This is a genomic window from Streptomyces sp. NPDC102360 (assembly GCF_044766085.1).
GTDB lineage: Bacteria > Actinomycetota > Actinomycetes > Streptomycetales > Streptomycetaceae > Streptomyces.
In genome coordinates, this window is the sequence record NZ_JBIWLG010000002.1 from 862,639 (window position 1) to 920,309 (window position 57,671).

General features: G+C 70.1%; 43 protein-coding genes and 1 pseudogene (2 of these 44 only partly in view). 14 read left to right on the forward strand and 30 right to left on the reverse strand.

Going from position 1 to position 57,671, the window contains the following annotated elements; translation table 11 throughout:
* Nucleotides 1-189, reverse strand: partial view of a hypothetical protein gene (locus tag ACIRHA_RS13300; RefSeq protein ID WP_403843962.1) — the start only. The gene continues 942 nt to the left of window position 1, outside the view; 189 of the gene's 1,131 nt are visible here — the first part of the coding sequence; it begins with the start codon at nt 187-189; its stop codon lies off the left edge, out of view.
* Nucleotides 190-487: 298 nt separating this feature from the next.
* Here ACIRHA_RS13300 and ACIRHA_RS13305 point away from each other — a divergent pair, with 298 nt between their 5' ends.
* Entirely contained in the window at nt 488-1,582 is a 1,095-nt protein-coding gene (locus tag ACIRHA_RS13305) for an LCP family protein (protein WP_403843965.1), read from the forward strand.
* Nucleotides 1,583-1,593: 11 nt separating this feature from the next.
* Here the strand turns inward: ACIRHA_RS13305 and ACIRHA_RS13310 are convergent, their stop codons facing one another.
* From ACIRHA_RS13310 to ACIRHA_RS13360, 11 genes are all read right to left on the reverse strand, one after another.
* Entirely contained in the window at nt 1,594-3,111 is a 1,518-nt protein-coding gene (locus ACIRHA_RS13310) for an ArnT family glycosyltransferase (RefSeq protein ID WP_403843967.1), read from the reverse strand.
* Between the two features lie 79 nt (nt 3,112-3,190).
* Complete coding sequence (locus tag ACIRHA_RS13315) at nt 3,191-4,690, reverse strand: amino acid permease (protein ID WP_403843970.1); 1,500 nt, start codon at nt 4,688-4,690, stop codon at nt 3,191-3,193.
* Nucleotides 4,691-4,964: 274 nt separating this feature from the next.
* Nucleotides 4,965-6,875 (reverse strand): 1-deoxy-D-xylulose-5-phosphate synthase, encoded by a 1,911-nt coding sequence (dxs, locus tag ACIRHA_RS13320; RefSeq protein WP_403843973.1) that lies wholly within the window; start codon nt 6,873-6,875, stop codon nt 4,965-4,967.
* 256 nt (nt 6,876-7,131) lie between these two features.
* The gene (locus ACIRHA_RS13325) at nt 7,132-8,412 is read right to left on the reverse strand and encodes a sugar ABC transporter permease (protein WP_403843976.1); all 1,281 of its coding nucleotides are present in this window, start codon (nt 8,410-8,412) and stop codon (nt 7,132-7,134) included.
* Complete coding sequence (locus ACIRHA_RS13330; protein ID WP_403843978.1) at nt 8,409-9,200, reverse strand: ATP-binding cassette domain-containing protein; 792 nt, start codon at nt 9,198-9,200, stop codon at nt 8,409-8,411. Before ACIRHA_RS13330 ends, ACIRHA_RS13325 begins: the two co-directional genes overlap by 4 nt.
* A gap of 203 nt (nt 9,201-9,403) precedes the next feature.
* Nucleotides 9,404-10,510: a sugar ABC transporter substrate-binding protein gene (locus tag ACIRHA_RS13335; protein WP_403844487.1), complete on the reverse strand. Its 1,107-nt coding sequence runs from the start codon at nt 10,508-10,510 to the stop codon at nt 9,404-9,406.
* A 133-nt stretch (nt 10,511-10,643) separates the two neighbouring features.
* Nucleotides 10,644-11,855, reverse strand: a complete 1,212-nt coding sequence (locus tag ACIRHA_RS13340) for an ROK family transcriptional regulator (RefSeq protein ID WP_403843981.1) — start codon at nt 11,853-11,855, stop codon at nt 10,644-10,646.
* A 197-nt stretch (nt 11,856-12,052) separates the two neighbouring features.
* The gene (locus ACIRHA_RS13345; protein WP_403843984.1) at nt 12,053-12,982 is read right to left on the reverse strand and encodes a carbohydrate ABC transporter permease; all 930 of its coding nucleotides are present in this window, start codon (nt 12,980-12,982) and stop codon (nt 12,053-12,055) included.
* A gap of 2 nt (nt 12,983-12,984) precedes the next feature.
* Nucleotides 12,985-13,908, reverse strand: a complete 924-nt coding sequence (locus ACIRHA_RS13350) for a carbohydrate ABC transporter permease (protein ID WP_403843987.1) — start codon at nt 13,906-13,908, stop codon at nt 12,985-12,987.
* Between the two features lie 64 nt (nt 13,909-13,972).
* On the reverse strand, nt 13,973-15,430 hold the full coding sequence (gene ngcE, locus ACIRHA_RS13355; RefSeq protein ID WP_403843990.1) for an N-acetylglucosamine/diacetylchitobiose ABC transporter substrate-binding protein: 1,458 nt from the start codon (nt 15,428-15,430) through the stop codon (nt 13,973-13,975).
* A gap of 292 nt (nt 15,431-15,722) precedes the next feature.
* On the reverse strand, nt 15,723-16,784 hold the full coding sequence (locus ACIRHA_RS13360; RefSeq protein WP_403843993.1) for a PP2C family protein-serine/threonine phosphatase: 1,062 nt from the start codon (nt 16,782-16,784) through the stop codon (nt 15,723-15,725).
* A 260-nt stretch (nt 16,785-17,044) separates the two neighbouring features.
* Here ACIRHA_RS13360 and ACIRHA_RS13365 point away from each other — a divergent pair, with 260 nt between their 5' ends.
* A complete protein-coding gene (locus ACIRHA_RS13365; protein ID WP_403843996.1) occupies nt 17,045-20,902 on the forward strand; it encodes a GH92 family glycosyl hydrolase in 3,858 nt (1,285 codons plus the stop codon).
* 33 nt (nt 20,903-20,935) lie between these two features.
* Here the strand turns inward: ACIRHA_RS13365 and ACIRHA_RS13370 are convergent, their stop codons facing one another.
* From ACIRHA_RS13370 to ACIRHA_RS13385, 4 genes and pseudogenes are all read right to left on the reverse strand, one after another.
* A complete protein-coding gene (locus tag ACIRHA_RS13370) occupies nt 20,936-22,456 on the reverse strand; it encodes an ABC transporter substrate-binding protein (RefSeq protein WP_403843999.1) in 1,521 nt (506 codons plus the stop codon).
* Nucleotides 22,456-24,615 (reverse strand): ATP-binding protein, encoded by a 2,160-nt coding sequence (locus ACIRHA_RS13375; protein ID WP_403844001.1) that lies wholly within the window; start codon nt 24,613-24,615, stop codon nt 22,456-22,458. The genes ACIRHA_RS13370 and ACIRHA_RS13375 overlap by 1 nt, the downstream gene beginning before the upstream one ends.
* A gap of 134 nt (nt 24,616-24,749) precedes the next feature.
* The gene (locus ACIRHA_RS13380; RefSeq protein WP_403844003.1) at nt 24,750-27,935 is read right to left on the reverse strand and encodes an NACHT domain-containing protein; all 3,186 of its coding nucleotides are present in this window, start codon (nt 27,933-27,935) and stop codon (nt 24,750-24,752) included.
* Between the two features lie 76 nt (nt 27,936-28,011).
* Nucleotides 28,012-28,393, reverse strand: a pseudogene (locus ACIRHA_RS13385) (ATP-binding protein); the annotation flags it as partial.
* 104 nt (nt 28,394-28,497) lie between these two features.
* Here ACIRHA_RS13385 and ACIRHA_RS13390 point away from each other — a divergent pair.
* Genes ACIRHA_RS13390 through ACIRHA_RS13405 form a run of 4 tightly spaced genes read left to right on the forward strand, consistent with a single transcriptional unit; the run spans nt 28,498 to nt 31,119 of the window.
* Nucleotides 28,498-29,322 carry a Scr1 family TA system antitoxin-like transcriptional regulator gene (locus ACIRHA_RS13390; protein WP_403844005.1) on the forward strand — a complete coding sequence of 275 codons (825 nt, stop codon included), beginning with the start codon at nt 28,498-28,500 and terminating at the stop codon, nt 29,320-29,322.
* Nucleotides 29,319-29,561 carry a DUF397 domain-containing protein gene (locus ACIRHA_RS13395; RefSeq protein WP_403844007.1) on the forward strand — a complete coding sequence of 81 codons (243 nt, stop codon included), beginning with the start codon at nt 29,319-29,321 and terminating at the stop codon, nt 29,559-29,561. The genes ACIRHA_RS13390 and ACIRHA_RS13395 overlap by 4 nt, the downstream gene beginning before the upstream one ends.
* On the forward strand, nt 29,542-30,549 hold the full coding sequence (locus tag ACIRHA_RS13400; RefSeq protein ID WP_403844009.1) for a phosphotransferase family protein: 1,008 nt from the start codon (nt 29,542-29,544) through the stop codon (nt 30,547-30,549). The genes ACIRHA_RS13395 and ACIRHA_RS13400 overlap by 20 nt, the downstream gene beginning before the upstream one ends.
* A 48-nt stretch (nt 30,550-30,597) precedes the next feature.
* Nucleotides 30,598-31,119 (forward strand): hypothetical protein, encoded by a 522-nt coding sequence (locus ACIRHA_RS13405; RefSeq protein ID WP_403844012.1) that lies wholly within the window; start codon nt 30,598-30,600, stop codon nt 31,117-31,119.
* A 62-nt stretch (nt 31,120-31,181) separates the two neighbouring features.
* Here ACIRHA_RS13405 and acnA read toward each other — a convergent pair whose 3' ends face one another.
* Nucleotides 31,182-33,911 (reverse strand): aconitate hydratase AcnA, encoded by a 2,730-nt coding sequence (gene acnA, locus ACIRHA_RS13410; RefSeq protein ID WP_403844014.1) that lies wholly within the window; start codon nt 33,909-33,911, stop codon nt 31,182-31,184.
* Between the two features lie 297 nt (nt 33,912-34,208).
* On the opposite strand from acnA, the gene ACIRHA_RS13415 reads away from it, so the two are divergent.
* Nucleotides 34,209-34,559, forward strand: a complete 351-nt coding sequence (locus ACIRHA_RS13415) for a hypothetical protein (RefSeq protein ID WP_403844017.1) — start codon at nt 34,209-34,211, stop codon at nt 34,557-34,559.
* A 110-nt stretch (nt 34,560-34,669) separates the two neighbouring features.
* Nucleotides 34,670-36,199: a UDP-N-acetylglucosamine 1-carboxyvinyltransferase gene (locus ACIRHA_RS13420; RefSeq protein ID WP_403844020.1), complete on the forward strand. Its 1,530-nt coding sequence runs from the start codon at nt 34,670-34,672 to the stop codon at nt 36,197-36,199.
* Between the two features lie 147 nt (nt 36,200-36,346).
* Here the strand turns inward: ACIRHA_RS13420 and ACIRHA_RS13425 are convergent, their stop codons facing one another.
* The 3 genes from ACIRHA_RS13425 to ACIRHA_RS13435 are packed head-to-tail and all read right to left on the reverse strand — an operon-like array spanning nt 36,347 to nt 38,760.
* The gene (locus ACIRHA_RS13425; RefSeq protein WP_403844023.1) at nt 36,347-37,198 is read right to left on the reverse strand and encodes an alpha/beta fold hydrolase; all 852 of its coding nucleotides are present in this window, start codon (nt 37,196-37,198) and stop codon (nt 36,347-36,349) included.
* A gap of 27 nt (nt 37,199-37,225) precedes the next feature.
* Nucleotides 37,226-37,630, reverse strand: a complete 405-nt coding sequence (locus tag ACIRHA_RS13430) for a RidA family protein (protein WP_403844025.1) — start codon at nt 37,628-37,630, stop codon at nt 37,226-37,228.
* Nucleotides 37,627-38,760: an acyl-CoA dehydrogenase family protein gene (locus tag ACIRHA_RS13435; protein ID WP_403844027.1), complete on the reverse strand. Its 1,134-nt coding sequence runs from the start codon at nt 38,758-38,760 to the stop codon at nt 37,627-37,629. Before ACIRHA_RS13435 ends, ACIRHA_RS13430 begins: the two co-directional genes overlap by 4 nt.
* Before the next feature lie 150 nt (nt 38,761-38,910).
* On the opposite strand from ACIRHA_RS13435, the gene ACIRHA_RS13440 reads away from it, so the two are divergent.
* The gene (locus tag ACIRHA_RS13440) at nt 38,911-40,554 is read left to right on the forward strand and encodes an AMP-binding protein (protein ID WP_403844029.1); all 1,644 of its coding nucleotides are present in this window, start codon (nt 38,911-38,913) and stop codon (nt 40,552-40,554) included.
* 54 nt (nt 40,555-40,608) lie between these two features.
* Complete coding sequence (locus tag ACIRHA_RS13445) at nt 40,609-41,427, forward strand: PaaX family transcriptional regulator C-terminal domain-containing protein (protein ID WP_403844031.1); 819 nt, start codon at nt 40,609-40,611, stop codon at nt 41,425-41,427.
* Between the two features lie 1,304 nt (nt 41,428-42,731).
* Here ACIRHA_RS13445 and ACIRHA_RS13450 read toward each other — a convergent pair.
* On the reverse strand, nt 42,732-45,020 hold the full coding sequence (locus tag ACIRHA_RS13450; RefSeq protein ID WP_403844034.1) for a bifunctional salicylyl-CoA 5-hydroxylase/oxidoreductase: 2,289 nt from the start codon (nt 45,018-45,020) through the stop codon (nt 42,732-42,734).
* A gap of 7 nt (nt 45,021-45,027) precedes the next feature.
* Nucleotides 45,028-45,858, reverse strand: coding sequence for an enoyl-CoA hydratase family protein (locus ACIRHA_RS13455; protein ID WP_403844036.1), 831 nt, complete (start codon nt 45,856-45,858; stop codon nt 45,028-45,030).
* A gap of 252 nt (nt 45,859-46,110) precedes the next feature.
* Between ACIRHA_RS13455 and ACIRHA_RS13460 the strand changes: the two genes are divergently transcribed.
* Nucleotides 46,111-46,569, forward strand: a complete 459-nt coding sequence (locus ACIRHA_RS13460; protein WP_403844039.1) for an ATP-binding protein — start codon at nt 46,111-46,113, stop codon at nt 46,567-46,569.
* Here the strand turns inward: ACIRHA_RS13460 and ACIRHA_RS13465 are convergent.
* The 3 genes from ACIRHA_RS13465 to ACIRHA_RS13475 form a co-directional block, all read right to left on the reverse strand.
* Nucleotides 46,532-47,983, reverse strand: a complete 1,452-nt coding sequence (locus ACIRHA_RS13465) for an amino acid permease (RefSeq protein ID WP_403844041.1) — start codon at nt 47,981-47,983, stop codon at nt 46,532-46,534. The genes ACIRHA_RS13460 and ACIRHA_RS13465 overlap by 38 nt on opposite strands.
* Nucleotides 47,984-48,103: 120 nt before the next feature.
* Nucleotides 48,104-49,099, reverse strand: a complete 996-nt coding sequence (gene argF / locus ACIRHA_RS13470; protein ID WP_403844043.1) for an ornithine carbamoyltransferase — start codon at nt 49,097-49,099, stop codon at nt 48,104-48,106.
* Nucleotides 49,100-49,209: 110 nt separating this feature from the next.
* Nucleotides 49,210-50,451, reverse strand: a complete 1,242-nt coding sequence (locus tag ACIRHA_RS13475; protein ID WP_403844045.1) for an arginine deiminase — start codon at nt 50,449-50,451, stop codon at nt 49,210-49,212.
* Nucleotides 50,452-50,641: 190 nt separating this feature from the next.
* Between ACIRHA_RS13475 and ACIRHA_RS13480 the strand changes: the two genes are divergently transcribed.
* Together ACIRHA_RS13480 and ACIRHA_RS13485 are read left to right on the forward strand one after the other, a co-directional pair.
* A complete protein-coding gene (locus ACIRHA_RS13480; protein ID WP_403844048.1) occupies nt 50,642-51,565 on the forward strand; it encodes an LLM class F420-dependent oxidoreductase in 924 nt (307 codons plus the stop codon).
* 218 nt (nt 51,566-51,783) lie between these two features.
* Nucleotides 51,784-51,987: a hypothetical protein gene (locus ACIRHA_RS13485; protein ID WP_403844051.1), complete on the forward strand. Its 204-nt coding sequence runs from the start codon at nt 51,784-51,786 to the stop codon at nt 51,985-51,987.
* Between the two features lie 120 nt (nt 51,988-52,107).
* On the opposite strand, the gene ACIRHA_RS13490 is transcribed toward ACIRHA_RS13485, so the two are convergent.
* The 5 genes from ACIRHA_RS13490 to ACIRHA_RS13510 form a co-directional block, all read right to left on the reverse strand.
* Entirely contained in the window at nt 52,108-52,611 is a 504-nt protein-coding gene (locus ACIRHA_RS13490; protein WP_403844489.1) for a DUF6099 family protein, read from the reverse strand.
* A 198-nt stretch (nt 52,612-52,809) separates the two neighbouring features.
* Complete coding sequence (locus tag ACIRHA_RS13495; RefSeq protein ID WP_403844053.1) at nt 52,810-53,214, reverse strand: nucleotide pyrophosphohydrolase; 405 nt, start codon at nt 53,212-53,214, stop codon at nt 52,810-52,812.
* Nucleotides 53,211-54,377: an ATP-binding protein gene (locus tag ACIRHA_RS13500; protein ID WP_403844056.1), complete on the reverse strand. Its 1,167-nt coding sequence runs from the start codon at nt 54,375-54,377 to the stop codon at nt 53,211-53,213. Before ACIRHA_RS13500 ends, ACIRHA_RS13495 begins: the two co-directional genes overlap by 4 nt.
* Before the next feature lie 109 nt (nt 54,378-54,486).
* Nucleotides 54,487-54,867, reverse strand: a complete 381-nt coding sequence (locus tag ACIRHA_RS13505; protein WP_403844058.1) for a cell division protein SepF — start codon at nt 54,865-54,867, stop codon at nt 54,487-54,489.
* Nucleotides 54,868-54,979: 112 nt separating this feature from the next.
* On the reverse strand, nt 54,980-55,801 hold the full coding sequence (locus ACIRHA_RS13510; RefSeq protein WP_403844061.1) for an ABC transporter ATP-binding protein: 822 nt from the start codon (nt 55,799-55,801) through the stop codon (nt 54,980-54,982).
* Nucleotides 55,802-55,967: 166 nt separating this feature from the next.
* Here ACIRHA_RS13510 and ACIRHA_RS13515 point away from each other — a divergent pair, with 166 nt between their 5' ends.
* Nucleotides 55,968-57,671, forward strand: partial view of an MMPL family transporter gene (locus ACIRHA_RS13515; RefSeq protein WP_403844064.1) — the 5' portion only. The gene runs 468 nt beyond the window's last position; the window shows 1,704 of its 2,172 coding nt (coding positions 1-1,704); it begins with the start codon at nt 55,968-55,970; its stop codon lies off the right edge, out of view.

The window sequence follows — 57,671 nt, forward strand, 5'->3', positions numbered from 1 at the left end:
GACGGAGGTCTCCGTCCAGCGGTGCACCCCGCCGTCGACCAAGGCGAACACACTGAGGCGGTCGTCGTTCCCGCGGACCAGCCACGAGCCGGTGGCCACGGCTTTCGCGGGCCCTCGCAGGGTACGTTCCGCCGCCTCCACACCAGCCGGGGACCGCCGGTCCACCGCCTGCACACCTCTGCCGCGCATGCCCGTCGCCCCTCCCACGCCAGCCCCGGTGTCCACAGATGACTCCAGAATTCGCCACATCATATGCACACTGGAACAAGGCGTCGGTTGCTCCATCCACCAGGCGCCGACGGGCGGCACGGCGCTTCATGGAACCCAAGTGGCACGGCGTTCCGGGCACTTCAGTCATACGCGCTTTCGAAGACATGTCTATAGTTCGGTGCTACCAAGCGTCAGTTCGAGCAGCACCGACCCGGCCCCTCACGGGAGCGGCCTGCTGCTCCTGCCCCCTCTGGGCACGAGTTGCAAGGACCTCGCCGTGAGCCATGACCTGGGCACACCTGTACCGACATCCCACAGAGCCGAGTCCAGTACGCGGCGCAGCCGCAAGGCCCCGAAGAAGAAGCGCCGCAAGGGGCGGATCGTCCTGCTCGTGCTGTTGGTTCTCGTACTGGGACTCGGCGGCACCGCCTACTGGCTCTACGACAACCTCAACGGCAACATCGACGGCGTCGACCTCGACAAGGCGATCGGCGGCGACCGGCCCGAGAAGCTGCCGACGTCGGGGCAGAACATTCTGGTGCTCGGGTCCGACTCGCGGTCCGGGGCCAACGCCAAGCTCGGGACCGGCAAGGTCGCCGGGGCCCGGTCGGACACCGCGATGGTGCTGCACATCCCCGAGGGCCGGTCCCGTGCGACCGCCGTGAGCATCCCGCGCGACACCCTCGTGACCAGGCCCGGGTGCACCAAGGCGGACGGGACGAAGACGCCGTCGGCGGACCGCGTGATGTTCAACTCCGTGTACTCGCTGGCCGGTCCGGCCTGTGTCGTGAAGACCGTCGAGGCGATGTCGGGGGTGCGCATGGACCACTTCGTGGAGATCGACTTCGCCGGGTTCAAGGGCCTTGTCGACGCCATCGGCGGGGTGAATGTCACCGTCGACAAGGCGATTCACGACAAGTCCAGTGGGCTCGACCTCGCCGCGGGCACGCACAAGCTGGACGGCACCCAGTCGTTGGCCTTCGTACGAACCCGGCACGGCGTCGGCGACGGCTCCGACCTCGGACGCATCGGGCTCCAGCAGCAGTTCATGATCGCCCTGTTGGGCGAGATCAAGCAGCAGGACCTGCTGGGCAGTCCCACCAAGACGTACAAGATCGCGAACAGTCTCACCGAGTCGCTCACGACCGACGACGGGCTCGCCTCGCTCACCAAGCTCGCCACGTTCGGGCGCAGCATGCAGGGCGTCGATCCGGCGAGCATGGAGACGATCATGCTTCCGGTCGCGTACGACAAGGCGGACCCCAACCGGGTCGTGGCCGCGCAACCGCAGGCCGACACCCTGTGGAAGGCCATCCGCGGCGACCGCGAGATCCCCGAGTCTGCGAAGAAGTCCCCGGCCGCGGGGGGCTGAACGGTGGCTGGTCAGGGCCTCCCGTCGTCTGGAGTGTGCCGGGGCGCGTGGGCGTGTTCGTAGACCACGGAACCGTCCATGCGGGCCACCTCGCGGTACTCGGCCAGGACGCGTCGCATCGACCCCACCCGCCCCGGCCCGTACGGCGCTCCCCGTGAGTCGTCCACGACGACCTCCGGTGGTCGCCGACGTACCTCCGAGCGGAACGTGGCCCAGCTCCCCGGCACCGCGAACCGCTCCCCCACCCCGCCCCCGTCCCGGCCCCCGCTGAAGTTCGTGAGGAGGCCCGCCGTCAGGAAGCGGCTGGCCGGTTCGCGGTTTGCGAGCCAGTACGTTTCCGGGTGCATACCCCAGATCAGGACCCGGTCGTCCGGGGCCGTGCGCTCGCGCAGCGCCGTCGCCAGCCGCTCCGTGTGGGCGAGTTCCGTGCGTGGGGCGAGCAGGCCCCATGCGAGGAACAGGGCCGCGCAGCACGACGAGGCGAGCAAGGCGCGTCGCAGGTGTTCGCGGGGGAGGATGTGGAGCGCCAACGTTCCCAACAGGGCTACAGGTGGCACCAGTTGGAGGTAGTAGTGGCCGAAGAAGTGGAAGCCGAAGACGACCGCGGCCGCCGAGGATGCCAGCCATAGCCAGAGGTCCGCGCAACCCGTCCGCGCGATTCTCAGCACCCGTACGATCGGCGGCACCACACCCGCACACGCCACGGACAGGATCGCCGCGTTCGTCAATCCCCGGAGGAGGACGTGGAGTTCGGAGCCGGTGATCGAGGCGTACGCGCCCGAGCCCGTCACCGTCCAGAAGGCGAAGCCGGCGGGGTTCGTGAGCAGAGCGGCGACCAACACCGGGGCGGCCGACCCAACTGCCAGGCAGACAGAGCCACTTCGTGGCCAACCAGCCCTCCAGAGCAGCCACACCGCCGGTACCAGCACCGCTCCCCCGGTCTGCTTCGTCAGGAACGCCCCGGCGATCGCCACACCGCACAAGCCCCAGCTGCGCCGGTCCGCGCACCACAGCGCCGCTGCGGTCCACGGCAGCATGAAGACCTCGAAGGTCGCGGCCTGCGTGTCCTCCGGGTTCAGGCCGATGGAGAGGACGAGGTAGAGGGCGCCGGCGGTGCGGCCCGGCGTGTCGCCCCAGCGGCGGCGGGCCAGGGACGCCAGGAACACCGCCGTCACCAGGTGTGCCAGCACCGCGCACACCCGCACCGGCGTGAGCGAGTCCGAGCCGAAGAGCGCGAACACCACCTCGTACAGCCAGGGAACCAGCGGCGGTTTGCGGTCGACAACGGTTTCGTACAGCGAGCCGCCGTGCGCCAACATCCGCGCCTGGACGGCGAGATAGCCCTCGTCCGGGTTCCAGAGCGGGCGGGTGAAGGACGGGATGCGAGTGGCGCAGGCCAGGGCGGCGAGGGCGAGGAGCAGGCGGGGCCAGTAGCGGCGGGGGCGGCGGCTGCGGGTGCGTCTGTCTCGCGAGGAGCCGGTACGGCCTTCGGATGCGTACGGTCGTGAGAGAAGCGCCTCGCTGAGCATGTGCGCCAAGCTATCCGCCCCCGTATGTCCCACTTAGTAAGGACATACGGGGGCGGGGGCGGTAGTCGTGATGGGGCCGCTAGGCGCGGCTGTGGCGGCGGCCGTACGCGAAGTAGATCACCACGCCGACCACCATCCACACCGCGAACCGCAGCCACGTCTCCACGGACAGGTTGAGCATCAGCCACACCGAGCACGCCACGGAGGCGATGGGCAGGACCGGCACCCACGGGGCCTTGAAGCCGCGCGGCAGGTCGGGGCGGGTGCGGCGCAGGATGAGGACGCCGAGGGCCACGACGACGAAGGCGAACAGCGTGCCGATGTTGACCAGCTTGGAGAGCTCTTCGAGGGAGATGAAGCCGGCGACGAGGGCCGTCAGGAAGCCGAGGATGATGGTCGAGCGGTACGGGGTGTGGAACTTCGGGTGGACCGCGCTGAACACCGGGGGCAGCAGTCCGTCGCGGCTCATCGCGAAGAAGACGCGGCTCTGGCCGAGGAGCAGGATCATGCAGACGGTCGTCAGGCCGATGACCGCGCCGAACGAGATCAGGCCCGCCCAGAACGGGTGGCCGACCGACTTGAACGCCTCCGCGAGCGGGGCGCCCGGGTCGAGGTTCTTGTAGTTCTGCATGCCGGTGACGACCGCGGCCACGCCCACGTACAGGACGGTGCAGATGGCGAGGGAGCCGAGGATGCCGCGCGGGACGTCCTTCTGCGGGTTGCGGGTCTCCTCGGCGGCCGTCGCCACGACGTCGAAGCCGATGAACGCGAAGAAGACGACGGCCGCGGCGGTGAAGATGCCCATCACGCCGAAGCTCTGCGGGGTGAATCCGGCGATGCCTTCGAGGAGGGTGGCGCTCAGCCCCGAACTGCTCTTGTTGTCCTGGGCCGGCGGGATGTACGGGCTGTAGTTGCTGGAGTTGATGAAGAAGGCGCCCACCGCGATGACGATCAGGACGACCGTCACCTTGATGGCCACGACCACCGAAGTCACCCAGGCCGAGAGCTTCATGCCGATCACGACGACCGTCATCACGGCGAGGACCAGCAGGAAGGCGGCGATGTTGAAGCTGAAGCCGTCCTGGCCCGAGCCCGGGCCCTGGAGCGCCCCCGGCAGCGGGATGCCCCAGCTGTCGAGGAGGGACTGTACGTAGCCGGACCAGCCGACCGCGACCGTCGCGCAGCCGAGGGCGAGTTCGAGGATCAGGTCCCAGCCGATGATCCAGGCCGGGAACTCGCCGAGCGAGGCGAAGGCGAAGGTGTAGGCGGATCCGGCGACCGGGACGGTCGAGGCGAACTCCGCGTAGCAGAGCGCGGCGAGGGCGCAGACCACGGCGGCGACGACGAAGGCGATGGTCACGGCCGGGCCCGCGTAGTCGGTGGCGGCCGTGCCGGTGATGACGAAAATGCCGGAGCCGATGACGACGCCGACGCCGAAGACGGTGAGGTCGAGGGCGGAGAGGGTCTTCTTGAGCTGGTGCTCGGGTTCCTCGGTGTCCTGGATGGACTGCTCGATGGACTTGGTGCGGAACAGGCCGTTACGGGCCGTTCGTTCCGCGCCGCCTGACTGGGTGCTCACCGCGTACCTCCGTTGGCTTCGTCGTCCTCGACATGATCGAGACGAGTTGCCTTCGGCGCGCGGGTGAGTCCTGCGGATTCATACGAATGGGGCCCGTCCGGCCCCCATTTGGAGCCCCTGCGGCGATTGAGCAGCGGGCCATTCAAGCCCCTGCGGCGATTGAGCAGCGGGGTCCGGGGCGGAGCCCCGCGGCCTCAGCCCCGGCCCGCCGGATCAAAAGATGTCCTCAATCGCCGGACGGGCTTGGTTTGCCCGCCCGACGGGCTTAATTGGCTCAGTCGCGGGCGACCTCGACCTCGCGTTCGGCGGAGCCGTCCAGCTTGGAGACGAGGCCCGTGACCTGGCGGGCGATGTCCGGGGCCGTGAGGCCGATCTCGGCCATGATCTCCTTGCGGGAGGCGTGCTCCAGGAAGCGCGGCGGGATGCCGAAGTCCCGCAGCGGAACGTCGACGCCCGCGTCACGCAGCGCCTGCGCGATCGACGAACCGACGCCGCCCACCCGGGAGTTGTCCTCGACCGTGACGACCACGCGGTGGCGCTCGGCCAGCGGCGCCATCGCCTCGTCGACCGGCTTGACCCAGCGGGGGTCGACGACGGTCGTCGTGATGCCCTGCTTGTCGAGGAGGTCGGCGATCTCCAGGCACATCGGGGCGAGGGCGCCGACCGAGACCAGGAGGACGTCCGGACGGTCCGAACCCGGCTCGCGCAGCACGTCCATGCCGCCGACCTTGCCGACCGCCTCGACGGCCGGGCCGACCGCGCCCTTGGAGTAGCGGACGACGGTGGGGGCGTCGTCGACCTGGACCGCCTCGCGCAGCTGGGCGCGGACCTGGTCGGCGTCGCGCGGGGCGGCGATCCGGACGCCGGGGACGACCTGCAACAAAGACATGTCCCACATGCCGTTGTGCGAGGCGCCGTCCGTGCCGGTGATGCCCGCCCGGTCCAGGACGAAGGTGACCCCGCACTTGTGCAGGGCGACGTCCATCAGGAGCTGGTCGAAGGCGCGGTTGAGGAACGTCGCGTAGACGGCGAAGACCGGGTGCAGGCCGCCCGTCGCGAGGCCCGCCGCGCTGGTCGCCGCGTGCTGCTCGGCGATGCCGACGTCGTAGACCCGCTCGGGGAATTCCTCGGCGAACTTTTTCAGGCCGACCGGCTGGAGCATCGCGGCGGTGATCGCCACGATGTCCTCGCGCTCGCGGCCGAGCTTGACCATCTCGTCGCCGAACACGGAGGTCCAGTCGGCGCCGGAGGCCTTGATCGGGAGGCCGGTGTCGGGGTGGATGGGGCCGATGCCGTGGAAGCGGTCGGCCTCGTCCTGGAGGGCGGGCTTGTAGCCGCGGCCCTTCTCGGTGAGGCAGTGCACGATGACCGGGCCGCCGAAGCGCTTGGCGCGGGTGAGCGCGGACTCCAAGGCCTCCATGTCGTGGCCGTCGATGGGGCCGACGTACTTGAGGCCGAGGTCCTCGAACATGCCCTGCGGGGCGATGAAGTCCTTGAGGCCCTTCTTCGCGCCGTGCAGCGTCTCGTAGAGGGGCTTGCCGACGACCGGGGTGCGCTCCAGGAGGTCCTTGCCGCGGGCCAGGAAGCGCTCGTAGCCGTCCGTGGTCCGCAGGGTCGCCAGGTGGTTGGCGAGGCCGCCGATGGTCGGCGCGTAGGAGCGCTCGTTGTCGTTGACCACGATGACGAGGGGGCGGTCCTTGGCGGCGGCGATGTTGTTCAGCGCCTCCCAGGCCATGCCGCCGGTGAGGGCGCCGTCGCCGATCACCGCGACGACGTGGTCGCCGCGGTCCTGGATCTCGTTCGCCTTCGCCAGGCCGTCGGCCCAGCCGAGGACGGTGGAGGCGTGGCTGTTCTCGATCACGTCGTGCTCGGACTCGGCCTGCGAGGGGTAGCCGGAGAGGCCGCCCTTCATCTTCAGCTTGGAGAAGTCCTTGCGGCCGGTGAGCAGCTTGTGCACGTACGACTGGTGGCCGGTGTCCCACAGGACCTTGTCCTGGGGGGACTCGAAGACGCGGTGCAGGGCGATCGTCAGCTCGACGACGCCGAGGTTCGGGCCGAGGTGGCCGCCGGTCTTGGAGACCGCGTCGACGAGAAAGGTCCGGATCTCGCCTGCCAGCTGGTCCAGCTGCTCCAGGCTGAGCCGGTCCAGATCGCGCGGTCCCGTGATGCGGGTCAGCAGCGGCACCCGTGCCTCCTTGCGTTGAGCTGTGAGTAGCTGGTTGAGCGGTGAGTAGCTGGTTGAGCTGTCGAGCTTGCCGGGCCTGTCGATTCTAATGTTCCCCTGCGCGCCACGGCGTGCGGGCTGTGCGTTCCTCGTCACGCCCTCGTCACGAAACGGAACCAGGCGCCCGGCGCGTACGCAGGACGTACGCGTGACTGTGCCCGGCGTCACCATTGGCGCCGGGCACAGTCGGTCGAGGCCAGAGGGGCCGAGGCAGCGGTCAGGCGCGGCCGGCCGTCTTCTGGGTCTTACGGGTGACCGAGTCGATGACGACCGTGGCGAGGAGCACGCCGCCGGTGATCATGTACTGGATCGGGGTGGCGATGCCCTCGAGCGCGAGGCCGTACTGGATCGACGTGATCACCAGCACACCGAGCAGCGCGTTCCAGGTGCGGCCCCGGCCACCGAAGAGGCTGGTGCCGCCGATGACGGCCGCGGCGATGACGTTCATCAGGAGGTCACCGGCGCCGGCGCTCTGGTTGGCCGCCGCGATCTTGGAGGCCCAGAAGAGGCCGCCGACCGCCGCGAACAGACCCGCGAGGGAGAAGACCGAGATCCGGATCGCCGTGACGTTGATACCGGCACGCCGGGAGGCCTCGACGCTGCCGCCGAGCGCGTTGACCTTACGGCCGTACGAAGTACGGCGGAGGAGGAAGTCCGTACCGACGAGCACGATGCCGAACAGCAGCACCGCGAGCGGCAGGCCCTTGTACTGGTTGAAGATGACCGCCACCCCGAAGAGCGCGATCGCGAGCAGCACCGTGCGCAGCACGATGTCGCTGAGCGGCCGGGACGGGATGCCCGCGGCCTCGCGGCGCCGGTTGCCGAGGAAGGTCGGCACGAAGTAGGCGAGGACCGCGATGACGGCGAGGCCGTAGGCGGCGGCGACGTTCGAGAAGTAGTACGTGGTGAGCTTGCCGACCACGCCGTCGCTGTCGATGTTGATGGTGCCGTTGGAGCCCAGGATCTGGAGCATGAAGCCGTTCCAGAACAGCAGGCCCGCCAGCGTGACGGCGAACGCGGGGGCGCCGAGCCGGGCGAAGAAGAAGCCGTGCAGGGCGCCGATGAGCGCGCCCGCGGCCAGTGAGACCAGGACGGCGAGCCACTCGTTCATACCGTGCGTGACGCTCAGCACCGCGGTGATCGCCGAGGAGACACCGGACACGGAGCCGACCGACAGGTCGATCTCGCCGAGCATCAGCACGAAGACGATGCCGACGGACATCATGCCGGTGGCGACCATCGCGACGAAGATGTTGTTGACGTTCTCCGCGCCCAGGAACGCCGAGTTCAGGCTCTGGAAGATCGCGCAGATGACGATCAGGCCGATGACGACCGGGATGGCGCCGAGGTCACCGCCCTTGATCTTGCGCTTGAACTCGCCGATGTAGCCCGCGAAGCCCTGCTCGCGCACGAGGAGGCGGGGGTCGACGGCGGCCACGGCGGCGCCGGCGGCCACGCCCGGTTCGTCCACGGGCGCCTTGGTCTTGTCGATGCTCACTTCTGAGCCTCCCCGTTCGCGCGCGCCGCACGTCGGGTCACGGCGTTGTCCGTGGCGCCGGTGATGGCGGAGATGATCTCTTCCTGGGACGTGCTCTTGACGTCGAACACGCCGTTGTTGCGGCCGAGTCGGAGCACGCCGACCTTGTCGGCGACGGCCTTCACATCGGCCATGTTGTGGCTGATGAGGATGACCGCGTGGCCGCGCTCGCGCAGCCGCTCGACGAGGTCGAGGACCTGCGCGGTCTGCTCGACGCCGAGGGCGGCGGTCGGCTCGTCGAGGATCACCAGCTTGGGCTCGCCGAGCATGGAGCGGGCGATCGCCACGACCTGGCGCTGGCCGCCGGAGAGCGAGGCGACCGGGATCCGCACGCTGGGTATCCGGATCGACAGGGTCTCGAGCAGCTCCTGGGAGCGGCGCTCCATCTCGACCTCGTCGAGGATGCCGCGCTTCTTGATCTCGCGCCCCAGGAACAGGTTGCCGACGACATCGATGTTGTCGCACAGCGAGAGGTCCTGATAGACGGTCGCGATGCCCAGGTCCTGGGCATCGTGCGGCCGGTTGACGGCGACGGCCTTGCCGTTCCACTCGATGACACCGTCATCGATGGGGTGCACGCCGGCGATCGTCTTGACCAGGGTGGACTTTCCGGCACCGTTGTCGCCGACCAGGGCGACCACCTCACCGGCGTGGACTTCAAGCTCTACGTCGGTGAGCGCCTGCACGGCACCGAATCGCTTGGAGACCCCGCGCAACGCCAGCACGGGCGTAGCGGACACGTGAACCATCTCCTTCACCGCCAAAGGCATGGCCCGGCGGGAGGTTGCACTCAGAAGAATGAGGGGGGTGTTGGTGTTCCGTCCGACGCCCCGCCGTTGAGCTTGCGGGGCTGTTGGCGGCGGGGCGCCGGACGTGCATCAGGGGCCCGTCAGGGCCGCGGCGGGAGCTGCTTCGAGCTCCCGGAACTACTGGAACTACCGGAACTACCGGGTTACTTCAGGCCGATCTTGTCGCAGGCCTTCTTGTACTTGGCCGTGCAGATGTCGTTGACCGTGTAGTAACCCTCCTTGATGACCGTGTCCTGGATGTTGTCCTGGGTCAGCGACACGATCGGGACGATCACGGAGGGGATGCCCTGCTCGGTGCCGCTGTCGACCTTGGTGGTCTTCAGGGAGCTGTCGAGCTTGCCGTCCTTGGCGATCGAGACGGCCATCTTGGCGACGGTCTCGGCCTCCTGCGGGTAGGACTTGAAGACCGACATGTACTGGTCGCCCGTCACGATCCGCTGCACGCCCGCGAGTTCGGCGTCCTGGCCGGTGACCGGGGGAAGCTTCGAGACGCCCGCGCCCTTGAGCGCGGTGATGATGCCGCCCGCGAGGCCGTCGTTGGCGGAGTAGACGCCGACGATCTTGTCCTTGCCGATGGCGGAGATGGCGCCTTCCATGTTGGTGTTGGCGTTCTCCGGCTTCCACTCCTTGGTGTCGTACTCCTTGGCGACCTTCACCTTGCCGTCGAGGACGGAGTGGGCGCCCTTCTTGAAGTCGCCGGCGTTCGGGTCCGTGGCGGCCCCGTTCATCATCACGATCTCGTTGCTCGGCTTGGCCTTGTCGCCCAGGGCCTTCAGCAGCGCCTTGCCCTGCTCCTTGCCGACCTCCTCGTTGTCGAACGAGGTGTAGGCGGAGATCGGGCCCTCGGCCAGGCGGTCGTAGGCGACGACGGGGATGTCCGCGTCCTTGGCCTTCTTCACGCCGTTGGCGACGGCCTTGGAGTCGACCGAGTCGAGGATCAGCACGTCCACCTTGTTGGTGATCATCGTGTCGATCTGCTGCGACTGGACGGACGCGTCCTGCTTGGCGTTGAGGTACTGGACCTTGCCCTTGCCATTCGTCAGCTTCTTGACCTGCTGCTCGATGATGGGCTTGTCGAACTTCTCGTAACGCGCGGTCTGGTTCTCCGGAAGGAGCAGACCTATCTTCAGCGCGTCGGTCTTCTTGCCTTCGGACTTGGTGGCTTCGTCGCCGGACTCCTTGGCGCTGCCACAGGCAGCGAGGGACACGGCCATGGCGGTGGCACAGAACGCAACGGCGGCACGACGCATACGCGTGTTCACTTCAGAAACCTCCCTGACGAGGCCGCGTCGTTGCGGCCGAGGTGGCTGGAAGTCAACTCGGCCGCAACCACGGCGTCAAGGAGTAAATCCTTAACGGGTTGGCAACGGTGTCATGCGTTCTCTAAGTGAAGGCAGGTGTGGATGCGGGCACAGCGCCTGCACCGGACCCGTCCAAAAGCATCGAATCGCCCATTTCGCTGAGTGCGAGGGCGAGCGCCCCGAGCACCTCCGCGCGGCCGCCCAAGGCCCCTGGGAGGACCGAGAGTTGGCGTCCGGCGCTGGGGATCGCGTAGCGCCCCACGGACTCCCTGATGGGCCCCAGGACCAGCTCCCCGGCCTCCGCCAGATCGCCGCCGAGGACGACCCGGCTGGGGTTCAGCAGATTGCACAGGTTCGCGACCCCGGAGCCGATGTGCCGGCCCACGTCCGCGACGACGCGGCGGCAGCCCGGGTCCCCGTCGCGCGCGAGCCGCACGACCTTCTCCATCGTGAGATCGGTGCCGTGGCTGGACTGGAGCAGCGGCAGCACGTAGCGGGCGGCGGTGAAGGTCTCCAGGCAGCCGCGGTTGCCGCAGCGGCACACGGGCCCCGACTCGTCGAGCGTGATGTGCCCGATCTCCCCCGCCGTGCCGCCGGGCCCGCGGTAGATCTTCCCGCTGATCACGAGGCCCGCGCCGACACCGCTGGCCACCTTGATGTACGCGAGGTCCTTCACGCCCCGGCCGCTGCCCCACACCAGCTCGCCGAGCGCGCCGAGGTTGGCGTCGTTGTCGACGTGCACGGGGACGCCCAGGCGCCGGGCCAGCTCCTCGGCGGGCTTGGTGCCGGACCAGCCCGGCAGGATCGAGGTGGAGCCCAGCGTGCCGCTCTCCACGTCGATGGGGCCCGGCACGCCGAGCCCGACACCGGCGACCTTCGCGCGGTCCACGCCGGTGGCCACGATGAGGCGCTCGACCAGCTCTTCGGCCCGGTCGAAGCCCTGCGCGGCGGAGGCGTCCACGTCGAGCGGCTCGGACTCCTCGGCGAGCACCTGGTGGGCGAGGTTGCCGACCGCCACGCGCAGGTGGGTGTGGCCGAAGTCGACGCCGATCACGATGCCGGCGTCGCCGCTGAGGGAGACGCTGCGGGCCCTGCGGCCGCCGGCCGATGTGGGCGTGACCTCGACGGTTCCGCCGTCCTTGAGCTCCCGGACGATGTTGGAGACCGTCGCGGCGGACAGGCCCGTCGTCCTCGCGATCTCGGCCTGCGTGAGCGAACCGGCAAGCCGTACGGCGCGTACGACCCGCTCCAGATTGGCCCGGTGCAGCGAGGACTGCGACCCCGGAGTCTCCATTGACCCACCCTTATCCCTTGATCCGCGTCACCCAGTGTGACCGGACCTTGTACAAGTTATGAACTCCAAGCTCCGCTGAAGGTGTCTCCGGCGTCAAGCCCTTGACACCAATCCGTTCCCTCGGAAACGCGTAGAAGTCCGGCCCCGGGGGGTTTTGCCCCGGGACCGGACCCCTCGTCGTACGAGAATTCAGGCGGTTACTTCAGTGCCCCCGCTGTCAACCCCTGAACGACCTGTCGCTGGAAGATGATGTACGCCGCCAGCACCGGCAGCATCGCCATCACCAGGCCCGCGAAGAGGCCCGACCAGTCGCCCTTGTAACCCTGGCTCGTGGCGAGCTCGACGAGGCCCTGGGCGAGGACGCGCTTGTCGGGGTCCGGATTGAGGACCGTCGGGATCATGTACTGGTTCCACTGGCCGAGGAAGTTGAAGATGCCCACGCTGATCAGGCCGGGCTTGGCCATCGGCAGCATGATCTGGAAGAACGTCCGGGTGTGCGAGGCCCCGTCGACGAACGCCGCCTCCGCGATCGAGCTCGGCAGCGTACGGAAGAACGACGTGAGGAAGAACACCGTGAACGGCAGCGAGTACGCGATGTAGGCGAGGACGAGGCCCTGGATCGTGTTCAGCAGGGCCAGGTTCTTCATGACGAAGAACAGCGGCACGAGCGCCAGGATGATCGGGAAGCTCATGCCGCCGACGAACAGGAAGTAGATGAAGCGGCGCCCAGGGAACTCGAAGCGGGCGAGCACGTACGCGACCATCGAGCCGAGTACGAGCGTGCCCACGAGTGAACAGGCCACGACGACAATGGTGTTGAGGAAGTAGTCGCTCATGTGGGCGTCGGACCACGCCCGCGACCAGTTCTCGAAGTGCAGCTTGTCCGGCAGCGACCAGGGCGATCCGAAGATGTCGCCGTCGGTCTTGAAGGACGTCATCACCGCCCACAGCAGCGGCATCACGACCAGGATCGCCCAGAGGATGAGCATGCCGTGCGAGAAGACGTTGAGGACGCCGCCCTCGCTGCTCTTCAGCTTCTTGTCCTCGGGCGACTTCGTCTTGGTGACCGGGTCGCCGCTGCCGCGCTGGGCCGGGACCTCGGACGGCGGAGTGTCGGTGGTCTTCATGGTCAGTACTCCAGCCGCTCGCGTCGACCGAGGCGCATCACGACGGCCGCGAACAGCAGCGTGAGGACGAGCAGGGCGACACCGATCGTCGTTGCGTAGGCGGCGTTCGCGTCACGGAACGCCGATTGCCACACGTACAGGGGAAGGACGGTCGTCGAGTAGGCGGGACCGCCGGGGCCCACCGACATGATCTGGACCGAGGCGAAGGCCTCGGCGCCGAGGGCCAGGATGCCCATGTAGATCCAGCCGGACTGGATGGTGTCCCACAGCAGGGGCATCGTGATCTTGAAGAAGGTGGTGGCCCGGCCGGCGCCGTCGAGCAGCGCCGCCTCGTAGAAGTCCTTCGGGATGGACGCCATGCCCGCCGAGAACAGGACCACGAAGAACCCGACCGTGCTCCACACGAGGACGGCCATGATGGACCACATGGCGACGTTCGGGTCGCCCAGCCAGTCCTGCGCGATCGAGTCGAGGCCGATCGCTCGGAGCGCCCCGTTGATCGCGCCGTCGTTGGGGCTGTACGCGAACCGGAAGAGGATCGCGACGATCGCGATCGACAGGACCTGCGGGAAGAAGTACGCGATCTTGTAGAAGCCCGACCCGCGCACGCCCGAGACGGCGGCGCCCTTTCTGTGCCGTCCCCCCACATTGATCATGAAGGAGAAGAACAGCGCGAGGCCGAGCGTCACCAGCGGCAGCAGCACCACGAACATGAGGCTGTGTTGGAGCGACTTCCAGAAGACGTCGTCCTCGAACATCCTCTTGTAGTTCGCGAAGCCCACCATCTTGAAATCCGGGCTCAGTCCGGTCCAGTCGGTGAACGAGTAGTAGATCGCCTGGATGAACGGCCAGATGACGAAGATGGCGTACAGCGCGAGAGGGGCCACCAAGAACCCCACAATGAAGCGGTACTTGCCGTGTTGCATTTTTACCGACCCCGTTCGGTTCGCGGGTGCCGCCGCTGGTGACGAGAGCGCACGAGCCGTGCCGCTACTGGTGCTTGTAGTGCTTGATGGACGAGTCCTTGGCCGTCGCGTCCGCGAAGGCCTGGATCTTCTTGATGGCTTCGGCCGGGGTCATGCGGCCCGCCATCATCTCGCCCAGACACGAGACGCCGATCTGCTCCTTCTGGAGCTTGGCGTACCAGTCCTGCATCCGCGGGTTGACCACGTTGTCCTTGGCCAGTTCGAGCGCGGCGTTCGCCGACTCCGTGCCCGACGTCAGCTTGATGCCCTCCGTGCCGCCGTTGTAAGCGGTCAGCGACTTCACGAGCTTCGTGGTGTTCTGCGAGGACTTCTCGCTGAGCATGATGCGCAGCTGCTCCATGCCGCCCTCGGCGTTCTTCGCGTTCGCCGGGACGATGTACGGCTCGGAGCCGGCCGCCCAGATGGTGCCGAACGGCATCTTGTCGCTCTTGTCGAGGCCGGACGGCGCGCTGACGGTGAGCTCGAAGTCCTTGGGGATGACGCTCGCCGACTCGTTCTCCACCCAGGACCCGTTGGGAAGGAACAGCGCCTTGCCCTTGGCCCACGCGGTCTGCGACTGGATGTGGTCGATGCCGGGCGTGCCCTTGAGGATGTAGCCCTTCTTGTAGAGCTCGTAGTACGCCTCGAAGGCGGCCTTGACGGCCGGGTCCTTCCAGGCGTTCGGCTCCAGGTTGTCGATCTTGTCGAGGACCTCGCGGCCGCCGATCTTGCCGATGAACGGGTAGAGCGAGAACGGCAGGTAGTACGGGTACTTGCCGGCGTACGTCCAGCCGGCCATGCCCTTCTTCTTCGCCTTCGCGCAGACGGCGAGCATGTCGTCCCAGGTCTGCGGGTACTCCGCGTCGAGCCCGTCGAGCGCCTTCTTCGAGTACCAGACGCCGTACACGGTGTACGCCATGTACATCACGACGCACTGCTTGCCCTCGAACTGGCCCATCTCGACGACGCCGGGGCGCAGCGTGTCGCGGAACTTCTTGCTCGGGTCGTCCACGGACGGGGCGTCGAGCAGCGGCGTCAGGTCGGTGAGCTGCTTCTTCGAGAAGAGGACGCCCATGTCCATCTGCTCGGCACCGGAGTTGTCGATGAGGTCCGGCGGGGTGCCGCCGTTGAACTTCGGCTGAAGCTCCGACTGGATCTTCTGCGTCGAGTGGAAGTTGACCTTCGCCTTCGGGTGCGCCGTCTCGTACATCTTGTTGGCGTCCTTGGCGTACTGCGTGCCGAAACCGCCGTCGAAGATGACCACGGAGAGCGCCGCGCTCTCGTTGACACCCAGCGGGTTCTTCGCGGACTTCTTGCCGCCCTTGGCCTTCTTGTCCGAGTCGTCGCTGCCGCTGGCGCACGCGGAGAGCATGCCCATGGCCGGTACGGACAGCAGGCCGAGTGCCGCGGAACGCTTGATCAGGCTGCGGCGGCCGACGCCACCGTTGGTGTTCTGCGTGTTCTGCTCGGAAGTGGATCCCATGCTCAAGTCCTCGCCTTCTCCAGGACTCAGGCGGTGAACCGGATCCTCCCCGGCACCGCGGTGATGTGCTGCGTAACGCAGGTGGAGCTGGGTGGTGCCCGCCCGGATCTCAACGGGCCGGGGCGGTGGCGACAGGTATAGTCCACTCCCCGTGAGGGGGGCAAGATCGAATGCAGGTTTGGGCATCGGTCTTTTCCGAGTTGAGACCTCCCGGAAATACGGCGCACCAGCGACGAACCGATCTTTCCAACTGCCTTGTCTACAAAGGGTGTAGCGGAATGGCTCGGGCCGCTTACTTCGCGGCGCCGTATTCCATGAGCAGCAGGGCGGAATCGTCGTCGACCCCGGAGTTCGTGTGCACGTGCACATCCGTGCGCAACCGCACCAGGCAGTCGTCGAGGGAATCGCCGCGCAGCAGCGCGACGCGCTGGACGAGCGGGTAGAAGGCGTCCTCCGCGTTCCGGGCCTCGGCGAGCCCGTCGGTGTAGAGCAGCACGCGGTCGCCGTCGGCCAGGGCGACGCGGCTCGGCTCCGGCGGGTCCTGCTCCAGCCAGTCCAGGCCAAAGGGGAGGGCGGGGCTCGGCGGGTGGGCGAGCTCATGACTGCCGTCGGCCCGCACGACGAGCGGCGGCGGGTGCCCGAAGGAGAGCAGCGTGAGCCGGCCCGCCGGGTCGAGTTCGGCGAGGACCGCGGTGACGAACTGCTCGTCCACGCCCCTGCGGCCCAGCGCGCCCGACATCTTGCCGGCGACCTCGGCCAGATCGTCGGCGTCGTGGGCGCTCATGCGGAAGGCGCTGAGCATGACGGTGGCCGTGCGCACGGCGCCGAGTCCTTTGCCCTGTACGTCGCCGATGACGACGCGGACGTTTCCGCGCGCGGGGACCACCTCGTAGAAGTCGCCGCCGATCCGGGCGTCTTCGGCCGCCGAGACGTAGGAGGCGGCGACCCGGGCGGGGGCGGTGTCCTGGGGCACCGGGGCGAGGATGACGCTCTGCACGAACTCGGAGATCAGTCGGTGCCGGGTGGCCCGCCGCTCGTGCTGCACGCGCGCGTGCGCGGCGACGGCGGAGGCCGCCGTCACCGCGGCCACGCTGATCAGGGCCACCACGCCGCGCCGGGTGAAGAGCAGGTCGTCGTACACGGCCACGGCGGCGCACAGCAGGAGCGAGACGAAGCCGCAGGTGACGACCCGGCGGGCCGGCGAGCAGCAGGCGGTGAGCGCGGGACCGACCGCGAACAGGGGCAGCAGCCCGACCTCCGCGCCGAGCACCACGTCGAGCACCGCGACACCGGCCGCGGCGACGAGGCCGGGGCAGAGCGCGGTGGGCCACGCGGGGAACACGGGAGCGCGCATGCCACCTCCTGGGGCCTTTATGCAAAAGGGATGAAATGGGATCTTTTGCCAAGATTTGCCACTGTACATGGGTGATTCGCCCAGGCCGTCGGGCGATCACAGCCCGTCGGGAGGGGCGCACACGGCGTGTCGGAGTCACCCTCTCGATCCGGGCCGCCCAAAGGACCCAATACCCTTGACACCACTGGGCACTTGAGCCCCTACTGGACCTTGCTCAGCAACTGACAACGTTGTCCAGTAGCCGGAGGGTGAGCCCCTTTATGCGAGGCAGATCCAGACACAGACTCGGGACGGTGGCCGCGTTCGCCGCGGCCGCACTTGTGCTCACGGCGGCAGGCCAGGGTCTCGGACCCGCCACCGCCGCCCAAGCCGCCGAAGGGAAGGCGGAGTTCCGCTCCTCCTTCGAGGCAGGGCAGCCCGTCCCCGACTGGCTGAACACCGTCGACACCGACGCCGCCGGCAAGAAGCGGGCGAGCGGCGTGGACGGCGCGTACAGCAGCGGCATGCCGGGCAATGTGAACGGCCATGTCACCGACGTCCGCGCGAGCGACGAGAACGCGGGCGGCGGTGAGACCAAGGAGAACCTCGTCGACGGCGAGCCGACGACCAAGTGGCTGGCCTTCACGCCGACCGCCTGGGTCGAGTACGACCTCGACGAGCCGGTCAAGATCTCCAAGTACGCGCTCACGTCGGGCAACGACCACGACGAGCGCGACCCGAAGGACTGGACCCTCAAGGGGTCGGCGGACGGCAAGGAGTGGAAGACGCTCGACTCCCGCTCCGGCGAGACGTTCGACAAGCGCCAGCAGCTGAAGCCGTACGACATTCAGAGCCCGGCGGAGTACTCCCACTTCCGTATCGAGTTCACGAAGAACAACGGCGCGAGCGACGCGACGCAGCTCTCCGACTTCCAGCTCTCGACCGGCGAGGACTCCGCCCCGGCCCCCGAGGACATGCTCTCACTGGTGGACCGCGGCCCCACCGCCTCGCCCACCGCCAAGGCGGGCGTCGGCTTCACCGGCACGCGCGCGCTGCGCTACGCGGGCACGCACAAGGGCGACGGCCGGGCGTACTCGTACAACAAGGTCTTCGACGTCGATGTGGCGGTGGCCAAGGACACCGAGCTCGCGTACAAGATCTTCCCGTCGATGGCGGACGGCGACCGCGACTACGACGCCACGAACGTCTCCGTCGACCTCGCCTTCACCGACGGCACGTACCTGAGCGACCTCAAGGCCGTCGACTCCTACGGCGGGGCGCTGACCCCGCAGGGGCAGGGCGCGGCCAAGCGGCTGTACGTGAACCAGTGGAACGCCGTGAAGTCCGGAATCGGGTCTGTGGCCGCCGGAAAGACGGTCGACCGGGTGCTCGTCGCGTACGACTCCCCCAAGGGGCCCACGAAGTTCCGCGGGTGGCTGGACGATCTCAGCATCGCGAAGGCGCGGCCGGCCAAGCCGAAGGCGCACCTGAGCGACTACGCGTCGACGACCCGCGGCACCAACTCCACCGGGAACTTCTCGCGCGGCAACACCTTCCCGGCGACCGCCGTACCGCACGGTTTCAACTTCTGGACCCCGGTGACCAACGCGGGCTCGCTGAGCTGGCTGTACGACTACGCGCGCGACAACAACGCGGACAACCTGCCCACGATGGAGGCGTTCGCGGCGAGCCACGAGCCGAGCCCGTGGATGGGTGACCGGCAGACGTTCCAGGTGATGCCGTCGGCCGCCAAGACGGTGGACACGTCACGCTCGGGGCGCGCGCTTCCGTTCAAGCACGACGACGAGACGGCGACCCCGTCGTACTACGGCGTGACGTTCCAGAACGGCGTGAAGGCGGAGATGACGCCGACCGATCACGCGGCGGCGCTCCGCTTCAGCTACCCCGACGACGACGCGAGCGTGGTCTTCGACAACGTCTCCGACCAGGGCGGCCTCACGCTCGACAAGGAGAACGGGGTCGTCACCGGCTACTCGGACGTCAAGTCCGGTCTGTCTGCGGGCGCGACGCGGCTGTTCGTCTACGGGGTCTTCGACAAGCCGGTGAAGGACGCCGACTCGTCGGGCGTGAAGGGCCACTTCACGTTCGACGCGGGCAAGGACCGCACGGTGACGCTGCGCCTCGCGACGTCCCTCATCGGCCTCGACCAGGCCAAGGACAACCTGGCCCAGGAACTCCCGGCGAAGCGCTCCTTCAGCGACGTACGGGACGCGGCGCGCGCCCAGTGGGACACGCTGATGAAGAAGGTGGAGGTCGAGGGCGCGACGGACGACCAGCGCACCAGCCTCTACTCCTCGCTGTACCGGCTGTACCTGTACCCCAACTCGGGCTTCGAGAAGGTCCGTTCGCAGGGCGGGGGCGGCAAGGCGACGTACAAGTACGCGTCGCCCTTCTCCCCCATGCCGAACCCGGACACCCCGACCCACACCGGCGCGAAGATCGTCGAGGGCAAGCCGTACGTCAACAACGGCTTCTGGGACACGTACCGCACGACCTGGCCCGCCTACTCGCTACTGACGCCGAAGAAGGCGGGTGAGCTGGTCGACGGGTTCGTGCAGCAGTACCGGGACGGCGGCTGGACCTCCCGCTGGTCGTCGCCGGGCTACGCGGACCTGATGACCGGCACGTCGTCGGATGTGGCGTTCGCGGACGCGTACGTGAAGGGTGTCGACGACTTCGACGTCGAGTCGGCGTACAAGGCGGCCGTGAAGAACGCGACCGTGGTGGCGCCACAGGCGGGCGTCGGCCGCAAGGGCATGGAGACGTCCCCGTTCCTCGGCTACACGTCGTCGGAGACGCACGAGGGCATGTCGTGGGCGCTGGAGGGATACCTCAACGACTACGGCATCGCGGAGATGGGCCAAAAGCTCTACAAGAAGACCGGCAAGAAGCACTACAAGGAGGAGTCGGAGTACTTCCTCAACCGCGCCCGTGACTACGTCAACATGTTCGACGACAAGGCGGCCGGTGGCGCGTCGAGTCCGGGCTTCTTCCAGGGCAAGGACAAGGACGGCAACTGGCGTGTGAAGTCGGCGGACTTCGACCCGGCGATCTGGGGCTACGACTACACGGAGACCAACGCCTGGGGCTACGCCTTCACGGCCGTCCAGGACAGCCGCGGCCTCGCCAATCTGTACGGCGGCCGGGGCGGACTCGCCAAGAAGCTCGACACGTACTTCGACACGCCGGAGACCGGCTCGAAGGACGTCGCGGGCTCGTACGGCGGTGTCATCCACGAGATGACCGAGGCGCGCGACGTGCGCATGGGCATGTACGGCCACTCGAACCAGGTCGCCCACCACGTCACGTACATGTACGACGCGGCAGGGCAGCCCTGGAAGACGCAGGAGAAGGTCCGCGAGGTGCTGTCGCGGCTCTACAACGGCAGCGAGATCGGGCAGGGCTACCACGGCGACGAGGACAACGGCGAGCAGTCGGCCTGGTACCTGTTCTCCTCGCTGGGCTTCTACCCGCTGGTCATGGGCAGCGGTGAATACGCCATCGGTTCCCCGCAGTTCACGAAGATGACGCTGCACCTGGACGGCGGAAAGGACCTCGTCGTCAAGGCGCCGAAGAACAGCGCGAAGAACATCTACGTGCAGGGGGTGAAGGTCAACGGCCGTACGTGGACGAAGACTTCGCTGCCGCACTCGGCCATCGCCAAGGGCGGCGTCATCGAGTTCGCGATGGGTGACAAGCCGTCGAAGTGGGGCACGGGTGCGGACGCCGCGCCGACGTCGATCACGAACGACGACAAGGTGCCCTCGCCGCGCTCGGACGCCATCACGGGCTCGGGCCCGCTGTTCGACAACTCCTCCGCCACGTCGGCCACTTCATCGGCCCCGGTGGAGCTTCCGGTCGGGGCGGACGGAGCGAAGGCGGTCCAATACACGCTGACCTCTTCGGGGGACAAGGCGAAGGCGCCGACGGGCTGGCGCCTTGAGGCCTCGGACGACGCGAAGGACTGGAAGACCGTCGACGAACGCTCCGGCGAGTCCTTCGACTGGGACAAGCAGACACGGGCGTTCTCCGTGCCGTCCCCGGCGGCGCACAAGCACTACCGGCTGGTGTTCACCGGCGGGGCGGCGACGGTGGCGGAGGTGGAGCTGCTGTCGTGACGCCTTCCCGGGTGGCGTGCCGAGCGCGGCACGTCACCCGGGGCAGTCGTTGTTGTCGTAGGTCCGGTACAGCGAGAGTTTCCGGTCGTGACGTCGGGGCGGGAACTCCACGACGGGTACCGGTTTGCACGTGGACCATCTGTTGTGGGTGTCCTGGGCCGCGAAGCCGTACGTGCCGGTCGCCCCTTGGAGCATGCCCGAGCTGTTGACGGTGGACTGGGACAGCGTCGTGTACAGCTCCTGCCGCGTGGGCAGTTGCTCGGAGTCCGAGTCCTTGTTCATGTCGGCGAAGGTCCGCTTCATCGCCTCGGTGAGCAGCCGCAGGCCGTCGTAGTACGAGGCCGCGTAGCCGTCGGCCAGAGGCTTCGCGCCGAGCGTGTGCGCGGTCTTGAGCGTGTTGAAGCGGTCGAGGAAGTCGTCGACTCCGGCGGGGCGGTCGGTGGAGCCCGCCTTCTCCCAGCGCGGGTCGAAGGAGGCGGCGTCGACGATCGTGGCATTCGCCTTCTTCAGGTCGCGCTCGACCTCCGGCCTGGTGAGGGTGGGTTCGAGTCCGATGCCCGTCTTCAGGATGCGCAGGGGCTTGCCGTGGGTGCAGCTCCCCTCGTCGGAGAGGGCGTCTATGAAGCCCGGGAGATCCTGGTCCCGGCCGGCGAAGAAGACCGTGTCCGTGCCCTGGTTGCAGATCTTGCCGACGGCGTCGAAGAAGATGCCCGGCTCGCCCTCGTCGCTGCCGGAGGAACCGGTGAACAGGGACGGGTTGGTGGTGAGGCCGTAGTCCTTGCCGAAGCGGTTCTCGAGGGTGTCCGTCAGATCCTTCGAGTACACGTCGCCGGTGTGCCGGTCGAGCAGCAGCAGCCCCTTCTTCCTGCCCTGCGGGTAGGTGTCGAGATAGTGGCGCAGGGCGTTCGCGAACTGCTTGTCGTCCGGCGAGGTCTTGAAGAAGTAGTCGAAGTTCATCGACGAGGCGTTGATCACCGGGCCCACCGTGGGGATCTTGCTCGCGCTCAGTTCTTCGAGGGCCCTTCGGGTGTCCGTCTGGCTGCTGGGGATGCCGGTGACGCCGACGAGGGGATGGTCCTTGTCGTCGGCCAGCGTGTCCAGCTTCTCGACGACCGGCCGCCATTGGTCGAGCTGTTGGCCGATCGGCGCGAGCATCAGCTGGACCTGCGGGCCGCCCGCCCCGGCGTTCGCCTCCTGGAGCGCGGCGAGGGAACCCGCGAGGGCGCGGCGGATCATGTCGCTCGTCATGGCGCTCCGGTCGCCCGACGTGAAGGCCGTCATCAGGGCGATACGGACGTAGGGCGTGCCGCTCTCCGACGCGACCCGGTGGTTCTCGTCGGCGATGGCGTCGAGGAGCGAGCCGATGTCGTCGTCCGCCTCGAAGGACTCTGTGGTGACGCCGATGCACTGGCCGTCGATCTCGCTCAGCCCGTTGTCGCACCTGCGCAGCAGCTTCGATCCGCCGTAGATGCCGCCGGCCACGAGCGCGAGCACGATCACCACGGCGACGCACCAGTCCAGCGGCCCCCACTCCCTGATCCTGCTGCCTAACATCAGCCTCCCTCCCCGGAGTTGGTGCTTGCGGGAACGGGCAGTTCCTGCCTCTTGCGGGCGGCCGTCGGCCAGTCGCGGGCCGCCTGGCCGAGCGCCGCGTACCAGGTGGGATGGCGGCGCGCGAGGAAGCCCAGCTCCTCCCCCACGGCCCGGCACATCCGGTCGGCGTCCGGGTCGAGGGCGGCGTCGGCGTACGGCTCGGAGAGGTACCACAGGGCGTGCAGCAGACGGTTGATGCTGCGCCCCGAGGGGTCCAGGCGCGCGTAGCGGGCCGCGTGCTCGCCGTCGGCGATCTCGACGCGCTGGTCGCGCCAGGTGTCGTCGGCGGGCGGCACGGGCGCGCTCGCGCAGCGCTGGAGGCACAGCAGCCAGTGCTCGACGCTCTGTTCGGCCTCCTCCGCGTCGAACTCGTCGGCGAGCATCGCGACGACCTGCTGCGGGTTTCCGGCGGCGAGGTTGTGGCGCAGAGCGTCGGCCTCCTCGGTCTCGGCGCGCTGGACGTGGTGGAGGTGGAGGAAGGCGTGCACGGAGCGCCAGCTGTGCGGTTCGTCGCCCGGCGGCAGGGTGCGCCGTGCCTCGTGGACGAGGAGGGTGCGCAGGAGGCCGCTGGTGACCAGCGGGTCGTCGGAGCCCGGGAGTTCCTGCCACTTCCGCTCGACGAGGTACTGCGCCGCGGCCGTGGCGGGCAGCTGCTCGGGGCCGACCAGGCCGAGGTCCTGGGCGAGCGCCTCGGCCGCCTTGGAGTCCCTGGCGAGGCAGAGCTTGACGAGGCGGTCGCGCTGTCTGCGGTCGGGCAGCAGGTCCCGCAGCAGCACCTCGGTGACGGCGCGGCCGCCCTCGACGCGCAGGTCGAGCAGGTCGCGCGGGGCGACGGTGCGGTTCTGCCGGGCGGTCTCGACGGCGGCGTCGGCGAGGACGGTGCTGGCCGAGGGGTGGCCGCCGGTGAGCGCGTGGAGTGCGGAGGCGAGGTGCGGGTGGAGCAGGCGCGAGGACGCGCGGTCGAGCATGGAGAGGATGTCGTCCCTGGTCAGCGGGGTGAGCGGGAGGACGAGGAGGCCTTCGGACGGCTCGTGCCCGGTCCGCTTCCACAGGGTGGCGGCGTGTCCGGGGCGTCTGACGCCGCCGGGCGGCAGCAGGTCGACGAGTTCCCGGCGCACGGCGTGCGGCGCGTCCTCCCGCGGCAGGTCACCGAGGCGGGTGGCGACGACGACGGTGCGGTCGTCGTACGTGCGCCGCCCCAGGGCCCGTTGTTCCAGGAGGAGTTCGAGGAAGCGGGAGCCCGCGGGGGTGTGCGCCTCGTCGAGCAGGATCAGCGGCCAGGGCTCACGGTTGAGCCGGCGCACCAGTCCGTGCGCGTGGGCCGTCTCCTCCAGGAAGGCGGCGGTCAGGGCCTGTTCCGCCGCGTGCAGGTAGTCGCCGCCGCGGTGGAAGCGGCGGGACAGCAGCCACAGCGGGTCCTCCTCGGCGATGGTGCCGTCGGGTGTGGTGTGCCGCTTGCGGAACCAGGTGCGGGAGTGGTCGAGGGACGTCCTGGTGGCGAGCTGGCGCAGCACGGCGGCGGTGACGGGCTGTGTGCCGTCCGGGTCGTCGGGGTCGCTGTTGCCGGCGGCGGCCCGGCTGAGCGAGGTCTCGACCTGGGTGGCCCAGTCGCGGGCGACCTCGCGCTCGGTGCCGCGCGCGAGGTCGCTCACCAGGAGCAGCCGGGCGTGTCTGCGGCAGACCTCGTCGCGCTCGTCCGTCTGCCCCACGTGCCAGCCGGACACGGAGAACAGGGCGGGCATCAGCGTCCGGAAGATGCCGTACGTGGGGGTGAGCGCGCACACGAGGCGCTCCAGGATCTCGGCGGGCGACGCGGCGGGCTGCGGCGGCACGCTGCCCTCGGGGACCTCCTCGGCGATGCCGGAGGCGACGGGAGAGCCCGGTACGACGGCGCGTACGTGGGCGAGCGGTAAGCGGCCCCGGTAGCCGCGGGCGAGGGTGTCGAGGAGGGCGCTGCGTCCGGTACCGTGCTCGCCGGTGAGCAGCACGACGGGCACGTCGGTCCCGAACTCCCGCTTGGCTCGGGCGCGTTCGTGGAACGCCAGCCCGGTGAGCGAGGGGACGAGCGATCCCACCAGGGGTTCACGCCCGTACAGAAAGGGCGCCTTGGGCCTGGCCATCTTCGGCTGTCCTGCTTCCCTAGGGATCGTCAACTTCTGCGTGTCGACTTTTGCGTGTCAACTTCTGCGTGAACCCTAGAACTTACCTGTGGCGCCGATCTCTTGCCAGATGAACCGCAAGGCCGCGGAACCCCTCACGGCTGCGGATAAATCTCCAGCTCGGCGCCCTCGGGCAGCTCCTCGACGCCCTGGACGACGCCGCCCGGATAGGCGATCCGGACCCGGCGCAGCGACGTGATCCCCTTGAGCGGCGAGAGGTCGATGTCGCCGCCCTGCGTCACGTGCAGCTCCTCAAGTCCTTGCAGACGGCGGGACATGCGCCGCAGTTGCAGCGGGGTGCCCTGCTGGGCGTAGACGTAGAGCTTGGTCAGCTGCGGGATCTGGCTGGACGGGTTGAAGAGGAGGGTGCTGAGCTGTTCGGCCGAGAGGCAGAGCGTGCGCAGCTCGGGCAGGTGGCCGAGCAGTTCGCCCCAGCCGTCGGGGAGCAGCCGGCTGCTCGCGTCCTGGAGGCGCAGTTCCTCCAGCGCGACGCACCGGGTGATCTCGGCGAGTTCGGAGGTTCCCGGCGGCAGCGACAGCGTCTTGAGCCTGCCGGGCCTCGGCAGTTCGGCCACGCCGCGCCAGGGGACGCCCGCGCCGATGTGCAGGGCTTCGAGGCGCGCGCACTGGTCGAGCTGCTCCAGCGGCTCGAACTGCGGGACGTTCTCCAGGACGAGGCTGCTCAGTCGCGGGAGCCGGGTGAGCGGTTCGGGGTCCTTGACGTTGCGGCAGCCCTGGAGGGTGAGGCTCTCCAGGTTCTGGAAGTCGTGGAGGAAGGACAGGTCGTTGATTTGCAGCGCGCCGCGCAGCCGCAGCTCGCGCAGGTGCTCCGAGGACAGGGCCGCGCGGACGGCGTCGGGGTCGAAGTCGCCGTGGATGCCGACGCGTTCGCAGCCGGGCAGGCGTGACAGGGCGTCGAGTTCGGCCTTCGAGCGGACGGTGACGGGCTCGCCAGGCGCGGCTTCGAGGAGCGGGGCGATGATCTCGCGGGCGTACGTCTCGGTGTCGAAGCGGTCCCAGTGGCCGAGGAGCTGGGCGCGCACGGTGGACTGGGAGGTGGTGAGGAACTCGCGCAGCCGCGGGATGGCCGCGTCGCCGCCGATCTGGCAGATGGCGTGCGCGGTCGCCAGCTCGGCGTCCCCTTCGAGTTCGTCGGCCCTCGGGAGCAACCCCAGGAGCAGCGGCCCCGTGCGGGCGAGGACGCGGGCCTGGCGCAGGCTGCGCGGCGGGAGCATGCTCGCGGCCTCGGCCTCGATCGTCTGGCGCACGGCGGGTTCGAGCCTCGTCGCCTGTTCGAGGGAGGCGAGGGCGAGGAGGCGGATCCTGGCCTGGACGGTCACGTCCTTCTCGCGCTTCCCGCGGTCGCTCAGGCGCATCAGCAGGTCGGCCCGCCCGTTGTGATCGGCTTGCGCGACGGCCATCTGCACCACGTCCTCCCACTGGTCCATGTGAGCGTGTCTCACCAGCATGCCGAAGTCACGGTCCTCAAGAACAGCTTTGGCACCCAGGTAGTCCTGAAACGTACGATGAATGAAGTCCACGGCGCCCGGAGCGGGCTCGCGGAGCAGCCCGGAGCGCTCCAGCAGGTATTCAAGCGCGTGTTCGGGTCCACCGAGCCGTTCCAGGCTCGGGACCTGCGGCTGGAGGCGGCGCAGCTCATGGATGGCGTCGTCGCGTTCCATCTGGCTGTCGTCGTTGCGGATCAGCCGGTACGCGAGTCGTTTGAGCGGCTCGGTCGCGGACTCCTCGTCGAGCCGGGGGCGGTCGTCGTCCCGCCCGTACAGGTCCCGCTCCGCGTCGCGCCGCTCAAGGAGCATGGACAGGGCGGCCCGGTAGAGCGAGGCCCGCCCGTGCGGCAGAAAGCCCCGGCGTTCGCGGTGCAGGGCACAAATGAGGCTGCACATCAGGGGGTTGGTGGCGAGGCGGTTCAGCTCAGGGTTGGAGCGCAGGGATTCGACGAGCTTCTCGGCGAAATCCTCGTGCGCGCCCGCGGCGACGTGCCAGCGCGCGATGAAGCGGCGCAGGTCACCCGGGCTGAGCGGGTTGAGACTCAGCTCGTGGAAGCCCTCGCTCCGCAGCCAGCCCTGTTCGAGCGCGGAGGGACGGGTGGTGCACAGCCAGAGGTTGCCGGGGAACTGGCTCGCGAGGTCGCTCAGCCAGTCGCGGACGCGCCGCCGGTCGGCCTTGGGGATCTCGTCGAGGCCGTCGACGAGCAGCACCGCGCGGCCGTTGCGCAGGACGCGGACGGCCCAGCCGTCGGGTTCGCTGCCGCTGAGACCACAGCGCATCCACTCCAGGAACTGGTTGGGCATGGGGAGTTCGGCCCCTTGGCGGGCGAGCGTGCGCAGCGGGAGCACGAACGGGACCCGCCCGATGAGCTGCGGCAGCGCGGCGGGCACGGACTCCTGGCGTGCGGTGGTCAGAGCGAGCCACTGCACGAGCGTCGTCTTGCCGGTGCCGGCGAGGCCGTGCAGCAGGACCTTGCCGCGCCCGGCGAGCGCCGACTCGACGCTCTCCTCGGGCACGCTCTCGTAGTCGCCGTCCTCCTCCGCGGCTGCCAGAGGCACGGCGGTCAGGCTCAAGTAGGCGTCGTCGAGGAGCCATTTGGGCCCGGCAGGGTCGCGCAGGTCGATACCGTGGATGATGAGCCACCGATGTCGCTCGACGACATAGCGGGCGTACAACTCCTCGAACCTGATGTCGGCGGCCTGCTGGTCCTCACCGGAAACCATGCGCAGCAAGCGCTCCAACAGCTCCTTCTGTTCACGGAGTTGACGAAAGTTCGACAGCTGGGCGCGGGCCTCGAAGCCGGGCCGCTGGGTGAAGAACCGCACGAGGTGCACGCAGGCGGTGACGAGCAGCGCGTCGTGAAAGCGGGCCGCGTCCTCGGTGAGCAGCCCCTTGATGTCCCGCTGCGCCGCCTTGTTGAGCGTGCCGGCCAACTCCTCGGGCCCGAGCACCACCAGGTCGACGTCGTTCATGTCGAGCTGACCGAGCGCGAAGAGCGTACGGGTCAGCGCCTGGCCCACCGCGTCGTGCTCGTCGTCGGGCAGCCGGCTCTCGTGCGGTGGCGCGGCGCGTACGGCGCGGCGCACCAGCTCGTGGGACAGCCGGTACATGTCGTCGCGGCTGAGGGCGGGATGATCGCCGACGAAGGACAGCAACGACCGTACGCGCACGGGCTTTTCATCCGGGAACTCGGCGCCGGCCACCTTCTCCGGAGGCAGCACGAACCGCTTCAGCAGCGGCACCACCACCGAGGACGCGATCTTCAACCCCATTGCGCCCAGTTCCACCGCTCACCCCCGTCGCCCACGTACCCTCCACCATACGTGTACGCGGCCGGGGCACCAGATGCCCGAACTCGCACCACACCACCTTGCCGGGGTCCCGCCCCCCCCACGCCCCACGCGTCCGCGAGCGCCGCGACGAGGACCAATCCGCGGCCACCCTCGTCCGCCGGCACCGCGCACGGCACGCCGCCGCCACTGTCGTGGACTTCGACGCGGAGCGCGTCCGCGTGGGGCAGGAGGCGCAACAGGTAGCCACGACCCGGCGGGGCGCCGTGAAGGAGGGCGTTGGTGGCGAGCTCGCTGACGCACAGCACGATGTCGTGTGCGCGGTCGGCCTCCACGCCCCAGTCGGCGAGCGCGGCGCGGGTGAACGCGCGGGCGGCGGGGACGGATTGGCGTTCGCGACGGTAGAAGCGCTCGCGGGGTTCGTGGTTCACGCGTCGAATGTTGCGGAGAGTGATTGACTGGCGACAGTCAATCGACCCCGACAGATTTTTTGTCGGGGTTCGAGTGGGGTCAAGAAGGAACGGGGGCGGGGAGATTGCCCGTCATGAGCCCTGCGCAACATCCGCCGAAGAACCCGTCGGCGATGAGGCTGGTCGCCGACCTCGTCGCCCTCTTCCGGAAGGCCGCCGGTTACACACAGGCGGCGCTCGCGGAGCGGCTGATAGTGGCCGAGTCGACCATCGCGGCGATCGAGCAGGCGCGCCGCCCGCTGGTGCCGAAGCTGGCGGCGTCGATGGACCAACTCCTGGGCACGAAGGGTGCGTTGGCCACGGCGGTGGCGGCGATGCCGGAGGTGGACCAGTTTCCGTTGTGGGCGGAGTCGTACATCCAGCACGAGCGGGAGGCCATCGCCCTGTCGTGGTACGACGCGCTGGTCGTGCCCGGCATCCTCCAGACCGCGGAGTACGCCCGGACGTTGCTGGGCCAGCGCGTACCCGCGTACAGCGAGGACGAGATCGAGACCAAGACGGCGGCCCGTGTCGACCGCCAGGCGATCCTCCACCGGAAGGTCCCGCCGACGATGAGCTTCGTCGTGTGGGAGCCCGCGCTGAAGATGGCGTTCACCGAACCGCTGGTGCGCGCGGCGCAGTTGAGGTTCCTGCGCGAGAGCGCGAACCTCCCGGGCCTGTCGTTTCAGGTGCTGCCGCTGGATGCGCCGGAGAACGCGGGTGACGCAGGCCCGTTCATCCTCCTGGAGACGCCGGACCATCAGCATCTCGCCTACACGGAGTCCCAGCGTGGTAGCCAGTGGGTTTCCGACGCCGACGAGGTGTCCATCCTGGCTTGCAAGTATGCGATGCTGCGATCTCAGGCCCTCACGCCCAAAGCCACCATGGGCCTGCTGGATCGCCTGCTAGGAGAGCCATGACCACCGCACTTCACTGGTTCAAGTCGAGCTACAGCAGCGACGAAGGCGGCGCATGCCTCGAAGTGGCCTACGCCTGGCGGAAGTCGAGTTACAGCAGCAGCGAAGGCGGCGCCTGCGTCGAGGTCGCCACCCACCCCACCGCCATCCACATCCGCGACTCCAAGAACGCCGACGGCGGCCCGCACGTCACCGTCGCGCCGGAGGCCTGGACCGCGTTCCTTGAAGTCGCTCGGGCTTGACGCGGTCCGGCGGGTCCCGGAGCTGGAGGGCCCCCGGTCGCGGCTGTGGCGCGCCGAGTTCCGCGGTACCCCGGTGATGGTCAAGCAACTGGTCGACGCTCCGGAGGCCGCCGACCGGTACGCCCGCGAGGTGGCGTCGCTGCGCCTCGCCGCCGCCGTGGGCCCGCCCGTCGTCCCCCGCCTCCTCGACACCGACCCTGACGAACGCGTGCTGGTCCTGGAGTACGTGGAACATCGGCACCCCGGCCCGGACTGGCGGGTCGACTACGCGGCGGCACTCGCGCGGCTGCACGCGGCGGGGCACACCGCCACCGACGCCGAGACCCGCGCTCTCCCGGTCTGGTCGGGGCCGGCCGGAAACGACATCGACGCGTTCCTCCGGCTCGCCGCCACCCTCGGCGTACCCGAACCACCGGGCGTAAGAGCGGAGTTGGAGGACCTGGTGACCCGCCTGGCGCGGACCACCAACGCGGCCCTGCTGCACGGCGACCCCTGCCCCGGCAACGATCTGCACACCGCCGACGGCGTACGGTTCATCGACTTCGAGCAGGCCTCCCTCGGTGACGGCCTCGTCGAACTCGCCTACCTGCGCAGCGGCTTCCCGACCTGCTGGTGCTCCACCTCCCCCGCCCCGGAACAACTGGCCGAGGCGGAGGCCGCGTACCGCGAGAGTTGGCGCGAGGCCACCGGCACCGAGGTGCGGGGCGACGTCACGGACGCGTGCGCCGGCTGGCTGCTGCGCGGCGACGCGCTGGTGCCGCGGGCCGAGCGCGGCACCGTCGACCACCTGGCCCGCGTCCCGGGCGGCGACTGGGAGTGGGGCACCGCCACAGCCCGGCAGCGCCTCACGCACCGGCTGGGCGTCGTGGCCGGCCAGAGCGGCGGACTACCGGCCTTCGGTCGGCTCGCCGCGGACCTGCGCGCAGCCATGCTCACCCGCTGGCCGAAACTCACCCCGCTGCCCGCGGAGCGGCCGCGCGGGTCTTGACGTACGCCGGGGGTTGCCGCCAACTCCCCGCGGTGCAACGTTGATTACATGATTACAGCCGAACAGCACGAGAAGTTGCGCGGCTGGTTCGCCGGGCGGATGCCCGAGGGGCTCTTCGAGGGGCCCGTCGACATCACGGTGGACCGCGAGGAGATCACCGTCGTAGGACCCGTCGCCGAGCCGGAGCTCGCGAAGGACGTCTCCGACGCGGAGCGGGCGGCCGCGATCGAGGGCCGCGTCCAGGAGTTCCGGGAACGCACCCGTGAGCAGCGCATCGAGGTGGCGCGGGAAGCCGAGCACCGGTTCCGCAAGAAGGTGTCGTGGGGCGTGCGCTGCGGGGACGAGGAAGCGCTGTTCACGCACGTGTCGGCGCCGGTGATGACGCGGCTGCGCCAGCCCGAGCGGCAGGTGCTCGACACGCTCGTCGCCGGGGGCGTGGCCCGGAGTCGTAGTGACGCGCTGGTCTGGTGCGTGCGGCTCGTGGAGCGCAACGCGGACGACTGGCTCGGCGAGCTGCGGCAGTCGCTGGAAGAGGTGCGGCGCGTACGGGCGCAGGGCCCCGACGCATGACAGCGGGCCGCGCCCCCGCCGAAGCGGGGACGCGGCCCTCAACTGCCTTACTGGCGGCCCGATTACTCGCTGATCAGGCTCCGCAGCACGTACTGCAGGATGCCGCCGTTGCGGTAGTAGTCCGCCTCACCGGGGGTGTCGATGCGGACGACCGCGTCGAACTCCACGCCGGAGTCGGTGGTGACCTTGACCGTGGACGGCGTGGTGCCGTCGTTCAGCTCGGTGAGGCCCGCGATGGAGAAGGTCTCCTCGCCGGTCAGGCCGAGCGAGTCGGCCGACTGGCCCTCCGGGAACTGCAGCGGGACGACGCCCATGCCGATGAGGTTCGAGCGGTGGATGCGCTCGTACGACTCGGTGATGACGGCCTTGACGCCGAGGAGCGCGGTGCCCTTGGCGGCCCAGTCACGGGACGAACCGGAGCCGTACTCCTTGCCGCCCAGGATGACGAGCGGGGTGCCCTGCGCCTGGTAGTTCTGCGAGGCGTCGTAGATGAACGAGACCGGCGCGTCGTCCTGCGTGAAGTCGCGGGTGTAGCCGCCCTCGGTGCCCGGCGCGATCTGGTTGCGCAGGCGGATGTTGGCGAACGTGCCACGGATCATGATCTCGTGGTTGCCGCGACGCGAGCCGTACGAGTTGAAGTCGCGACGCTCGACGCCGTGCTCGGAGAGGTACTTGCCCGCCGGGGTGTCGGCCTTGATCGCACCGGCCGGGGAGATGTGGTCGGTGGTGACCGAGTCGCCCAGCTTGGCGAGGACGCGCGCGTTCGCGATGTCCTGGACCGGGGCCGGCTCCATGCCCATGCCCTCGAAGTACGGGGGCTTGCGGACGTAGGTCGACTCGTCGTCCCACTCGAAAGTGTTGCCGGTGGGGACCGAGAGGGCCTGCCACTGGGCGTCGCCCGCGAAGACGTCCTCGTAGGACTTCGAGAACATGTCCTCGCCGATGGAGTTGGCGACGACGTCGTTGACCTCGGCCTCCGTCGGCCAGATGTCGGCCAGGAACACGGGCTTGCCGTCCTGGTCGACGCCGAGGGCGTCCTTGGTGATGTTGACCTTCATCGAACCGGCGATGGCGTACGCGACGACCAGCGGCGGGGACGCCAGGTAGTTCATCTTGACGTCGGGGTTGATGCGGCCCTCGAAGTTCCGGTTACCGGAGAGGACGGACGTCACGGCCAGGTCGTGGTCGTTGACGGCCTTCGAGACCTCGTCGGGCAGCGGGCCCGAGTTGCCGATGCAGGTGGTGCAGCCGTAGCCGACGAGGTTGAAGCCGACCTTGTCGAGGTACGGAGTCAGACCCGACTTGTCGAAGTAGTCGGTGACGACCTTCGAGCCCGGGGCCAGAGTGGTCTTGACCCACGGCTTGCGGGTCAGGCCCTTCTCGACGGCCTTCTTCGCGACGAGGGCGGCGGCCACCATCACGTAGGGGTTCGAGGTGTTGGTGCAGGAGGTGATCGCGGCGACGGTGACGGCGCCGTGGTCCAGCTCGTACGTCGAGCCGTCGGGGGCGGTCACGGTGACCGGGTTCGACGGGACGCCGTTCGTCGCGGCCGGGGCGTCGGACGCGGGGAAGGACTCCTTGCCCGCCTCCTCGTCGTCCGCCACGTAGTTGCGCACGTCCGTCTTGAACTGCTCGGCGGCGTTCGCGAGGACGATGCGGTCCTGCGGGCGCTTCGGGCCGGCGATGGAGGGGACGACCGTGGAGAGGTCGAGCTCCAGCTTCTCGGAGAAGTCGGGCTCGGCAGCCGGGTCCAGCCAGAGGCCCTGCTCCTTGGCGTAGGCCTCGACGAGCGCGACCTGCTGGGCGTCACGGCCGGTCAGGCGCAGGTAGTTCAGCGTCTCGTCGTCGATCGGGAAGATCGCGGCGGTGGAGCCGAACTCCGGCGACATGTTGCCGATGGTGGCGCGGTTCGCGAGGGAGGTGGCGGCGACGCCCTCACCGTAGAACTCGACGAACTTGCCGACGACGCCGTGCTTGCGCAGCATCTCGGTGATCGTGAGGACCAGGTCGGTGGCGGTCGTGCCGGCCGGCAGCTCGCCGGTCAGCTTGAAGCCGACGACGCGCGGGATCAGCATCGAGACCGGCTGACCGAGCATCGCGGCCTCGGCCTCGATGCCGCCGACGCCCCAGCCCAGCACGCCCAGGCCGTTGACCATCGTGGTGTGCGAGTCCGTGCCGACGAGGGTGTCGGGGTAGGCCTGGCCGTTACGGACCATGACCGTACGGGCCAGCTTCTCGATGTTGACCTGGTGGACGATGCCGGTGCCCGGCGGGACGACCTTGAAGTCGTCGAACGCGGTCTGGCCCCAGCGCAGGAACTGGTAGCGCTCCTTGTTGCGGCCGTACTCCAGGTCCACGTTCTGCTTGAACGCGTCCGAGGTGCCGAACTTGTCGGCGATGACGGAGTGGTCGATGACCATCTCGGCCGGGGACAGCGGGTTGATCTTCGCCGGGTCGCCGCCGAGGGCCTTCACGGCCTCACGCATCGTGGCGAGGTCCACGACGCAGGGAACACCGGTGAAGTCCTGCATGATCACGCGGGCCGGCGTGAACTGGATCTCCTGCGCGGGCTGAGCCTGGGAGTCCCAGCCGCCGAGCGCACGGATGTGGTCGGCGGTGATGTTCGCGCCGTCCTCGGTACGGAGCAGGTTCTCCAGAAGGACCTTCAGGCTGTAGGGAAGGCGGGCCGAGCCCTCAACCTTGTCCAGCTTGAAGATCTCGTACGACTCGTCGCCCACGCGCAGCGTGCTGCGGGCGTCGAAGCTGTTCGCCGACACGACAGTCTCCTTCATATGTGTGCGCGTTCCACCGCATCCTGCCGCCACGCCGACTCGACGATCCGCTAAGGTAAGGCTAAGTTAGGTAACCCTTACCGTCCGACCCTCGAAACCGTGCGGCCACGGTGCGCCTCGGTAGATATCTCGATGTCGAGATAACTCTAATACATCACCCGGCGATGCCATCAAGCGGTGCCGCCGGTCCCACGCGCGGACGCGTACCCGCGCGCGCCTCCTTCATCGTCGTACGGGGAGGGACGGCGCACCAGCGCTGCGGCAGGCCCTAGGCTCGGCGGCACGGGGGTGGGACCCATGAACATGTTGACCGGGGCGCTGGCGGCGGCGCTGGCCGCGGGTTTCATCTTTCTGTTCGTCCTCGCCGTGACGGGGCGGACGACGGAGCCCTGGAACCGGGCGCGGGCCGAGGCGTACGAGCGCCGTCGCTATCCGGTGGCACTGCGGCGGGCCTGCGACATGGCCATCGCCGAGGCGCGGCGGCGGGCACGGCCCGGGGAGCCCGCGATCGTGACCGTGGCGGATGTGCTGGACCTGATGGAGGAGCACTTCGGATTCCCGGACGTCACCAGGTACGAGGCGTCCGCCGCACTGCGCGAGCGGTTCGCCGCGCGGGGGTGCGATGCGGACTGCGTGACGGATGCGTGAACGGGCGCGCGAGGCGTCCCCCTGTCACCCCCACCCGGCCACCCCGTCACCCCGTCACCCCAGCGGGCCCCTCGACATGCGTCATCTCATATTTGAGATAGCCTGCCGCCATGGCAGACGACTATCTCGAACGCATCGGCAAGCTCATCCGCGACGCCCGCCAGCACCGGGGCTGGACGCAGTCGCAGCTCGCGGAGGCGCTGAACACCAGCCAGAGCGCGGTGAACCGCATCGAGCGCGGGAACCAAAACATCAGCCTTGAGATGATCACTCGAATTGGCGAAGCCCTCGACAGTGAAATCGTCTCCCTCGGGTACGCGGGACCGATGCATCTGCGCGTGGTCGGCGGGCGCCGGCTGTCGGGTTCGATCGAAGTGAAGACGAGCAAGAACGCGTGTGTGGCGCTGCTGTGCGCCTCGCTGCTCAACAAGGGCCGCACCGTGCTCCGCCGGGTCGCCCGCATCGAGGAGGTGTACCGCCTTCTGGAGGTACTCGGCTCGATCGGCGTCCGCACCCGCTGGATCAACGACGGCGCGGACCTGGAGATCGTGCCGCCCGCCGAGCTCGACATGAACGCCATCGACGCGGACGCCGCGCGCCGCACGCGGTCGATCATCATGTTCCTCGGCCCGCTGCTGCACCGCATGGACCGCTTCAAGCTGCCCTACGCCGGCGGCTGCGACCTCGGCACCCGCACCATCGAGCCGCACATGATCGCGCTGCGCCGCTTCGGCCTCGACATCACGGCGACCGAGGGCCTCTACCACGCGGAGGTGCACCCGGACATCGCGCCGGACCGCCCCATCGTGCTGACCGAGCGCGGCGACACCGTGACGGAGAACGCGCTGCTCGCCGCGGCCCGCGCGGACGGCACGACGATCATCCGCAACGCCTCATCGAACTACATGGTCCAGGACCTGTGCTTCTTCCTGGAGGCGCTCGGCGTCGAGGTCGAGGGCGTCGGCACGACCACGCTCACCGTGCACGGCGTGCCGCACATCGACGTCGACGTGGACTACTCGCCGTCCGAGGACCCGGTAGAGGCGATGAGCCTGCTGACCGCGGCCGTCGTCACGCAGTCCGAACTCACGGTCAAGCGGGTGCCGGTCGAGTTCCTGGAGATCGAACTGGCGGTCCTGGAGGAGATGGGGCTCGACCACGACCGCTCGGCGGAGTACCCCGCCGACAACGGGCGCACGCGCCTCATCGACCTCACGGTCCGCCCGTCGAAGCTCGAAGCGCCCATCGACAAGATCCACCCGATGCCGTTCCCCGGCCTGAACATCGACAACGTGCCGTTCTTCGCGGCGATCGCGGCGTCGGCCCAGGGCAAGACGCTCATCCACGACTGGGTCTACGACAACCGGGCGATCTACCTCACGGACCTGAACCGGCTCGGCGGGCGCCTCCAACTCCTGGACCCGCACCGGGTGTTGGTCGAGGGCCCGACCCGCTGGCGGCACGCCGAGATGATGTGCCCGCCGGCCCTTCGCCCCGCCGTGGTCGTGCTGCTGGCGATGATGGCGGCGGAGGGCACGTCGGTGCTGCGCAACGTGTATGTGATCAACCGGGGGTACGAGGAGCTGGCGGAACGCCTCAACTCCGTCGGCGCGCAGATCGAAACGTTCCGGGACATCTGAGCCAATCAAGCCCCTGCGGCACGGGTGAGCCAATCAAGCCCCTGCGGCACGGGTGAGCCAATCAAGCCCCTGCGGCACGGGTGAGCCAATCAAGCCCCTGCGGCGATTGAGCAGCGGGGTCCGGGGCGGAGCCCCGCGGCCTGGGCGCTACGTGGCCGCAACAAACTCCCGGATCGCCTCCGCCAGGGCACGTGGCTGGTCCAAGGGGATAAGCGTGCCGCAGTCATCCAGCTCCACCAGGCGGCCCTGCGGCAGCAGATCCGCCAGGCGGCGGGCGTGAGCCGGCGGCATCATGCGGTCCTGCTTGCCCCAGACCACCAGCGCGGGCCGGTCGTAGGCGCGGAGCGCATCCGCCGCCTCCATCATCTCCGTCTTCACGCCGGAGCGGAGGTAATGGAGGAGCAGCTTCCGCGCCGCCGGGTCCTTGCGCAGGGGCTCGATCCAGTCGTCGATCAACTCGTGCGGGACCGGGCGCTGCGACATCACCGCGTACCCCGTACCGGGCATGCGGCGCAGGGGGCGGACGGAGAGGGTGCGGGCGAGGAGGGTGATGCCGCCGGGCACCCGGGACATGGCTGCCAGGAGCTTGCCCGCCGGGCCCGGCGGATAGTTGTCGAAGGCCTCGCAGCCCGCGATGACCATGCGTCCCACCCGGTCGGGGCGCTCCGCGGCGAGCTGCTGGAGGCGCCCCGCGTCGTTCTCCACGAACACCGTGTCGTCGCCCAGCTTGAGCGCGTCGGCGAACTCGCCGATCAGCAACGCCACGGTGTGCGGGGTGATGTGGGCGCCCGGGCGCACCGGCGTGTGCTGACTCCCGTACGGGAGGTGCGGCACGATGCACCGCACGGACGTGCCGAGTTCGTCGACGACGCGCCGCCACACCGTGCCGTTCTGGGCGAGCCCGTGGAGGAGGACGACGGTCGTGCCGTCGCCTCCCGAGTCCTCGTACGCGATCGGGCCCACGGAGAGGTCCACCGAGAGTTCCGTCTGCTGCGTCATGCGGCCGAGCCTAGGCGCCCGCGGGCCTCAGGGGAGTACGGCGATTCCGTCGAGTTCCACCTTGGCCTCCTCGTCCCAGAGGCGGGTCACACCGATCACGGCCATCGCCGGGTAGTCCCGGCCCGCCAACTCCCGCCAGATACGGCCGAGTTCGCGGGCGTGCTCGCGGTACTCCCGCACGTCCGTGGCGTAGACCGTGACGCGCGTCAGGTGCTCCGGAGTGCCGCCGGACGCGCGCAGGGCGGCGAGCAGGTTCGTCAGGGCGCGGGTGAACTGTGCGGGGAGGGTGGCGCCGACCACCTTGCCGTCGGCGTCCAGGGACGTCTGGCCCGCGAGCATGACCAGTCGGCCGCCCGTCGCGACGACGGCGTGGGAGAAGCCGGTGGGCGGGGAGAGTTCGGGCGGGTTGACGCGCTCGATTCCGTCGGTCACTTCGCCGCCTCCTGCTCGTGCCCCTTGTACAACTCGCGGGCGATGATGGCCCGTTGGACCTCGGAGGCACCCTCGTAGATGCGGGGCGCCCGAACCTCGCGGTACAGGTGTTCCAGGACGTGTCCGCGGCGCAGTGCCCGCGCCCCGTGCAACTGCACTGCCGCGTCCACGACTTGCTGCGCCGCCTCCGTCGCGATGAGCTTCGCGGCGGCCGCGCGGCGCGGTACGTCCGCGGCGCCCTCGTCGTACGAGGACGCCGCCGCGTACACCATGAGGCGCGCGGACTCGACCCGTACCGACATGTCCGCGACCTGGTGCGCCACCGTCTGGAGTTCCTTCAGCGGGGCGCCGAACGCCTCCCGCTCCGAGGTGTGCGTGAGCGTCGCGTCGAGGGCCGCCTGCGCCATGCCGACGGCGAAGGCGCCGACGCTGGGCCGGAACAGGTTCAGCGTGCCCATCGCGACCCGGAACCCGGCGTCGACCTCGCCGAGCAGGTCGTCGCGGGTGACCGGGACGCCGTCGAAGGCGAGCGTGCCGATGGGGTGCGGGGAGATCATGTCGAGGTGCTCGCCGGTCAGCCCCGCGCGGTCGGCGGGGACCGCGAAGGCGGTCACGCCGCGCGCGCCCGCGTCGGGGGTGGTGCGGGCGAAGACGGTGTAGACGTCGGCCTCGGGGGCGTTCGAGATCCAGCACTTCTCGCCGGTGAGCCGCCAGCCGTCGCCTTGGGGAGCGGCTTCCAGGGACAGCGCCGCCGCGTCCGAGCCCGCCCCCGGCTCGCTCAGCGCGAACGCCGCCACCGCCCGGCCCGCGCCCACCTCCGGAATCCACCGCTCGCGCACCGCCGGACCGCCGTACGCGTGGATCGGATGCGCCCCGAGCCCCTGCAACGCGAGCGCCGTCTCGGCCTCCGTACTGACGCGGGCCAGGGACTCGCGGAGCAGGCAGAGGTCGAGTGCGCCGGACGTGAACAGGCGCTCAAGGAGACCGAGTTGGCCGAGTTCGGCGACGAGGGGGCGGTTGACGCGACCCGGCTCGCCCTTCTCGGCGAGCGGGGCGAGGCGGTCGAGCGCGAGGGCCCGTAGCTCGGCACACCACGCGAGCTGCTCCGGTTCGAGCGAGAATGTCCCCATATGCGGTGCTCCTCTCACGACTGCCTACCGGCCACACACAGGAACCGTATCGCGCCCCGTTGACTGTCGTCACCATCACGATACGCTCGATGCGCGCCGCCTCACCCGGCGACGGCATGCGAGCCACTCACCACGAGGGGGCGCCAGGCCATGACCCACCATCCGCCGCCCAGCCCACTGCTTCCTTCTGGCCACGTCGACACCTTCGCGCGCGACCATCTGCCGCCCGCCGAACTGTGGCCGGGCCTCACCTTCGAACTGCCCGAGCTGCGCTACCCCCAGTGGCTGAACTGCGGGGCCGAGCTGCTCGACGCCACCGTGGAGCGGCACGGTGCGGACCGCCCCGCCTTCCACTCCCCCGGCCAAACCCCCTGGTCCTACGGCGAGTTGAAGGCGACGGTCGACCGGATCGCGCACGTGCTCACCGACGACCTGGGCGTCGTCCCCGGCAACCGGGTGCTGCTGCGCGGCCCCACCACCCGCCACCTCGCGGCCTGCTGGCTCGCCGTGCTGAAGGCGGGGGCCGTCGCCGTGACCGTTCTCGCGCAGGCGCGGGCGAGCGAGCTGGCCACCGTGTGCGGGATCGCGGAGGTGGGGCACGCCCTGTGCGACGTCCGCTCGGTCGACGACCTGGCGAAGGCCGAGGTGCCGGGGCTGCGCATCACCACGTTCGGCGGGGACGGGCCCGACGACCTGCTGCACCGGGCGGCCCCGAAACCGTCGGCGTACGAGGCCGTGCGGACCGCCGCCGACGACGTCGCGCTGATCGCCTTCACCTCGGGAACCACCGGGCGACCCAAGGGGTGCATGCACTTCCACCGGGACGTGCTCGCGGTCGCGGACACCTTCGCGCGGCACGTACTGGGAGCGGGGCCAGACGACGTGTTCGCCGGGAGCCCGCCCCTGGGCTTCACGTTCGGGCTCGGCGGCCTGGTGATCTTCCCGCTGCGGGCGGGCGCCTCGGCGCTGCTGCTCGAACAGGCGGGCCCACAGAAACTGCTGCCCGCGATCGCCGAGCACCGGGTGTCGGTCGTGTTCACCGCGCCGACCGCGTACCGGGCGATGCTCGCCCTGCTTGCCGAGGTCCCCTCGTACGACATCTCCTCGCTGCGCCGCTGTGTGTCCGCCGGCGAGAATCTGCCGGCCGCGACCTGGCACGCCTGGCAGGAGGCGACGGGGATCCGCATCATCAACGGGATCGGCGCGACGGAGCTGCTCCACATCTTCATCTCGGCGGCCGACGACGCGATCCGGCCGGGGACCACGGGCGTTCCCGTACCCGGCTGGGAGGCCCGCATCGTCGACGCCGATGGCCGGCAACTCCCGGACGGGGAGCCGGGGTTGCTCGCTGTGCGCGGCCCCGTCGGCTGCCGCTACCTCGCCGACGAGCGGCAGACCGTGTACGTACAGCACGGCTGGAACGTCACCGGGGACACGTACGTCCGCGAGGCCGACGGGTATTTCCGGTACGTCGCCCGCGCCGACGACATGATCATTTCCGCCGGGTACAACATCGCGGGCCCGGAGGTCGAGGACGCCCTGCTGCGCCACCGGGACGTGGCGGAGGCGGCCGTGGTCGGGCGGCCCGACGAGGAACGCGGACAGGTCGCCGTCGCGTACGTGGTGCTGCGGCCGGGGGCGCGGCGGGACGCCGATGGCCTGCGCGAGTTCGTGAAGGCCGAACTCGTCCCCTACAAGTGCCCGCGCGCGATCGAGTTCCTGGACGCGCTGCCGCGCACGGCCACGGGCAAGCTCCAGCGGTTCCGGCTCCGCGAGCCCGGGACCGTGGAGTGATCGCGCGCCTGGAACGGTGGAGTGATCGCGTGCCCGGAACCGTAGAGTGATCGCGTGTCCGAGCAGCCCACTTCCCACACCCCCCGCTCCCTCATCGTCACCCTGTACGGCGCCTACGGCCGAGACCTGCCGGGGCCGCTGCCGGTCGCCGAGCTGATCCGGCTGCTCGGCGCGGTCGGCGTCGACGCCCCGTCCGTCCGCTCGGCGGTGTCCCGCCTCAAGCGGCGCGGCCTGCTGCTCCCGGCCCGCACCGCGAGCGGCGCCGCCGGCTACGCGCTCTCCGACGACGCCCGCCAGCTCCTCGACGACGGCGACCGCCGCATCTACGGCACGGGGAACGCGCGGGACGGCTGGGTGCTCGCCGTGTTCTCCGTGCCGGAGTCCGAGCGCGCCAAGCGGCACGTGCTGCGCTCCACGCTCAGCGGCCTCGGCTTCGGCACGGCGGCCCCCGGCGTGTGGCTCGCGCCCCTCGGCGTCTACGAGGAGACCCGGCACACGCTGGAGCGCATCGGCTGCGCCGGGTACGTGGAGCTGTTCCGCGGCGAACACCTGGGCTTCGCGGCGACGGCCGACGCGGTGGCCGGCTGGTGGGACCTCGCCGCCCTCGCCAAGCTCCACGAAACGTTCCTCGACGAGCACGAGCCGGTGCTGCGCGCCTGGCAGCCCCGCTCCGAGACCCCGCCGCGCGAGGCCTACCGCGACTACCTCCTGGCCCTCGACTCCTGGCGCCACCTCCCGTACGCGGACCCGGGCCTGCCCCCGAACCTCCTCCCGGAGGGCTGGCCGGGGGTCCGCGCGGCGGAGGTCTTCCGCTCCCTGGACGAGCGACTGCGGGACGCGGGGGCGGAGTTCGCGGCCGCTGCGACGCCCTGACGCCACGGGGCTCCGCCCCGGACCCCGCGCCTCAATCGCCGGCGGGGCTGAAAAGATCGGGGCTCCGCCCCGTACCTGTCCGCTCTCGTCGAAAGCGCGAGGCTGGAAAGATCGGGGCTCCGCCCCGTACCCCGCTGCTCAATCGCCGCAGAGGCTTGATCGGCTCGGCCGCCGGCCGCAGGGGCTTGAGTCTGCCCCGGGCCCCGCAGCCAGCGGCCGTGCCTCCGCCCATCTCCCACCCCCCGCACCCCGTTGCAGGCAATCCGCCGCAGGCACGGCCCAACCCATTGCGGACGACCGCTCCCGCCTTGGGCAATCCACCGCCGACACGGTTCCCCACCCGTTGCGACCGGCGCCGCCCCACCTTGCGCAACCCGCCACCGGCACGGCACCCCACCCGTGGCGACCGGCGCCGCCCCACCTTGGACAATCCGCCGCCGACACGGCACCCCACCCGATGCGGCCGACCCCCACCGCCTCGAGCAACCCGCCGCCGACACGGCACCCCACTCATCGCGGCCGACGCCGCCCCACCTTGCGCAACCCGCCGCCAGCACGGCACCCCACCCGTGGCGACCGGCGCCGCCCCACCTTGGACAATCCGCCGCCGACACGGCACCCCACCCATTGCGGCCGACCCCCACCGCCTTGGGCAACCCGCCGCCAGCACGGCACCCCACTCATCGCGGCCGACGCCGCCCCACCTTGGACAATCCGCCGCCGACACGGCACCCCACCCATTGCGGCCGACCCCCACCGCCTTGGGCAATCTGCCGCCTTGGGCGGCAGGGTGGGCAAGGCGGCACCCCGGTGCCGCGCAACGAGGACGGTGGGCACCGGCCACGGTACGGCCCGGGCCCCGGTGGGCCGAAGCCCCCGGAGGGGGCGGGCGGGTGGGAGATGAGCCAGCAACGGCGCAGCCGAAGAACGCCCGGTACCGCGCAACCAACACCAACCGTGCCGCCCTGCCACACCCCCAACCCCGGTGGGCCGAAGCCCCCGGAGGGGGCGGGCGGGTGGGAGATGACCGAGCACCGGCGCAGCCGGGCAAGGGCCGGTGTCGCGTAACCGACACCCAAGGCGCCACCCCGGCACAGCCGGACAAACCCCGGTGCCGCGCACCCGGCACCCAAGGCGCCACCCCGGCACAGCCGGACAAACCCCGGTGCCGCGCACCCGACACCCAAGACGCCACCCCGGCACAGCCGGACAAACCCCGGTGCCGCGCACCCGACACCCAAGACGCCACCCCGGCACAGCCAAAAACCCCGGCCCGCGCACCCGGAACGACGACGCCGACCCCGTCAACCCGGCAGCACAAGCCTCGGCTTCGGCGCGTCCAGGCGGCCCGTCTGGGGACGCCGGCTCCCCGCACCGTACTGCTGGGGCCACCCCACCCCCGGCCCCGCATACCCCTGTTCCGCGGCAGCGTGCAGCGTCCAGTTCGGGTCGTACAGGTGCGGCCGCGCCAGAGCGCACAGGTCCGTACGGCCCGCCAGGACAAGGGAGTTGACGTCGTCCCAGGACGAGATCGCGCCGACCGCGATGACCGGCACCCCGACCTCCGCCCGGATCCGGTCCGCGTACGGCACCTGGTAGGAGCGCCCGAACGCGGGCCGCTCGTCCGAGACCACCTGCCCCGTGGACACGTCGACCGCATCGGCCCCGTGCGCGGCGAAGGCACCGGCGATCGCCACCGCCTCCTCCCCGCTGGTGCCGCCCTCCGCCCAGTCCGTGGCCGAGATCCGCACCGTCATCGGCCGGCCGTCCGGCCACACCTCGCGTACGGCGTCGAAGACCTCCAGCGGGAACCGCAGCCGTCCCTCCAGCGGCCCGCCGTACGCGTCAGTGCGCCGGTTCGTCAGCGGGGACAGGAAGCCGGACAGCAAGTAACCGTGTGCACAGTGGAGTTCGAGGAGATCGAAGCCGGCCTCCGCCGCGCGCCGCGCCGCCGCCACGAACTGCTCGCGCACACCCACCAGTTCGGCCGCCGTCAGCTCGCGCGGCAGCTGACTGTCCGGCCGGTAGCGGAGCGCGGACGCCGCCACCAGCGGCCAGTTGTCGGCCGCCTCCGGGAGCGGCTCGTCCATGCCCTCCCACATCAACCGCGTGGAACCCTTGCGGCCCGAGTGGCCGAGCTGCACACCGATCGCCGTGCCGGGCGCCCGCGTGTGCACGAAGTCCACGATCCTGCGCCAGGACTCCGCCTGGTCATCCGCGTACAACCCCGCACACCCCGGCGTAATACGCCCCTCCGGGCTCACGCACACCATTTCCGTCATGACGAGACCGGCGCCACCGAGGGCCCGCGCCCCCAGATGCACGAGGTGGAAGTCGCCCGGCACCCCGTCCACCGCCGAGTACATGTCCATCGGTGACACCACGACCCGGTTGCGCAGCTCGAGGCCGCCGATCCGGAACGGCGTGAACATCGGCGGCGTGCCCTCGGGACAGCCGAACTCCCGCTCCACCGACTCGGTGAAGTGCGCGTCCCGTAGCCGCAGGTTCTCGTGCGTCACTCGGCGCGAGCGCGTGAGCAGGTTGAACGCGAACTGGCGCGGCGGCTGGTCCAGATAGCGGCCCAGCTCCTCGAACCACTGGAGACTGGCCCGCGCCGCCCGCTGCGTCGACGCCACGACGGGCCTGCGCTCCTCCTCGTACGCGGCAAGCGCCGCGTCGGTCGAGGGCTGCTCGGTCAGGCACGCGGCGAGCGCGAGCGCGTCCTCGACGGCGAGCTTCGTTCCGGAGCCGATGGAGAAGTGCGCGGTGTGCGCGGCGTCGCCGATGAGCACGCAATTGCCGTACGACCAGCGGTCGTTGACGACTGTCCGAAAAGTCGCCCACGAGGAGTTGTTCGTCTTCAGGGCCCGGCCGTCCAGCGCATCCTTGAAGATCTTCGCGCAGCTCTCGATCGACTCCCGTACGTCCATGCCATCGAAGCCGGCCGCCCGCCACACCTCTTCGCGCATCTCGACGATGACCGTGGACCCGCCCTCGCTGAACGGGTAGCCGTGCAGCTGCATCACGCCGTGCTCGGTCTCGGCGATGTCGAAGCGGAAGGCGTCGAACGCGAAGTCCGCGGCGAGCCAGATGTAGCGGTTGCGGTGCTCCTCGATGTGCGGCCCGAACGCGTCGGCGTACGTCTCGCGGGTCTTGCTGTGCACACCGTCGGCGGCGATCACCAGGTCGTGGGTGTCCCGGAGTTCGGCGATCGGCGGCGCCTCCTCCTGGAAGCGCAGGTCCACGCCGAGTTCGCGGCAGCGGCCGTGCAGGATCTCCAGGAGTCGGCGGCGGCCAAGTGCCGCGAAACCGTGCCCCGTTGAAGTGTGGCGTTGGCCCCGGTGCACGATGTCGATGTCGTCCCAGCGCACGAACTCGTCCTGGAGTGCCCGGTAGACCACCGGGTCGGCGTGCTCGATGCCGCCGAGGGTCTCGTCGGACAGGACGACGCCGAAGCCGAACGTGTCGTACGGGGCGTTGCGCTCCCAGACCGTGATCTCGCGGTCCGGGTCGAGGCGCTTGAGGAGGGCGGCGGCGTACAGGCCGCCGGGGCCGCCCCCGATGACGGCGATGCGCCGGGCGCGTACGGTCATCAGCCGGTCACCGCCCCTGCCACTTCGGCGGGCGCTTGTCGGTGAACGCCGCGTGGAACTCGGCGTAGTCCTCACCGTGCATGAGCAGCGCCTGTGTGGCCGCGTCCATCTCGATGGCCCCGGCGAGCGGCATGTCCAGCTCGGCCGTCAGGAGCGCCTTCGTCTGGGCGTACGCGAGGGCGGGTCCCTCGGCGAGGCGCTGGGCCAGGGCGAGCGCGGCCGCGTCGGCCCGCCCCTCGTCGGTCAGCTCGCTGATCAGGCCGATGCGCTCGGCCTCGGGCGCGCGCACCGCGTCGCCGAGCATCAGGAGGCGGGTGGCGTGGCCGAGGCCGACGACGCGGGGCAGTAGATAGGCCGCGCCCATGTCGCCGCCGGACAGGCCGACCTTCGTGAACAGGAACGCGAAGCGGGCGCTCGGGTCGGCGACGCGGAAGTCGGAGGCGAGCGCGAGGACCGCGCCCGCCCCGGCCGCCACCCCGTGCACGGCGGCGATCACCGGGAACGGGGCTTCGCGCACGGCCCGGACGACCTGCCCGGTCATCCGGTTGAAGTCGAGGATCTGCGCGGTGTCCATGGAGAGCGTGGCGCCGATGATCTCGTCGACGTCGCCGCCGGAACAGAAGCCGCGGCCCTCGCCGGCGAGCACGAGGGCCCGCACGGACTTCTCGCGGGACAGCTCGGCGAGGAGGTCGCGCAGGTCCGCGTAGGCGCCGAAGGTGAGCGCGTTGAGTTTCTCGGGGCGGGCGAGCGTGACGGTGGCGACGCCGCTCTCGTCCACGGCGTACGTCAGGTGCTGCCAGGAGTCGGTGCGGGGGGTGGATCCGGTGAAGGGACTCATGCGTTGCCTCCGACGGGTGGCGGGCGTGCCGGGGAGGAGCGAGACCTGTCGACCGTATCACCGGTTCGTGACTGCCGTCATGAGTGCGCGATAACAGGTAAGGGCCGGACGTCCCGAGCCGAACCGACGAGAGCCTCTTTCGCCCCACGCCGTACCATTCATAAGGTTGAACGCAGGACAGTCCCCCTTGAGCCCGTTCCTCCGAGCCCGTCCCCGAGCCGCATACGCGCCCTCCGCCCCCAGGATTCCGCCGTGACTCCCTTCTCCGGTCCACCTACGCCCACGTCGTGGCGCATAGCCCTGCCGCACACGGCCGCGGCCGTGCCGGTCGCGCGCGCCCTCGTGCGGACCGCGCTGTCCGAGATCGACTCACCGGCCGCCGACGCGGACACGGCAGAGCTGCTGACGGCGGAGCTGGTGGCGAACGCGGTGGAGCACACGACGGGGGACACACCGATCGAGCTGGTCGTGGAGCTGCTCGACTCGGGCTGTCAGGTCGAGGTGCACGACACGGACCCGGCGCCGCCCTCCGACCTCACCAATCCGGAGGACGACGGGCCGCCCGACCCCTGGCAGGAGCACGGCCGCGGCCTGCTCCTCATCCGCACGCTCAGCTCGTCGTGCGGGCACCGCCCCACCGATTCCGGCAAGGCGGTGTGGTTCACGCTTCCCTCTACGGTGCCGGCGCCGCGCCCGGCGTCCGAGGCGTAGCCCCCTCGTTCCCGCCCAGGCGTGAGTTGCGGCGGCCGTACAGCGCGTACACGAGCGCCCCCACGACGAGGAACACCGCGAACTGGACCCACGTCGTCCAGCCCGTGCCCCAGATCAGATAGAGGCAGAAGCCGACGCCCAGGATCGGGCTGAGCGGGTACAGCGGCACCCGGAACGAGCGCTTCAGGCCGGGGTGCGAGCGGCGCAGCGCGATCACCGCGATGTTCACGACGACCATGGTGGCGAGCGTGCCGATGGTGGTCAGGTTGACGACCGCGTCGAGCGAGGCGAAGGCGGCCGGGATCGCGAAGACGGTCGCGACGATCCAGGTATTGGCGACCGGCGTGTGCGTCTTCGGGGAGACCCGCTCGAAGACCCGCGGGATCAGCCCGTCGCGCGACATCGACATCAGGATCCGGGTCTGCCCGTACATCACCGCGAGCACGACCGAGGCGATGGCGACGACGGCGCCGAAGGCGATGACGCCGCCGCCGACGGTCGACCCGGTGACCTGGTCGACGACGAGGGAGAGCGCGGCCGGCTTGTCCCCGACGGCGTCCGCGCCGAGCGCTCCGATGGCGGCGACGGCCACGGCGACGTAGAGCAGCGTGACGATGCCGATGCAGATCAGGATGGCGAGGGGGATGTTGCGCCGCGGATTCTTGACCTCTTCGCCGGCCGTGGTGACCGCGTCGAAGCCGATGTACGAGAAGAAGGCGAGCGAGGCGCCGGAGGTGACACCGGCCATGCCGTCCTTCAGGAACGGGGTCAGGTTGCCGGCCTCGAAGGCGGAGTACGCGATCGCGCAGAACACGATCAGGATGCCGATCTTGAGCACGGCCATCGCGGCGGTCGCCCCCGCGCTCTCCCGGATTCCGCGCACCAGCAGCGTCGCGGCCATCAGTATCACGAGCACGGCGGGCAGGTTGATCACGCCGCCGTCGGCGGGACCGGCGGACAGCGCCTCGGGCAGTTGCAGGCCGAAGAGGCTGTCGAGCAGCTCGTTGAGGTACTGGCTCCAGCCGACGGCCACGGCCGACACCGAGACGCCGTACTCCAGGAGCAGGCACCAGCCGACGAGGAACGCGACGCGCTCGCCGAGGGTCGCGTAGGCGAAGGAGTACGAGGATCCGGAGACCGGGATCGCGCCGCCCAGCTCGGCGAAGGAGAACGCCGTGAAGATGCAGGTGATCGCGGCGAGGACGAAGGAGAGGATGACGGCGGGCCCGGCCTCGGCGACCGTGTCGGACAGGCCGACGAAGATGCCGGTGCCGACGATCGCGCCGACGCCGAAGCACACGAGCTGGAAGAGCCCCATGGTGCGCTTGAGGCCGTGACCCTCGAGGTCGGCGCCCGATTCGGCGATGAGGGACTCGGGCGACTTGATGCGCAGGCCGGACGGGGTCGGCGACATGGGGTGGTGCTCTTTTCTGGTGTGCGGGTGCGGCGGGGTGGGCCGCGTGCCAGTGGGGTCGGAGAGGGTGTTCCGGCCCCACCAGTTTGAACGGTTACTCAGTGAATGTGCGGTTTGTCGCTACTGGCCGAGCGTCGCGACCATGACGGCCTTGATGGTGTGCATCCGGTTCTCGGCCTCGTCGAAGACGACGGAGTGCTCCGACTCGAAGACCTCGTCGGTGACCTCGAGGGACTCCAGGCCGTACTTGGCGTGGATCTCGCGGCCGACCTTGGTGCCCAGGTCGTGGAAGGCGGGGAGGCAGTGCAGGAACTTCACGTCCGCGTTGCCGGTCGCGCGCAGCACGTCCATCGTGACGGCGTACGGCGTGAGCGCCTTGATGCGCTCGTCCCAGATCTCCTCGGGCTCACCCATGGAGACCCAGACGTCGGTGACGACGAAGTCGGCGCCGGCGACGCCCTCCTCGACGGTCTCGGTGAGCGTGATGCGCGCTCCGCTGGTGGCGGCCAGCTCACGGGCCTTGTCGACGATCTCCGCGGCCGGCCAATAGGCCTTGGGCGCGACGATCCGGACGTCCATGCCGAGCAGGGCGCCGGTGACGAGGTACGAGTTGCCCATGTTGAACCGGGCGTCGCCGAGGTAGGCGAAGGACATCCCGGTGAGCGGCTTGGCGCTGTGCTCGGTCATCGTGAGCACGTCGGCCAGCATCTGCGTGGGGTGCCAGTCGTCGGTCAGGCCGTTGTAGACCGGCACGCCCGCGTACTCGGCGAGGGTCTCGACGATGGACTGCTCGTCGCCCCGGAACTCGATGGCGTCGAACATCCGGCCAAGCACGCGGGCGGTGTCCTTGCTCGACTCCTTCTTGCCGATGTGCGAACCGGCCGGGTCGATGTACGTCGTCGACGCGCCCTGGTCGGCGGCCGCGACCTCGAAGGAGCAGCGCGTACGCGTGGACGCCTTCTCGAAGATCAGCGCCACGTTCTTACCCTTGAGGCGCTGCGTCTCGGCCCCCGCCTTCTTGGCCGCCTTCAGCTCCGCGGCCAGGTCGACCAGGCCTCGGAACTCCTCGGCGGTGAAATCCAGCTCCTTGAGGAAGTGGCGGCCGGTGAGGTTCATACGGGGCTCCTGCGCGTGGCTCGGGGACGGGGTCGAGGTCGGGACAGTGGAAGTCTATACGATGTTCCACATTTCTATTCATTGGTACTTGTATTCATGGGTACTTCCGCTCAGCCGGTCACCGCGTCCCGCTCGACCGGGCAGCTCATGCAGCGCGGCCCGCCCCGGCCGCGGCCCAGCTCGCTGCCCGGGATCTCGATGACCTCGATGCCCTGCTTGCGCAGGAATGTGTTCGTCGTGGCGTTCCGCTCGTACGCGACGACGACGCCCGGCTCGACGGCGAGCACATTGCAGCCGTCGTCCCACTGCTCGCGCTCGGCGGCGTGCACGTCCTGCGTCGCGGTCAGCACCCGGATCTCGGGGAGCCCGAGCGCGGCGGCGATCGCCCGGTGCATGTGCTCGGGCGGATGGTCGGTGACCTTCAACTCCGCGCCGGACGTGCCCGGTTCGATGGTGTACGAGCGCAGCATGCCGAGCCCCGCGTACTGCGTGAACGTATCGCCGTCGACCATCGTCATGACCGTGTCGAGGTGCATGAAGGCCCGCCGCTTCGGCATGTCGAGGGCGACGATGGTGCGCGCCGAGCCCGCCGCGAACAGCTTGTGCGCGAGCATCTCCACGGCCTGCGGCGTGGTCCGCTCGCTCATCCCGATGAGGACGGCGCCCCGCCCGATGACGAGCACGTCGCCGCCCTCAATGGTCGACGGATAGTCCGCCTGGCCTTCGGACCAGACATGGAAGCCACCGTCCTCCGCCGCGCCCCGGAACAGCGGATGGTGCCGGTAGATCGCCTCGAAGTGGACGGTCTCCCGCTGCCGGGCCGGCCACCGCATCGCATTGATGGACACCCCGTCGTAGATCCAGGCCGAGGTGTCCCGCGTGAACAGGTGATTGGGCAGCGGGCCGAGCAGGAAGTCGTCGAGTTCCATGACGTGGAAGCGCACGGAGGTCGGCTCCGGGTGCGCCGCCAGGAACTCGCGCTTCGTCATCCCGCCGATCAGCGCCTCGGCGAGTTCCGTGGACGGCAGTGTCTCGAAGGCCTCCCGCAGATGGCCCGTGGCCAGCGGTCCGTACTCCTTCTCGTCGAAGACCCGGTCCAGGACGAGGCCGCGGGCGGCGTCGACGTCGAGGGCCTCCGTGAGCAGGTCGCCGAAGAGGTGCACGTCGACGCCCCGGTCGCGCAGCACATCGGCGAACCCGTCGTGCTCCTGCCGGGCCCGGCGCACCCACAGCACGTCGTCGAAGAGCAACTGGTCCTTGTTGCTGGGTGTGAGGCGCTTCAGCTCGAGATCGGGTCTATGCAGAATCACTCGGCGTAGGCGACCGGCCTCGGAGTCGACGTGGAATCCCATGAAGCCATCCTTACCCGCCCCCACGGTGGTTGCGCCCTGGGGCTCCGCCCCAGACCCCGCGCCTCAAACGCCGGCGGGGCTTGATATTTCAAGCCCCTGCGGCGATTGAGCAGCGGGGTCCGGGGCAGAGCCCCGGTCTTTGGAGCCCGGTCGACCGGGGACCCTCACCCCTGACCTGCATGATGGACGCATGGATCTTCGCGTATTCACCGAACCGCAGCAGGGCGCGACCTACGAGACGCTGCTCCGCGTCGCCAAGGCCGCCGAGGACTTGAACTATGGAGCCTTCTTCCGGTCGGACCACTACCTCCACATGGGCCCCGTCGACGGCCTGCCGGGGCCCACGGACGCCTGGACGACGCTCGCCGGGCTCGCCCGCGAAACCCGGCGGATCCGGCTCGGCACGCTGATGACAGCCGGCACCTTCCGGCTGCCCGGCGTGCTCGCCATCCAGGTCGCGCAGGTCGACCAGATGTCCGGCGGCCGCGTCGAACTGGGGCTCGGCTCCGGCTGGTACGAGGAGGAGCACTCCGCGTACGGCATCCCGTTCCCGAAGGAGAAGTTCGGGCGCCTCGAGGAGCAGCTCGCCATCGTGACGGGCCTGTGGGAGACCCCGGTCGGGCAGCGCTTCAACTACGACGGAACGTTCTACCAGTTGAAGGACTCCCCGGCCCTGCCCAAGCCCACCCAGCCGCGCGTCCCGATCCTCATCGGCGGCCACGGCGCCAAGAAGACCCCGGCGCTCGCCGCGAAGTTCGCCACCGAGTTCAACATCCCCTTCGCCTCGATCGCCGACACGGAGCAGCAGTTCAAGCGCGTGAAGGCCGCGGCCGGCGAGCACGGGCGCGCCCAGGACGCGCTCACCTACTCCAACGCCCTCCTCGCCTGCGTCGGCCGCACCGACGCCGAGGTCAAGCGCCGCGCCGACGCCATCGGCCGCGACGTCGACGAGCTCAAGGCCAACGGTCTCGCCGGCTCCCCCGCCGAGGTCGTCGAACGCCTCGCCGCATATCAAGCCGTGGGCTCCCAACGGATGTACCTCCAGATGCTCGACCTCGACGACCTGGACCAACTTGAACTGATCGCCTCGGAGGTGGCGCCGCAGCTGAGCTGAGGCGTACCGCAGCGGCGAGCGCGCCCGCCGCCACGGTCGGGTGAAATTGCGTCAACCCGGTACGTGGTGGCGGGGGCGCGCAGTGACCCGGCCCCGGACCTGATCGTTGACTCGGGCGGAGCCGGACCGCCCGGCACCCCGCGCCGGCGGTCGCTGCCGGGCGTCACGATTGCGTCAACTGCCTTCCCCTGCGGGAGGGCAGGGCCGAGGAGGCCGCCATGTCCCAGGAAGCCGCGCCCGACGAGGCCGTGCCCGATGAAGCCGTGCACGACACGTCCGTGCCGGAGCAGGAGGGCGCACCCAAGGGTGTGCTGCAGCAGATGGAAGAGCTGATGGCCGCGCTCAACGCCGACCTGACGCAGCTCGACGCCGACCTCCAACAGCCGCCCAGAACTTCGCCACCGGCCGCCGAGGACAGCTGAACGACGCGCCCCCTCCGCGCCGGACGCCCGCCGGGCCCCGCGCCCCGACGCCGCGCCCCGGCCCCGCGCCCGCCGGACTCAGGTCTCCGGACTCAGGCCGCCGAACTCAGGCCTCCAGGCTCAGGCCGCCGAGTCCGTGTCCGGCTCCGGCGCGGGCTCCCGGTCGGCGAGGGGAAGCGCGCGGCAGCCCTCCGGGAGCCGCCGCAGTATTTCGAGGATTCTGTCCCGCGATTCGTCCGCCGCGTCGATCGCCTCCATGCACTGCCAATAGGCTCCTTCCTCGAACGACGCGCTCGCCACCCCGACGAGCGCGATGCCCACGTCACCGAGCAGGGCGCCGAGATCCATCAACGCCCGGTGCACATCGCCCAGTTCGGTCAGCTGCGCCGCCCGTATCCCGCCGACCCCCACGATCGGTGTCGCCGCGCCCCCGCTGCCGCGCGCCCCCGCCTCGCTCAGCCCCACCGCTTCGCCTCGTAACTCCGGCGGCCCCTGCATCGCGAGGCGACTCCCTATCGCTTGCGCCAAGGCCTGTGCCTGCCACGCCTCCCTCATGATGTCCCGCGGGTCCTGGCTCTCCGCCAGGGCCCGTCGGCCGACCCCGATGAGCCGCACCGCATCCATCGCGTCCCCGTCCGTCTCCCGCCGAACTCCTTCGTCCACTACTCAGAGTGAAGGCAGGAGCGACAAAAAGCTAGGGGAAGCCCGAAATCTGTGGACACAACGTTCGATGTGGATAAGTCAACGACTCCGGAGAGTGACATCCCGTCGCCCGGCGGGCAGTTGACGGAGGAAGGACGTCCGGTCCAGGCCGGTGTCGGCCTAACCGGCCCCCTCGCCCCGCGCCGGGAACCGCCGCTCGTTGCGGTCGATCTTCGCCGAGAGCGCCGCCAGTGCGTCGATGCCCAGCACCTCGCACAGTTGCAGCAAATACGCGAGGACGTCGGCGACCTCGTCCTCGACGCGGTGGGCCGAGTCCGGGGCCTCCATCACGCGGGCCGACTGCTCGGGGGTCAACCACTGGAAGATCTCGACCAGTTCGGATGCCTCGACGCTCAGCGCGGCCGCCAGGTTCTTCGGCGTGTGGAAGGGCTGCCAGTCCCGGGCGACCGCGAACCGGGCGAGACGCGCCTGCAAGGTCGCCACGTCGAGCGGAGAGCGTTCGTCGGCGCCGCGGGTTTCTTCACGGTCGTCGGCACGGCGAGTTTCTTCACGTTCCTCGTTCATCGCCCCAGGTCTACCATCGCCGCCCCTTCCGCCCGCGCGCCCCGCTCCGCCTCCGAGCCCTCGCCCACCGCGGCGACGAGCCGGATGTGGCCGCGGGCGCACATCCGGGCGGCCAGCGCGGTGAGTTCGGCGCACTGGGCGCGGTCGAGGCCCCGGTCGAAGCCGTCCGCGAGGACGGTCAGGCTCTGGTACGCCTCCGGGACCTCGGCCGCCGCGTCGACGGCGAGCACGCGGGGCCCGGTGAGCAGGACGAGCGCGAGGGCCAGGTACCTCAACTCACCGTCCGCGAGCCGCTCGACGGGGCTGGTCGCCCCGCCCCCACGGTCCACGACGGCGCACACGGTCCCGTCGGCCGCGGTCTCGGCGCGTACGTCGGCCACCGGTCCCACGAGCCCCGCGCGGGCCGCGGCGACGAGCAGCGCGTGCCTCGTGCCGCATTCGGCGCCGGTTCGGCGCAGCACGGCGGCGAGGTTGTCGCAGCCGCCGTGCAGCCGGTCGGCCGCCGCGGGGGCCGGGGTGCGCATCCGCGTGGGATCGGGGTCGCAGGCGAAGGTGGAGCGCAGGCCGACGACGAGTTGTTCGGCCGCGGCGAGCACCTGGCGCTGCCCTTCGGTGCGGCCCGCGACGCGCAGCGGGAGCATTGCCGTGCCGAGCAGGTCGTCGGGGAGCGGCCCGCGCGTCACGGGCACGGAGCCCGCGGTGTGCCAGGCGGCCTGGACGTCGCGGCGGCCCGGGTCGCGCAGGGCGGTCTGCAGGTACGTGATGCCGGGCCCCGTCAACCGTTCGCCGACGATCCGGAGTTCGGGTTCGGCCTGGACGGCCAGGTCGAGCCGTACGGGCCCCACCGGGCCTTCGACGGTGCAGCCGATGTGGAACCCGCGGCGGCGCTCGGCGTCGGGCCGCGCGCGCTCGGGAACGTAGGCGCGGGGGTCGGGGAAGACGTCCGCCAGGTGTGCCCCGCCGCCGAGTCCGGCGAGCGCCGCGAAGGCGCGCAGCACGCTGGTCTTGCCGCTGCCGCTGGGGCCCGCCACGGCGGTGAACGGTCCGAGCGGGACGATGGTGCCGCGGTGCCGGGCGAAGGCGGCGAGCCTGAGCCGGGTGACGCGCGGACGGTCGGGGGACGCGCCGGGCAGCGGGAGCGGGCCTCGGCGGAGCACGGTCATGGGATGAACGTAGGTGGCCCGCGTGCGCAGAACCGTTTGCGTACGAAGCGCTTCCTACGAAAGAGCGACTATGCCCGTCGGGCTTGCCCGAGCGTCCACCGGGCCTTACTCAGGAGACCGCGCCCTGCACCAATCCCTGGACCTCGGTGCCGGGAGGGGCCAGCAGGAAGACGTTGCGGTCGACGCGGTGCATGCCGCAGCCGAGGCCGAAGACGGCGCCGCTGCTGAAGTCCAAGACCCGCTTGGCCACTTCGGTCTCGGCGCCGGTCAGGTCGAGCAGCACCGGGATGCCGGACATGACGGTCTCGGCGACCTCGCGCGCGTCGCCGAACACGTTGATGCGCAGGACGACGAAGCGTCGGCGCGGTTCGGTCTCGGCCTCCGGCATCGCCCGGTGGTCGACGGCTGACGGCCACTCGTTGCGGCTGCGCAGCGGCACGACCTGGGCGAGCCCTTCCCACTGTTCGTCGGTGACGTCGTGGCTGTTCACTCAGGTTGTCCTTGTGGTGTCGGCGCTCGCACTGTTGTCTGCACCGCCCAATTCTTACGCGATGTAACCCGTTCGGCCCAACACCGACACGGTCCGGAGTCCGTGCGCCCGGTCACACCTGGTCGCCGGAGCGCGCCAGCCAACGCCCCGCGTGCCGCGTGACCTCGATGGGGCGGCCGAAGCAGGACGTCATCAGGTCCTTGGTGAGTACGTCGTCCACGGCGCCGCGCGCGAGGACCCGGCCCTCGCGCAGCAGAAGCGCGTGGCTGATGGCCGGGGAGAGTTCTTCCAGGTGGTGGGTGACGGTCACGGTCGCCAACTCGGGCCGTCCGGCCGCGAGCTGACGCATCGTGTCGATGAGGTCCTCGCGCGAGGGCAGGTCGAGCGCGTTGAACGGCTCGTCGAGCAGGAGCAGCGCCGGGTCCGCCATGAGGGCCCGCGCGATGAGCAGGCGGGCGCGCTGGCCTCCGGAGCAGACGCCGTAGGGGCGGTCGGCGAGCTCCTTGATCTGGAGTTCGGCGAGCAGCGCGTGGGCCCGCTCGCGCACCTCGTCGTCGTACGTCTTCCAGAGCGGCTGGACGGTGCCGCTGTGGCCGGTGAGGACGACGGTGTGCCCCGGCAGGTCCTGGGGGACGCGCTGTGAGGTGGAGACGTGACCGATGATGGCGCGCAGCTCACGGACGTCGACGCGGCCGAGGCGGTGACCCAGGACATCGACGGTGCCGGTGGTGGGGAAGTTCGTGGCGCCGACGATCCGCAGGATGCTGGTCTTGCCCGCGCCGTTCGGCCCGAGCAGCGCCCAGTGCTCGCCGGACCGTACGGTCCAGTCGATGTCGTCGAGGATGACCTGGCCGGTGGTGTAGCGGCGCATGCCCACGCCGTCGAGAGCGGCCACGGTCCGGCCCTCGCTCCGGTTCCCGTCCGTCCCGTTCATGGCGCCTCCAGCCTCGTCGTATGACAGACGGAGAGTAGCTGTAAACGGCATTTATCCGGGCGGGCGTCCGAGTCGTGGACCGGCCTGGGGTCCACCGACCGGTGGACCCCACGTTCCACCGGTCGCCGCTGTCCGCGCCCGTACCCCCGCGACCAGCATGGACCCCATGACCAACTACCCCGTAAGCATGGCTCGTTGGAGCGCCGGGCACCCCTGGAGGGCGATCGCCGGCTGGTTCTTGTTCGTGGTCCTGTGCCTCGGTGCCGGGATCGCCGTGGGCGGCAACGCCGCCACGTCCGCCGACTTCGGTGTCGGTGAGGCGGGGCGCGGTGAGGCGATCGCCCGGGAGGGCGGGCTCGCTCAGCGGCCCGTGGAGCGGGTGCTGATCGAGTCCCGTCAGGCCGAGCCGCTGGAGCGGGCGGCGGGTGCCGCTGTCGCCGGTGACGTCTCCGAACGGATGCGCGCGCTGCCCGAGGTGCGGTCCGTGGCGGAGCCCGTGTGGTCGAAGGACGGCCGTGCGGTCCGCGTCGACGTCACCATGAAGGGCGCCGAGCTCGACGGGAAGAAGCACGTCGATCCGCTGCGGGCGCAGACCGCCGCCGCGCAGAAGGCACACCCGGAGCTGCGCGTCGAGGAGACGGGCGGGCCCTCCATCAGCCAGGGCGTCGACAAGCTGCGCGGCAGCGACCTCTCCCGTACGGAGATGATCGCGCTGCCCATCACGCTGCTCACGCTGCTGCTCGTGTTCCGCTCCGTGGCGATGGCGACCGTGCCGCTGCTGCTCGCGCTGTCCGCGATCGTCGCGTCCATCGGCCTGTCGATGCTCGCCTCGCACGTCTTCCCCGACGCGGGGGTCGGCACGAACATCATTCTGCTGATCGGGCTCGCCGTCGGCGTCGACTACACACTGTTCTACCTGAAGCGGGAGAGGGAGGAACGGGCGCGTTCGGGCGGGGAGTTGAGCTCGCGGGCCCTGGTGGAGATCGCCGCCGCCACCTCCGGTCGCGCGGTCGTGCTCTCCGGGCTCGCGGTCGCCGTGTCCAGCGCGACGCTCTACCTAGCCGACGACGTGATCTTCTCGTCGATCGCGACGGCCGCGATCCTGGTGACGCTGGTCGCCGTGGTCAGCTCGCTGACGGTGCTGCCCGCGCTGCTCGTGAAGATCGGCGCGCGGGCCGAGCGCCGCGCCGCCCGCAAGCCTCGAAAGGCGAGGCAGCAGAAGCCCGTTCGGCACAACGCCCTGCTGCGCCTCACCGCCCGCCGGCCCGGCGCCGTGCTGATCGTCGCGACCCTCGCGATGGTGGCCCTGGCGGCTCCCCTGCTCGGCCTGAAGCTTACCGACATGGGCCGCGAGACGCACTCGCGGCAGACCCAGTCGATGCCCACCTTCGACCGGTTGAACGCCGCGTTCCCCGAGGTCAAGGCCTCACATCAGGTTCTCGTACGGGCCGACGCCGAGCGTGCCGACGAGGTGGCCCGGACGCTGCGCTCGCTCGCCTCGGACGTCAAGGACGACCCCGGCCTCAACGGCACGTACACCCTGCGCGGCTCCGCCGACCACCGCGTCACCTCGCTCGAACTGCCCGTCCCGCACTACGTCAGCACCAAGCCGGCGCAGGAGTCGTTGCAGCGGTTGCGCAGCGAGTATCTCCCTTCCGCTGTACGCGAGTTGGGCGGTGGCGTCGATGCCGCGGTCACCGGTGACGTGGCCCGTTACGCCGACTATCCCGCACACCAGAAGGAGAAGCTGCCGCTGATCATCGGGGCGTTGCTGCTCGTGACGTTCGCGATGACCGTGTGGGCGTTCCGGTCCGTGGTGCTCGGTCTCGTCGGTGTCGTCCTGAACCTGCTGTCGGCGGCCGCCTCGCTC

Bases quoted from the DNA above. Each gene is read 5' to 3' on its own strand.
- ACIRHA_RS13310 (WP_403843967.1), bottom strand. From the start codon at position 3,111: ATGCTCAGCGAGGCGCTTCTCTCACGACCGTACGCATCCGAAGGCCGT.
- ACIRHA_RS13330 (WP_403843978.1), bottom strand. From the start codon at position 9,200: ATGGTTCACGTGTCCGCTACGCCCGTGCTGGCGTTGCGCGGGGTCTCC.
- ACIRHA_RS13335 (WP_403844487.1), bottom strand. From the start codon at position 10,510: ATGCGTCGTGCCGCCGTTGCGTTCTGTGCCACCGCCATGGCCGTGTCC.
- ACIRHA_RS13340 (WP_403843981.1), bottom strand. From the start codon at position 11,855: ATGGAGACTCCGGGGTCGCAGTCCTCGCTGCACCGGGCCAATCTGGAG.
- ACIRHA_RS13345 (WP_403843984.1), bottom strand. From the start codon at position 12,982: ATGAAGACCACCGACACTCCGCCGTCCGAGGTCCCGGCCCAGCGCGGC.
- ACIRHA_RS13350 (WP_403843987.1), bottom strand. From the start codon at position 13,908: ATGCAACACGGCAAGTACCGCTTCATTGTGGGGTTCTTGGTGGCCCCT.
- ngcE (WP_403843990.1), bottom strand. From the start codon at position 15,430: ATGGGATCCACTTCCGAGCAGAACACGCAGAACACCAACGGTGGCGTC.
- ACIRHA_RS13360 (WP_403843993.1), bottom strand. From the start codon at position 16,784: ATGCGCGCTCCCGTGTTCCCCGCGTGGCCCACCGCGCTCTGCCCCGGC.
- ACIRHA_RS13365 (WP_403843996.1), top strand. From the start codon at position 17,045: ATGCGAGGCAGATCCAGACACAGACTCGGGACGGTGGCCGCGTTCGCC.
- ACIRHA_RS13370 (WP_403843999.1), bottom strand. From the start codon at position 22,456: ATGTTAGGCAGCAGGATCAGGGAGTGGGGGCCGCTGGACTGGTGCGTC.
- ACIRHA_RS13375 (WP_403844001.1), bottom strand. From the start codon at position 24,615: ATGGCCAGGCCCAAGGCGCCCTTTCTGTACGGGCGTGAACCCCTGGTG.
- ACIRHA_RS13380 (WP_403844003.1), bottom strand. From the start codon at position 27,935: ATGGGGTTGAAGATCGCGTCCTCGGTGGTGGTGCCGCTGCTGAAGCGG.
- ACIRHA_RS13390 (WP_403844005.1), top strand. From the start codon at position 28,498: ATGAGCCCTGCGCAACATCCGCCGAAGAACCCGTCGGCGATGAGGCTG.
- ACIRHA_RS13395 (WP_403844007.1), top strand. From the start codon at position 29,319: ATGACCACCGCACTTCACTGGTTCAAGTCGAGCTACAGCAGCGACGAA.
- ACIRHA_RS13405 (WP_403844012.1), top strand. From the start codon at position 30,598: ATGATTACAGCCGAACAGCACGAGAAGTTGCGCGGCTGGTTCGCCGGG.
- acnA (WP_403844014.1), bottom strand. From the start codon at position 33,911: ATGAAGGAGACTGTCGTGTCGGCGAACAGCTTCGACGCCCGCAGCACG.
- ACIRHA_RS13415 (WP_403844017.1), top strand. From the start codon at position 34,209: ATGAACATGTTGACCGGGGCGCTGGCGGCGGCGCTGGCCGCGGGTTTC.
- ACIRHA_RS13420 (WP_403844020.1), top strand. From the start codon at position 34,670: ATGGCAGACGACTATCTCGAACGCATCGGCAAGCTCATCCGCGACGCC.
- ACIRHA_RS13425 (WP_403844023.1), bottom strand. From the start codon at position 37,198: ATGACGCAGCAGACGGAACTCTCGGTGGACCTCTCCGTGGGCCCGATC.
- ACIRHA_RS13435 (WP_403844027.1), bottom strand. From the start codon at position 38,760: ATGGGGACATTCTCGCTCGAACCGGAGCAGCTCGCGTGGTGTGCCGAG.
- ACIRHA_RS13440 (WP_403844029.1), top strand. From the start codon at position 38,911: ATGACCCACCATCCGCCGCCCAGCCCACTGCTTCCTTCTGGCCACGTC.
- ACIRHA_RS13450 (WP_403844034.1), bottom strand. From the start codon at position 45,020: ATGACCGTACGCGCCCGGCGCATCGCCGTCATCGGGGGCGGCCCCGGC.
- ACIRHA_RS13455 (WP_403844036.1), bottom strand. From the start codon at position 45,858: ATGAGTCCCTTCACCGGATCCACCCCCCGCACCGACTCCTGGCAGCAC.
- ACIRHA_RS13465 (WP_403844041.1), bottom strand. From the start codon at position 47,983: ATGTCGCCGACCCCGTCCGGCCTGCGCATCAAGTCGCCCGAGTCCCTC.
- argF (WP_403844043.1), bottom strand. From the start codon at position 49,099: ATGAACCTCACCGGCCGCCACTTCCTCAAGGAGCTGGATTTCACCGCC.
- ACIRHA_RS13475 (WP_403844045.1), bottom strand. From the start codon at position 50,451: ATGGGATTCCACGTCGACTCCGAGGCCGGTCGCCTACGCCGAGTGATT.
- ACIRHA_RS13480 (WP_403844048.1), top strand. From the start codon at position 50,642: ATGGATCTTCGCGTATTCACCGAACCGCAGCAGGGCGCGACCTACGAG.
- ACIRHA_RS13485 (WP_403844051.1), top strand. From the start codon at position 51,784: ATGTCCCAGGAAGCCGCGCCCGACGAGGCCGTGCCCGATGAAGCCGTG.
- ACIRHA_RS13490 (WP_403844489.1), bottom strand. From the start codon at position 52,611: ATGGATGCGGTGCGGCTCATCGGGGTCGGCCGACGGGCCCTGGCGGAG.
- ACIRHA_RS13495 (WP_403844053.1), bottom strand. From the start codon at position 53,214: ATGAACGAGGAACGTGAAGAAACTCGCCGTGCCGACGACCGTGAAGAA.
- ACIRHA_RS13500 (WP_403844056.1), bottom strand. From the start codon at position 54,377: ATGACCGTGCTCCGCCGAGGCCCGCTCCCGCTGCCCGGCGCGTCCCCC.
- ACIRHA_RS13510 (WP_403844061.1), bottom strand. From the start codon at position 55,801: ATGAACGGGACGGACGGGAACCGGAGCGAGGGCCGGACCGTGGCCGCT.